The 52,136-nt window shown below is 64.1% G+C and carries 51 protein-coding genes, 1 tRNA gene and 3 pseudogenes; 26 read left to right on the top strand and 29 right to left on the bottom strand.

What is annotated here, in order from left to right; translation table 11 throughout:
* The 6 genes and pseudogenes from GJ631_RS11385 to GJ631_RS11360 form a co-directional block, all read right to left on the bottom strand.
* On the bottom strand, positions 1 to 663 hold a 663-nt coding region (locus GJ631_RS11385; protein WP_197424998.1), incomplete at its 3' end, for an acyl-CoA dehydrogenase family protein.
* A gap of 57 nt (positions 664 to 720) precedes the next feature.
* Entirely contained in the window at positions 721 to 1,155 is a 435-nt protein-coding gene (locus tag GJ631_RS11380) for a cyclic nucleotide-binding/CBS domain-containing protein (RefSeq protein ID WP_156709273.1), read from the bottom strand.
* 71 nt (positions 1,156 to 1,226) lie between these two features.
* The gene (locus GJ631_RS11375; RefSeq protein WP_156709272.1) at positions 1,227 to 1,409 is read right to left on the bottom strand and encodes a hypothetical protein; all 183 of its coding nucleotides are present in this window, start codon (positions 1,407 to 1,409) and stop codon (positions 1,227 to 1,229) included.
* 68 nt (positions 1,410 to 1,477) lie between these two features.
* Positions 1,478 to 2,342, bottom strand: a pseudogene (locus GJ631_RS11370) (SDR family oxidoreductase).
* A gap of 78 nt (positions 2,343 to 2,420) precedes the next feature.
* On the bottom strand, positions 2,421 to 3,602 hold the full coding sequence (glmU, locus tag GJ631_RS11365) for a bifunctional sugar-1-phosphate nucleotidylyltransferase/acetyltransferase (protein WP_156709271.1): 1,182 nt from the start codon (positions 3,600 to 3,602) through the stop codon (positions 2,421 to 2,423).
* A gap of 70 nt (positions 3,603 to 3,672) precedes the next feature.
* Positions 3,673 to 5,019 (bottom strand): RimK family alpha-L-glutamate ligase, encoded by a 1,347-nt coding sequence (locus GJ631_RS11360; protein WP_156709270.1) that lies wholly within the window; start codon positions 5,017 to 5,019, stop codon positions 3,673 to 3,675.
* Between the two features lie 89 nt (positions 5,020 to 5,108).
* Here GJ631_RS11360 and GJ631_RS11355 point away from each other — a divergent pair, with 89 nt between their 5' ends.
* The 5 genes from GJ631_RS11355 (at position 5,109) to GJ631_RS11335 (ending at position 9,707) form a co-directional block, all read left to right on the top strand.
* Entirely contained in the window at positions 5,109 to 6,119 is a 1,011-nt protein-coding gene (locus tag GJ631_RS11355; RefSeq protein WP_156709269.1) for a succinylglutamate desuccinylase/aspartoacylase family protein, read from the top strand.
* Positions 6,120 to 6,208: 89 nt separating this feature from the next.
* The gene (gene sdhC / locus GJ631_RS11350) at positions 6,209 to 6,601 is read left to right on the top strand and encodes a succinate dehydrogenase, cytochrome b556 subunit (RefSeq protein WP_156709268.1); all 393 of its coding nucleotides are present in this window, start codon (positions 6,209 to 6,211) and stop codon (positions 6,599 to 6,601) included.
* 1 nt (position 6,602) lies between these two features.
* A complete protein-coding gene (locus tag GJ631_RS11345) occupies positions 6,603 to 6,968 on the top strand; it encodes a succinate dehydrogenase hydrophobic membrane anchor subunit (protein ID WP_156709267.1) in 366 nt (121 codons plus the stop codon).
* 107 nt (positions 6,969 to 7,075) lie between these two features.
* Entirely contained in the window at positions 7,076 to 7,834 is a 759-nt protein-coding gene (locus GJ631_RS11340) for a succinate dehydrogenase/fumarate reductase iron-sulfur subunit (protein WP_156709266.1), read from the top strand.
* A gap of 37 nt (positions 7,835 to 7,871) precedes the next feature.
* A complete protein-coding gene (locus GJ631_RS11335; RefSeq protein ID WP_156709265.1) occupies positions 7,872 to 9,707 on the top strand; it encodes an FAD-binding protein in 1,836 nt (611 codons plus the stop codon).
* Between the two features lie 27 nt (positions 9,708 to 9,734).
* On the opposite strand, the gene GJ631_RS11330 is transcribed toward GJ631_RS11335, so the two are convergent.
* A complete protein-coding gene (locus tag GJ631_RS11330; protein WP_156709264.1) occupies positions 9,735 to 9,938 on the bottom strand; it encodes a XapX domain-containing protein in 204 nt (67 codons plus the stop codon).
* A gap of 103 nt (positions 9,939 to 10,041) precedes the next feature.
* On the opposite strand from GJ631_RS11330, the gene GJ631_RS11325 reads away from it, so the two are divergent.
* Both GJ631_RS11325 and GJ631_RS11320 read left to right on the top strand, forming a co-directional pair.
* Positions 10,042 to 11,136: a hypothetical protein gene (locus GJ631_RS11325; protein ID WP_156709263.1), complete on the top strand. Its 1,095-nt coding sequence runs from the start codon at positions 10,042 to 10,044 to the stop codon at positions 11,134 to 11,136.
* Entirely contained in the window at positions 11,097 to 11,675 is a 579-nt protein-coding gene (locus tag GJ631_RS11320) for a hypothetical protein (RefSeq protein ID WP_156709262.1), read from the top strand. The genes GJ631_RS11325 and GJ631_RS11320 overlap by 40 nt, the downstream gene beginning before the upstream one ends.
* A gap of 3 nt (positions 11,676 to 11,678) precedes the next feature.
* Here the strand turns inward: GJ631_RS11320 and GJ631_RS11315 are convergent, their stop codons facing one another.
* From GJ631_RS11315 to GJ631_RS11300, 4 genes are all read right to left on the bottom strand, one after another.
* Positions 11,679 to 12,281 (bottom strand): DNA-3-methyladenine glycosylase, encoded by a 603-nt coding sequence (locus GJ631_RS11315; RefSeq protein ID WP_370518644.1) that lies wholly within the window; start codon positions 12,279 to 12,281, stop codon positions 11,679 to 11,681.
* Between the two features lie 30 nt (positions 12,282 to 12,311).
* The gene (gene cysE, locus GJ631_RS11310; protein ID WP_156709261.1) at positions 12,312 to 12,866 is read right to left on the bottom strand and encodes a serine O-acetyltransferase; all 555 of its coding nucleotides are present in this window, start codon (positions 12,864 to 12,866) and stop codon (positions 12,312 to 12,314) included.
* A gap of 218 nt (positions 12,867 to 13,084) precedes the next feature.
* Positions 13,085 to 15,040: a long-chain fatty acid--CoA ligase gene (locus tag GJ631_RS11305; protein ID WP_156709260.1), complete on the bottom strand. Its 1,956-nt coding sequence runs from the start codon at positions 15,038 to 15,040 to the stop codon at positions 13,085 to 13,087.
* Between the two features lie 173 nt (positions 15,041 to 15,213).
* Positions 15,214 to 15,585 carry an Hsp20/alpha crystallin family protein gene (locus tag GJ631_RS11300; protein WP_156709259.1) on the bottom strand — a complete coding sequence of 124 codons (372 nt, stop codon included), beginning with the start codon at positions 15,583 to 15,585 and terminating at the stop codon, positions 15,214 to 15,216.
* Between the two features lie 154 nt (positions 15,586 to 15,739).
* Here GJ631_RS11300 and GJ631_RS11295 point away from each other — a divergent pair, with 154 nt between their 5' ends.
* The gene (locus GJ631_RS11295) at positions 15,740 to 16,339 is read left to right on the top strand and encodes a protein sorting system archaetidylserine decarboxylase (protein WP_370518643.1); all 600 of its coding nucleotides are present in this window, start codon (positions 15,740 to 15,742) and stop codon (positions 16,337 to 16,339) included.
* Positions 16,340 to 16,379: 40 nt separating this feature from the next.
* Positions 16,380 to 17,045 (top strand): hypothetical protein, encoded by a 666-nt coding sequence (locus tag GJ631_RS11290; protein WP_156709258.1) that lies wholly within the window; start codon positions 16,380 to 16,382, stop codon positions 17,043 to 17,045.
* Between the two features lie 14 nt (positions 17,046 to 17,059).
* Here the strand turns inward: GJ631_RS11290 and GJ631_RS11285 are convergent.
* The 3 genes from GJ631_RS11285 to GJ631_RS11275 form a co-directional block, all read right to left on the bottom strand.
* Positions 17,060 to 17,168 (bottom strand) — tRNA-Glu (locus GJ631_RS11285).
* Positions 17,169 to 17,269: 101 nt separating this feature from the next.
* Positions 17,270 to 17,680 carry an archease gene (locus GJ631_RS11280; RefSeq protein WP_156709257.1) on the bottom strand — a complete coding sequence of 137 codons (411 nt, stop codon included), beginning with the start codon at positions 17,678 to 17,680 and terminating at the stop codon, positions 17,270 to 17,272.
* Positions 17,677 to 18,588 carry a DUF502 domain-containing protein gene (locus tag GJ631_RS11275; protein WP_197424996.1) on the bottom strand — a complete coding sequence of 304 codons (912 nt, stop codon included), beginning with the start codon at positions 18,586 to 18,588 and terminating at the stop codon, positions 17,677 to 17,679. Before GJ631_RS11275 ends, GJ631_RS11280 begins: the two co-directional genes overlap by 4 nt.
* A gap of 118 nt (positions 18,589 to 18,706) precedes the next feature.
* On the opposite strand from GJ631_RS11275, the pseudogene GJ631_RS11270 reads away from it, so the two are divergent.
* The 3 genes and pseudogenes from GJ631_RS11270 (at position 18,707) to GJ631_RS11260 (ending at position 21,411) form a co-directional block, all read left to right on the top strand.
* Positions 18,707 to 19,196 (top strand): annotated as a pseudogene (locus GJ631_RS11270) (GNAT family N-acetyltransferase).
* A gap of 40 nt (positions 19,197 to 19,236) precedes the next feature.
* Positions 19,237 to 20,422, top strand: a pseudogene (gene priS / locus GJ631_RS11265) (DNA primase small subunit PriS).
* Complete coding sequence (locus tag GJ631_RS11260; protein ID WP_156709255.1) at positions 20,419 to 21,411, top strand: hypothetical protein; 993 nt, start codon at positions 20,419 to 20,421, stop codon at positions 21,409 to 21,411. The pseudogene priS and the gene GJ631_RS11260 overlap by 4 nt, the downstream one beginning before the upstream one ends.
* Here GJ631_RS11260 and GJ631_RS11255 read toward each other — a convergent pair.
* The gene (locus tag GJ631_RS11255; protein ID WP_156709254.1) at positions 21,403 to 22,164 is read right to left on the bottom strand and encodes an alpha/beta fold hydrolase; all 762 of its coding nucleotides are present in this window, start codon (positions 22,162 to 22,164) and stop codon (positions 21,403 to 21,405) included. The two genes, GJ631_RS11260 and GJ631_RS11255, sit on opposite strands and share 9 nt — an antisense overlap.
* Positions 22,165 to 22,342: 178 nt before the next feature.
* On the opposite strand from GJ631_RS11255, the gene GJ631_RS11250 reads away from it, so the two are divergent.
* Entirely contained in the window at positions 22,343 to 22,579 is a 237-nt protein-coding gene (locus GJ631_RS11250; protein ID WP_156709253.1) for a hypothetical protein, read from the top strand.
* A gap of 3 nt (positions 22,580 to 22,582) precedes the next feature.
* Positions 22,583 to 24,850 (top strand): CDC48 family AAA ATPase, encoded by a 2,268-nt coding sequence (locus GJ631_RS11245; RefSeq protein ID WP_156709252.1) that lies wholly within the window; start codon positions 22,583 to 22,585, stop codon positions 24,848 to 24,850.
* A 341-nt stretch (positions 24,851 to 25,191) separates the two neighbouring features.
* On the opposite strand, the gene GJ631_RS11235 is transcribed toward GJ631_RS11245, so the two are convergent.
* Positions 25,192 to 26,046 (bottom strand): translation initiation factor eIF-2B, encoded by an 855-nt coding sequence (locus GJ631_RS11235; RefSeq protein WP_156709251.1) that lies wholly within the window; start codon positions 26,044 to 26,046, stop codon positions 25,192 to 25,194.
* An 80-nt stretch (positions 26,047 to 26,126) separates the two neighbouring features.
* Between GJ631_RS11235 and GJ631_RS11230 the strand changes: the two genes are divergently transcribed.
* Positions 26,127 to 26,420, top strand: a complete 294-nt coding sequence (locus GJ631_RS11230) for a hypothetical protein (RefSeq protein ID WP_156709250.1) — start codon at positions 26,127 to 26,129, stop codon at positions 26,418 to 26,420.
* A 10-nt stretch (positions 26,421 to 26,430) separates the two neighbouring features.
* Here the strand turns inward: GJ631_RS11230 and GJ631_RS11225 are convergent, their stop codons facing one another.
* Together GJ631_RS11225 and GJ631_RS11220 are read right to left on the bottom strand one after the other, a co-directional pair.
* Entirely contained in the window at positions 26,431 to 26,640 is a 210-nt protein-coding gene (locus GJ631_RS11225; RefSeq protein ID WP_156709249.1) for a hypothetical protein, read from the bottom strand.
* A gap of 71 nt (positions 26,641 to 26,711) precedes the next feature.
* Positions 26,712 to 27,881 (bottom strand): acyl-CoA dehydrogenase family protein, encoded by a 1,170-nt coding sequence (locus GJ631_RS11220; protein ID WP_156709248.1) that lies wholly within the window; start codon positions 27,879 to 27,881, stop codon positions 26,712 to 26,714.
* Positions 27,882 to 28,064: 183 nt separating this feature from the next.
* On the opposite strand from GJ631_RS11220, the gene GJ631_RS11215 reads away from it, so the two are divergent.
* Positions 28,065 to 29,762, top strand: coding sequence for an acyl-CoA carboxylase subunit beta (locus GJ631_RS11215; RefSeq protein WP_156709247.1), 1,698 nt, complete (start codon positions 28,065 to 28,067; stop codon positions 29,760 to 29,762).
* A gap of 184 nt (positions 29,763 to 29,946) precedes the next feature.
* On the opposite strand, the gene GJ631_RS19015 is transcribed toward GJ631_RS11215, so the two are convergent.
* A complete protein-coding gene (locus GJ631_RS19015) occupies positions 29,947 to 30,243 on the bottom strand; it encodes a helix-turn-helix domain-containing protein (protein ID WP_231753960.1) in 297 nt (98 codons plus the stop codon).
* A 28-nt stretch (positions 30,244 to 30,271) separates the two neighbouring features.
* On the opposite strand from GJ631_RS19015, the gene GJ631_RS19010 reads away from it, so the two are divergent.
* Complete coding sequence (locus tag GJ631_RS19010) at positions 30,272 to 30,652, top strand: hypothetical protein (RefSeq protein WP_231753959.1); 381 nt, start codon at positions 30,272 to 30,274, stop codon at positions 30,650 to 30,652.
* Positions 30,653 to 30,713: 61 nt separating this feature from the next.
* Here GJ631_RS19010 and GJ631_RS11205 read toward each other — a convergent pair whose 3' ends face one another.
* From GJ631_RS11205 to GJ631_RS11175, 6 genes are all read right to left on the bottom strand, one after another.
* On the bottom strand, positions 30,714 to 32,141 hold the full coding sequence (locus GJ631_RS11205) for a DASH family cryptochrome (protein ID WP_156709246.1): 1,428 nt from the start codon (positions 32,139 to 32,141) through the stop codon (positions 30,714 to 30,716).
* 51 nt (positions 32,142 to 32,192) lie between these two features.
* A complete protein-coding gene (locus tag GJ631_RS11200) occupies positions 32,193 to 32,573 on the bottom strand; it encodes a secondary thiamine-phosphate synthase enzyme YjbQ (RefSeq protein WP_156709245.1) in 381 nt (126 codons plus the stop codon).
* A 591-nt stretch (positions 32,574 to 33,164) separates the two neighbouring features.
* Entirely contained in the window at positions 33,165 to 35,150 is a 1,986-nt protein-coding gene (locus GJ631_RS11190) for a SpoVR family protein (protein ID WP_156709244.1), read from the bottom strand.
* A complete protein-coding gene (locus tag GJ631_RS11185; RefSeq protein ID WP_156709243.1) occupies positions 35,147 to 36,475 on the bottom strand; it encodes a YeaH/YhbH family protein in 1,329 nt (442 codons plus the stop codon). Before GJ631_RS11185 ends, GJ631_RS11190 begins: the two co-directional genes overlap by 4 nt.
* Complete coding sequence (locus tag GJ631_RS11180; RefSeq protein WP_156709242.1) at positions 36,466 to 38,742, bottom strand: PrkA family serine protein kinase; 2,277 nt, start codon at positions 38,740 to 38,742, stop codon at positions 36,466 to 36,468. The genes GJ631_RS11185 and GJ631_RS11180 overlap by 10 nt, the downstream gene beginning before the upstream one ends.
* Positions 38,739 to 40,814, bottom strand: coding sequence for a PrkA family serine protein kinase (locus tag GJ631_RS11175; protein WP_156709241.1), 2,076 nt, complete (start codon positions 40,812 to 40,814; stop codon positions 38,739 to 38,741). Before GJ631_RS11175 ends, GJ631_RS11180 begins: the two co-directional genes overlap by 4 nt.
* A gap of 357 nt (positions 40,815 to 41,171) precedes the next feature.
* On the opposite strand from GJ631_RS11175, the gene GJ631_RS11170 reads away from it, so the two are divergent.
* The gene (locus tag GJ631_RS11170) at positions 41,172 to 41,564 is read left to right on the top strand and encodes a DUF5820 family protein (protein WP_156709240.1); all 393 of its coding nucleotides are present in this window, start codon (positions 41,172 to 41,174) and stop codon (positions 41,562 to 41,564) included.
* 41 nt (positions 41,565 to 41,605) lie between these two features.
* Positions 41,606 to 42,052 (top strand): UPF0179 family protein, encoded by a 447-nt coding sequence (locus tag GJ631_RS11165; protein WP_156709239.1) that lies wholly within the window; start codon positions 41,606 to 41,608, stop codon positions 42,050 to 42,052.
* Between the two features lie 11 nt (positions 42,053 to 42,063).
* On the opposite strand, the gene GJ631_RS11160 is transcribed toward GJ631_RS11165, so the two are convergent.
* The 3 genes from GJ631_RS11160 to GJ631_RS19255 are packed head-to-tail and all read right to left on the bottom strand — an operon-like array spanning position 42,064 to position 43,712.
* Positions 42,064 to 42,915 (bottom strand): succinylglutamate desuccinylase/aspartoacylase family protein, encoded by an 852-nt coding sequence (locus GJ631_RS11160; RefSeq protein WP_156709238.1) that lies wholly within the window; start codon positions 42,913 to 42,915, stop codon positions 42,064 to 42,066.
* A gap of 50 nt (positions 42,916 to 42,965) precedes the next feature.
* Entirely contained in the window at positions 42,966 to 43,532 is a 567-nt protein-coding gene (locus GJ631_RS11155) for a peroxidase-related enzyme (RefSeq protein ID WP_156709237.1), read from the bottom strand.
* 51 nt (positions 43,533 to 43,583) lie between these two features.
* Positions 43,584 to 43,712, bottom strand: a complete 129-nt coding sequence (locus GJ631_RS19255) for a hypothetical protein (protein WP_255453944.1) — start codon at positions 43,710 to 43,712, stop codon at positions 43,584 to 43,586.
* A 58-nt stretch (positions 43,713 to 43,770) separates the two neighbouring features.
* Here GJ631_RS19255 and GJ631_RS11150 point away from each other — a divergent pair, with 58 nt between their 5' ends.
* The 3 genes from GJ631_RS11150 to GJ631_RS11140 all read left to right on the top strand — a co-directional run bounded on the left by GJ631_RS11150 (position 43,771) and on the right by GJ631_RS11140 (position 46,383).
* Positions 43,771 to 44,253, top strand: coding sequence for a metal-dependent hydrolase (locus GJ631_RS11150; protein ID WP_156709236.1), 483 nt, complete (start codon positions 43,771 to 43,773; stop codon positions 44,251 to 44,253).
* Between the two features lie 104 nt (positions 44,254 to 44,357).
* Complete coding sequence (locus GJ631_RS11145) at positions 44,358 to 46,031, top strand: class I adenylate-forming enzyme family protein (RefSeq protein WP_156709235.1); 1,674 nt, start codon at positions 44,358 to 44,360, stop codon at positions 46,029 to 46,031.
* 67 nt (positions 46,032 to 46,098) lie between these two features.
* A complete protein-coding gene (locus GJ631_RS11140; protein WP_156709234.1) occupies positions 46,099 to 46,383 on the top strand; it encodes a DUF357 domain-containing protein in 285 nt (94 codons plus the stop codon).
* A gap of 12 nt (positions 46,384 to 46,395) precedes the next feature.
* Here GJ631_RS11140 and GJ631_RS11135 read toward each other — a convergent pair whose 3' ends face one another.
* On the bottom strand, positions 46,396 to 47,640 hold the full coding sequence (locus GJ631_RS11135; protein WP_156709233.1) for an RNA-guided endonuclease TnpB family protein: 1,245 nt from the start codon (positions 47,638 to 47,640) through the stop codon (positions 46,396 to 46,398).
* A gap of 185 nt (positions 47,641 to 47,825) precedes the next feature.
* On the opposite strand from GJ631_RS11135, the gene GJ631_RS11130 reads away from it, so the two are divergent.
* The 4 genes from GJ631_RS11130 to GJ631_RS11115 all read left to right on the top strand — a co-directional run.
* Positions 47,826 to 48,101 (top strand): winged helix-turn-helix domain-containing protein, encoded by a 276-nt coding sequence (locus tag GJ631_RS11130; RefSeq protein WP_156709232.1) that lies wholly within the window; start codon positions 47,826 to 47,828, stop codon positions 48,099 to 48,101.
* 56 nt (positions 48,102 to 48,157) lie between these two features.
* Positions 48,158 to 48,463 carry a hypothetical protein gene (locus tag GJ631_RS11125; RefSeq protein ID WP_370518642.1) on the top strand — a complete coding sequence of 102 codons (306 nt, stop codon included), beginning with the start codon at positions 48,158 to 48,160 and terminating at the stop codon, positions 48,461 to 48,463.
* A gap of 194 nt (positions 48,464 to 48,657) precedes the next feature.
* Positions 48,658 to 51,027, top strand: a complete 2,370-nt coding sequence (locus GJ631_RS11120; protein WP_156709231.1) for a PGF-CTERM sorting domain-containing protein — start codon at positions 48,658 to 48,660, stop codon at positions 51,025 to 51,027.
* 290 nt (positions 51,028 to 51,317) lie between these two features.
* Positions 51,318 to 52,136, top strand: an 819-nt coding sequence (locus GJ631_RS11115) for a transcription initiation factor IIB family protein (protein WP_156709230.1), incomplete at its 3' end; no start/stop codon positions are given.

Raw genomic sequence — 52,136 nt, 5'->3', positions numbered from 1 at the left:
GGGGACGCGAACGTCGTCGAGGATGAGCTCGGCGGTGTCGGAGGCGCGAATACCCATCTTGCCCGTAATCTTGTCGGACTCGAATCCGTCGCGGTCGGACTCGACGACGATTTGCGAAAAGCCGTTGTAGCGGCCGTCGGCCTCGGGGTCGGTCTTACACAACACGACGAAGAAGTCGCCGATGGACCCGTTGGTAATCCACATCTTGTTGCCGTTGATGACCCACTCGTCGCCGTCCTTCTCCGCACGCGTCGACACTGACGACACGTCCGAACCCGTGTCCGGCTCCGAAATCGCCGACCCACAGATGGCGTCGCCCGAAGCGAGGTCCGGGAGCCATCGCTCCTTCTGGTCTTCAGTGCCGAAGGCGATGATGGCCTCGCTCCCGAAGGCGGTGCCGAGGATGCTGCCGCCGATGCCGGGGTCGGCGGCGTACAGCTCCTCGACGATGAGCGCCACGTCGAGCATCTCGTAGCCGGCGCCCCCGTACTCGATGGGAATCTGTGCGCCACACAGCCCCATCTCGGCGCCCTTCTCGATGAGGTCGAACGGCGCCTTCTCCTCGCGGTCGTACTCTTTTGCGACCGGTCGGATTTCGTTATCGGCGAAGCGGCGGACCTCTTCGCGAATCTGTCGCTGCTCCTCGGAGAGTTCGAAGTCCATACCGTACTGTGTGACCGATGTATGATAAAACTCCGCACTGGGTTTACAGTGTTAGCGTCACTCCCACTCGCCGTCGACGAGGTCGGTTTCGGCCTGTTTGGCCATCTTCACCTGGTAGTTCGGCAGGTACAGCGCGAGGTCGGTCGTGGTGATGATGCCGATGGCCTTGCCCTCTTCGACGACGGGGAGTTTCTTGACGCCGTTGTGGCCCATCCGTTCGGCCGCGATTTTCAGCGTTTCCGTGGGTCGTGCGGTGACGACGGGGTCGGACATGAGTTCCGAGACAGTCGTCGATGGGTCCCGTTCCTCCCCGACGGCGGCGACGATGTCCATCTCGGTGACGATGCCTTCGAGTCGGCCCTCGCCGACGATGAGCGAACCGATACCTTTCTCGTCGAGAATGCGGGCCGCCTCGGCGATGGTCGCATCCGGCGACACCGTCTCGACGGGTGAGGTCATCAACTCCTCGACGTTCGTGTCTTGCTCGGCCATGTTTTGTACTCCGAGCGGATGGGCATAAGCCTACGGCCTACCGAAAACCAGAGCACCCAGCAGTCCCCGATTCAGGTGGACCACGCTTCCCGACAGTCGTCGTCACAGAAATGAGCGGTGTGGACGCGGTCGTCCTCGACCCACGTGATGACGCGGTGGGTCGGTTCGCTCACTATCGGCTCGTCGCACACCTCACATCTCGGCGCATCGTCCTCGGTGACATCCTCACCGAGGTCCGAAGTCGGGTCTACCATCTTGTCGTACGGTTAGTAGGCACCCATATGAACGATTATGTTCACGCAGGCGGTGCCAGAGCTTCCCGTCACTCCGGGCGTTCGTAGCTCGGGTCGAACATCTGGGCCGACATCGGGGCCGGGTCACCCTCGGTGAGGTTGTACTTCGAGAAGTCCTCGACGCCGACCTCCCGGAGCAGGTCCTCGTCGTAGACGGCGTTGCCCGTATACGAGGCGGGGTCGCGGCTGAGTATCTCCAGAACGGTGTCGGAGACGATTTCGGGCGTCCGCCAGTCGTCTTCGGTACCCATTCCGAAGTATCGGGTCGCCCGCGTGTCGATGGCGGTGACGGGCCAAAAGGAATTACAGCCGACATCGTGGCCGCTGAGCTCCGTCGAAAGCGACAGCGTGAGGAACGACATTCCCATCTTCGACCACGCATACGGTGCCTCCCCCCGGCGCGCGGTCGACCGTGACCGGCGGCGCGTTCGTCAACAGCCACGCGTTGTCGACCTCCTTGAGGTGGTCGAGGAAGGCCCGGGAGGTGAGATACGTCCCGCGGACGTTCACGTCGGTCAGCAGGTCGAAGCGGTTCGCCGGCAAGTCCTCGACGTTCGCGATTTGGATGGCGCTGGCGTTGTTGATGACGATGTTGACCTCGCCGAACTCCTCGATGGCCTCCTCGGCGGCGGCCTCGACGGACTCCTCCTCGCGGACGTTCAACTGGATGGGGTGGGCCTCGACGCCCTTCTCGCGGCACTCGCGGGCGGTCTGTTCGATGGTGCCCTCGAGGTCCTTCTCCTCGCCGTAGTCGTCGTTCTCGCTGGTCTTGCCGGTCGAGACGATGTTACAGCCCTGTTCGGCCAGAGCGAGGGCGATGGCTTTGCCGATTCCGCGGGTCGTTCCGGTGATGAAAGCGGTTTGTCCCGAGAGGTCGGGCTTTTCGAGCGTCATACCCCGCACGTTCGCGGCAGTGAACTTAAAACCCGATTAGTCCGGCAACGATTCGGGCGCCGAGGCAGTCTCGGCGCCTCACCGGTCCCGAGTGACCGACTCCCCGGGTTCGGTTCGGGTGTTCGCCGACAGCACGACGCCGGGTGCGAGGCTGGTGTTGATAGCCGTCTTCACGTTCGGGCCGGCGACGACGCCGTACTTCCGGCGGCCGGTCGAGACGCGATTACTCTTCACGGTCTGTTTTACGTCCGACCCGTCGTGTCTGAGGTTGGCGACCTGCGTTCCGGCACCGAAGTTCACGCCCGGCGCGAGCAGGCTGTCGCCGACGTAGGAGAGATGCGGCACGTTCGAGTCGGCCATCACGACGGAGTTCTTCAGTTCGACGCCGTGGCCGACGTGACAGCCCTCGCCGACAAGCGTCGCCCCACGAATGTAGGCGTTCGGCCCAACGTCTGCTTCCGACCGGACGAGTGCCGGCCCCTCGATGACGACCCCGGGCTCTATCGTCGCCCCCTCCTCGACGACCACGTCGCCACGGAGTTCGGCGTCGCCGCGTATGTCGCCCTCGACGCGGCGGTCGAGTTCGCCGAGTTTCCATTCGTTGGCTTCGAGCAACTCCCAGGGCCGACCCACGTCGAGCCACCGCGACAGCGTCACCGCCGTCACGTCCGCGGTGTCGATGACCCGTGCCACAACGTCGGTTATCTCGTACTCGCCGCGGTCGCTCTGCGGTACGTCGAGATGTGAGAGTGCCGCCTCCGGGAACGCGTAGGCGCCGGCGTTGGCGAGATTCGTCGGCGGGTCTTCGGGTTTTTCGACGATGTCGGTCACTCGGTCGCCGTCGACCGAGAGAACGCCGTAGTTCCGTGGGTCCTCGACTTCGATGGCGGCGACGGCGGGGGCGGCGTCGAACAGTGCCTCGACACTCTCGGGGTCATAGAGGTTGTCGCCGTTCAGCACCGCGAAGGCGCCGTCGAGGTGTTCCCGTGCCGCCCGGACCGCGTCGGCGGTGCCACGCTGTTGCTCCTGTACGGCGAAGGAAACCTCGACGCCGCGGTATTCGTCGCCGAAGTACTCCCGGACAGCGTCGGCTTCGTAGCCGACGACGAAAATCAGGTCCTCGGCGCCCGCTTCGACCGCCGCATCGGCGGTGTGGGCACACAACGGCCGGTCGGCCACCGGCAACATCGGTTTTGGAACCGTCTCTGTCAGCGGTCGCATTCGGGTCCCCTCGCCGGCAGCGAGGATGACTGTCTGCATAGCCAAGTCGTCGTCGCGCGAGTGGAAAAACCGGTCGGTTGGGTGGCGGGTTGCTGTCGGTCGAGGCGCTTTACTCCTCTAAGATGTCGTCGGAGGCCGGCTCCGGTTCGTCGTCGTCCGCGCGGCGCATGACGTCGACGTGGTAGTGCTGGAGGATGTCCCGGCCGAGCAACAGCGGGTAGTCCATGTGGCTTCGGTCCTCGACGCTGGCAGTGACGGTGTGTTGGGTGCCGCCGATGCCGACCACGAGGTCGACGACGGGGCGGGACCGACCGCTCTTGACGCTGCCCGATTTGATTTTGACGATGTCTTTGATTGGGCCGGTGCCGATTTCGGCGGCGAGGTGTGCGTCGATACTCGTCCGGGTCGCACCGGTGTCGGACTTCGCGAGCACCGACTTCGTGCCGCTGGTTCCCATCACGACGACGTCCTCGACGTAGCCGATGACGACCGTTTTCGTCGGGCCGGCGGCCTGCTTCCGCGGCATACACGCCGGCCGGGAGTCGTCGAGGTTCGCCGACAGTTCGTACACCCGCTCCTCGTCGACTTCGCCGCCGGCACGCTCGATGGCGAGGCGGGCGATGTGGGGTGCGGGCGAGCGCCCCGTCGCCTCGAACAGGCCCTTGAACCCGGCTGTCGGGTTGACTTCGAGGACGTAGTAGCCGTCCTCGCCCTCGACGATGTCGACGCCGGCGTAGTCGAGTCCGACCACGTCGGTCGCCCGTTCGGCAATCGTGACGACTTCCTCGGGGAGGTCTTCGGTCGCGTCTTCGACCGACCCACCGAGGGCGACGTTCGTCCGCCACTCGCCTTCCGGTGCGTAGCGGTTCATCGCGCCGACGACGCGGCCGCCGACCGTGTACACTCGCAGGTCGTGATGTTGCTGTTCGTCGTGTTCGATGAGTTCCTGCAGGAACGCCTGTCGGGACCCGACCATCGAGTTGACGGGGTCGTCGGTGTCGAGTTTCCACGTCCCGCCGCCGTGGGTCCCGATTGCGGTTTTGTAAACGACTTCCTCGCCGAACTTCTCACGGCGACTGTTGAGCGTCTCTCCCGACAGCGCCAACAGCGCGTCGGGAACCTGAATGTCCGCTTCGGCCAACGCCGTCCCCGTCGCGAACTTGTGAATCGCCGTCATCGTCGACGTTGGGGTGTTCAACATCGGCCGCATCCGATCGAGCATCGTCGCCAGTCCGAGCGCCTCCGCCGGCTGTTCTTCCTTCGAGAGCAACAGTCGATTGACCACGATGTCGACCTCGGGTTCCAGTGTCACTTCGCCGTCCTCGATTTCGACGACGGTGTTCTCTTCGCGGAGCCACTCGGTGTCGTATCCGAGTTGCTCGACCGCGTTGAGTATCGCTTTCGACTCCTTCGAACTGTGAAGGCTGAGGACGCCGACAGTGAGGTCAGAAGACATACTCCTACTCCAGTCGGTTTCGGCAAAACGCTAACGGTCGACGGTCCACGAGTGCGGAGCCTTTTATATCACTATCGCCTGTGTCGGGTATGTCGGAACCGTTCACGTACGACGGTGGGTCGGTCGCCCCTGGGGAGATAGCAAACGTCCGCTACACCGTCAGCGAAACGTACCTCGGCGACCCGGTCCGCGTTCCCGTCACCATCGTCAACGGTGAGCAAGACGGGCCGACTCTGTTTCTCTCGGCGGCCGCCCACGGCGACGAACTCAACGGCATCGAAATCGTCCGCGAGGTCGCCCACGAGTGGGACCACTCCGGCCTCCACGGCACGCTCGTCTGTCTGCCCGTCCTCAACGTCCCGGCGTTTATCGCCCAACAGCGGTATCTCCCCATCTACGACCGCGACCTCAACCGGTCGTTCCCGGGCGACGACGCCTCGACGAGCGCGAAACGCATCGCCGCACGCATCTTCCGAAACTTCATCGAGCCCTGCGATTTGGGGCTGGACTTCCACACCTCGACGCGTGGCCGAACCAACATGCTTCACGCCCGTGCGGACATGGAACACGACGCGGTCGCACGCCTCGCCAACGCCTTCGCATCGAACGTCATCATCTCGACGCAAGGCCCGGAGGGAACGCTCCGCCGGGAAGCCGCCGATGCGGGGACGCCAACCGTCACCGTCGAGTTGGGCGAGGCCCACCGATTCCAACGCCCCCTCATCGACGAAGCCCTCGAGGGCGTCCTGTCGGTGATGGCCGAGTACGGAATGCGTGACACCGAGACGGTGAAGTGGCCCGGCTGGCGGACCGTCATCGACGGCTCCGACGAGAAGACGTGGCTCCGGGCCGACGCCGGTGGACTCGTCGAGATGCACCACGACCGTGGCTCGCTCGTCGAGGAAGGCGACCGGGTTTGTACCATCACGAACCCGTTCAAGACCGACTCGACGGTCATCGAGGCACCGTTTACCGGCCTGCTCGTCGGCGTTCTGGAGAACCCGCTGGTGTACCCCGGCAATCCCCTGTGTCACCTGGTCAAACTCGACGAGGTGACCCTTCGGGCGATTCGCGGACGAAAACTCGCCGACCGGGCCTGAGTGGTGTCGGCGAGTTGCCCAGTTCAGTACGGTGGTAGACGTTCGCAGAAGGTAACTACTATACCACCGCGGACCCGACCCTACCGTGCATGAGTCAATCGTACGACCGAGGTCTGATAGAGGACTTCGGGCGGTGGCAGGAGTTCTCCGCCGGCATGTGGGCTTGGATTTTCCACAAGTTCACCGGCTGGGTGCTCATCGGCTACCTGTTTACGCACATAGCCGTGTTGAGCACCTCGACGGTGGATGGGGCCACCTACACGATGACGCTCCAGAGTCTGGAGAGTCTTCTGGTGGTCCGAATCCTCGAGGTCGGCCTGCTCGCAGTCGCCGTGTTCCACATCCTCAACGGCGTCCGCCTGTTGTTCGTCGACCTCGGTGTCGGCCTGGAATCGCAGGACAAGGCGTTCTACGCCGCACTGATAGTTTCCGCGGCCATCACGGTCGCGAGCATTCCGACGTTCCTCGTGGGGGCATTCTGAGATGGCAGACTACTACTCCTCGTTCGAACCGAAGGGGACGCGGTGGCTGCTCCAGCGGCTCACCGCAGCGTTCCTCGTCGTCGTCTTGGCGTATCACTTCATGCTGCTGCACTTCGTCAACCACGCAGCGGAAGTGACCATCGCCGGGACGACCGCCCGGATGAGTCAGGTCGGCTACTTCATCACGATGGTGTCGTTCCTCGTCGCCGGGACGTTCCACGGTGTCAACGGCGTGTACAACGCCCTCGTCAATCAGGGCCTCGAGGGAACCCCGAAGACGGCCGTCAAGTGGCTGCTCGCCGTCGCCGGTGTCATGCTCGTGGTGCAGGGCATCCGCGTCGCAATCGCCATGACGAACCTCATCTGATATGAGCACGCAAGTAACCGAACAAGAAACCGAGACCGAACCGCAAGAAAAAAGAGGAGTCCACTCACCAGGAGCGGCGACTCACCGAGAAACACGACCGCGCCGACATGCGCGAGCGTGCCGAGGCGAACCTGAAGGACGCCGAGGAGACGGTGAAGCTGAAGGTGTTCCGGTACGACCCCGAAGTCGAGGGCAAGAAGGACCCGCGATTCGACACGTTCCGCGTGCCGTTCAAGAAGGGGATGACGGTACTGGACGCGCTCATCTTCGCCCGAGACCACTTCGACTCGAGTCTCACCTTCCGACACTCCTGTCGGCAGGCCATCTGTGGCTCCGACGCGCTGTTCGTCAACGGACGACAGCGTCTCGGCTGTAAGACCCAGATGTCCGAACTGGAGTGGCCGGTTCGCATCGAACCGCTCCCGCACGCCGAGGTCGTCAAGGACCTCGTCGTCGACATGGAGCACTTCTACGACCAGATGGAGTCCGTCGAGCCGTACTTCCAGACCGACGAACTCCCGTCCGGCGAAGAGCAGAAACAGACCCGGGAGAACCGCGAGAAGGTGAAGATGTCCACGCGCTGTATCTGGTGTAGCGCGTGTATGTCCTCCTGTAACATCGCCGCCGGGGACAACGAGTATCTCGGCCCCGCGGCCATCAACAAGGCCTATCGCTTTGCGATGGACGAACGCGAAGGCGAGGCGATGAAGGAACACCGACTCAACATCATCGAGCAGGAACACGGCGTCTGGCGATGTCAGACGCAGTTCTCCTGTACCGAGGTGTGCCCGAAGGACATCCCGCTGACCGAACACATCCAGGAACTGAAACGGGAAGCCGTCAAGAGCAACCTGAAGTTCTGGTAACCGCAGGCTGAAGTCCACCGAATCCTAACTACAGACAATGACACTACACGAACACGACGTTATCGTGGTCGGGGCCGGCGGCGCCGGACTCCGTGCGGCCATCGCGGCCCACGAGGAGGGCGCCGACGTGGCCATGGTCACGAAACTCCATCCGGTTCGCTCCCACACGGGCGCCGCGGAGGGTGGCATCAACGCCGCCTTGCGCGACGGCGACGACTGGGAACTGCACGCCTACGACACGATGAAGGGGTCGGACTACCTCGGCGACGCCCCAGCCATCGAGACGCTGGCACAGGACGCCCCCGAGGAGGTCATCCAACTCGAACACTGGGGGATGCCGTTCTCCCGTGAGGACGACGGCCGCGTCTCCCAGCGACCCTTCGGCGGCCTCTCGTTCCCGCGGACGACCTACGCCGGCGCCGAGACCGGCCACCACCTCCTGCACACGATGTACGAGCAGGTCGTCAAACGAGGCATCCAAGTGTACGACGAGTTCTACGTCTCCGAACTCGCCGTCACCGACCACGACGACCCCGAGGACCGCGAGTGTCACGGCGTCGTTGCCTACGACATCAAATCCGGCGAAGTCACCGGCTTCCGAGCCACCGACGGCGTCGTTCTCGCCACCGGTGGCGACGGACAGGTGTTCGACCACACGACCAACGCCGTCGCCAACACGGGCGACGGCCCGGCGATGGCCTACCGAGCCGGCGTCCCCGTCGAGGACATGGAGTTCGTCCAGTTCCACCCGACGACGCTGCCTTCGACTGGCGTCCTCATCTCCGAGGGCGTCCGTGGCGAAGGTGGTATCCTCTACAACGACGAGGGCGAGCGGTTCATGTTCGAGTACGGCTACGCGAGCAACGCCGGCGAACTCGCCTCCCGCGACGTCGTCGCCCGCGCCGAGTTGACCGAAGTCAACAACGGCCGCGGCATCAACGACGAGTACGTCCACCTCGACATGCGACACCTCGGCGACGAGCGCATCTACGACCGCCTCGAGAACATCATCCACCTCGCGGAGGACTTCGAGGGGGTCAACCCCGTCGAGGAGCCGATGCCGGTCAAGCCCGGCCAGCACTACCACATGGGCGGCATCGAGACCAACGAGAACGGCCAGACGTGCATCGACGGCCTCTACGCCGCCGGCGAGTGTGCGTGTGCGTCGGTCCACGGCTCGAACCGCCTCGGCGGCAACGCCCTGCCCGAACTCATCGTTCTGGGCGCCCGTGCCGGCCACCACGCCGCCGGCAAGGACATGGAGGCCGCACAGGTGCCGACCGGTCCCTCCGCGAAGAGCGAGGACGAAACGTCGCTGGAGACGCCGGTCTCGCCGGGCGAAATCGGCGTCGACGACGACGTCGCCGCCGACGGCGGCGCCATCGCCGACCCGAAGGCCGTCGTCGAGAACGCCGTCGAGCGCGAACGCCAGCGCATCGAGGAACTGCTGGAACGCGACGGCACCAACCACGCCGAAATCCGCGAGGACCTCCAGAAGGCGATGACCGAGAACGTCAACGTCTTCCGCAACGAGGAGGGCCTCAAAAAGGCGCTGGAGGTCATCCGTGAGTGCCGCGAGCGGTACCAGGACGTCGCCGTCGCCGACCCTTCGCGGACGTTCAACACCGACCTCATCCACACCATCGAGACGCGAAACCTCATCGACATCGCCGAGACCATCACCCTCGGCGCGCTCGCCCGCGAGGAGTTCCGCGGCGCCCACTGGCGGCAGGAACACCAGGAGCGAAAGGACGACGAGTGGCTCAAACACACGATGATTTCCTGGAACGGCGGCTCGCCGGACCTCTACTACAAGCCGGTCATTCTCGAAGGCGAGAACAAGGAGTACGAGCCGAAAGTCCGAAGTTACTGACGCCGCCGGATTCGATTCTTCCTTTCGCTACAACCCCAGCGTCCCCAGCAGGTCGTATCCCCAGCCGACGTACTCGACGAGTTTGAAGCCCAGATAGATGCCGACGATGCCGAGCACGCCGGCGACGTTCGGTGGCGCGGGAATCGGCACGCCGACGAACGCGAACGCTGCACCGGCGAGAAATCCAGTGAGCAGTGCCAACACCGCGATGACGAGACTCGCGTCGACCATACCGTCGAGGGGTCCGGGAGCGGCAAAGCCGTTTGGTTCACAGCGCCGCGACCCAAGCGTCGAGCAAAGGTATTAATCTAGGCGGGGGTCGATGCCCCGCTGGATGGGGGGACGATTCCGCTGGAGCGGCACAATCGCGAGACGCGTCAGTGCGGGCAGCGCTCTCACGCTGGCAGGGGTTCGGAGCGTGCTCCCGGAGACGGGTGTCGCCGCCGTCGAGGAACTGGCCCCTGTCGTCTTCTCTGCGGTGGTGAACACGGGGTCGTTCGGGCCGGCGCTGGCGTTTCTGCTGAACGCCGCGTTCTTTTTTGCAGTGTTCACGACGCTCGTTCCGGAGTTGTACCCGGACTCGATGGGGTCGGCACGGGAGACCGTCGTGTTCCGGTTGTCGGTCGGTGCGATAGGTGCGATTACCGCGATACCGCTGTACTACGCGCTCTCGGATGTGACACCACCGCTGGAGTGGCCGCCGGCGCTCGGCGTCGTCGCCGCTGCCGTGCTGTCGGGAGTCGTCTTTTGGGACTGGGGGCGTCGAGACGTGGGTATCGACTCGGCGTCGGACCTCTTCGCTCGAATCCTCGTCGCCGAATCGGCGGAATCCCCCGATGACGACGCGCTTCCGCCGTGGCTCGAGGGTGTCAACGAACGCGTCGAACTCATCGCCGGCGTCTTGATAGTCGGTGCACCTGCGTATCTGGCGGGCATGCTCGGCGGGGTTCTGGGAACGTTCTTCCCCGCGCTCGAACTCCTCTTGGTGGTCGGTCTCGTCTCGGCGCGGTTCGACTCGATACTGCCGACACCGCTGCGCCGTCGCCTCTACAAAGGCCGGTCGGTCGAGACGCGTGCCTACGATAGCCTCTCGTCGAGCATCAGACACGGTCGCGGCATCGCGGGATACGCGTCCTGTCTGTTCGGGTTCATACTTGGTGCACTCCCGCTTGCCGTCGGTTTTGGTGGATACTGGCAGTTCGCGAACAACGCCGCCCACGAGTGGGAGGTCGCCGTCGCGGTCGTGGCGAACGCGCTGTCGGGGGGGTGTCCCCCCCCGTCGTACTTCCACGGTTCCTCGTCGACGCGGTCGCAGCGACCGTTTTCCTCGTCTCCGTCCCCTTGCTTACGGCCTATTACTCGTGGTACTGGTATCGACAGTTACGGCGGATGCCGACGGCGCTCCGATACGCCGATTCGGTGTCGCTGACCGACCGAAACCTCCCACCGGTCGGCCGACCACCATACGCGTTGGTTCCGGCGACAGTCCTGTTCGTCCTCACGATGGTGTACGACCGCTGGTACGCCTTCGGCATCGACCAGTGGGTCGGTGAGACGTTGCTCGCGGTCGCCGGCCCAGTCTTGCTCGCGACGCTGGGAGTCGGCGTTCGACGGTCGCTCGAACCCCCACGGCAGTACCCGACTCGGGATGGCGTCGTGACGATGACCGCCCTCTCGGTAAGTTGTGCGGGCGTCTACGTCGTCGGGTCGACGATTGGCGTGGCCAGTAGCGGACTCGTCGTCTTCATCCCCGCCATCTCCATCTTCGGATACTACTTCAAGAACGCCGTCGAGTTCGGCGTTTCCCTGTCCCGCGTCTCGAATGCACTCTTGCTGTTCGTTCCACTGGTTCCGCTCTCGCTGTTCTGGCTCCCGACAGTACCGTTCGACTGGCGCGTGGCAGCGTTCTTCGTTGCCCTCGTCCCGCTGTTCGGGTACGCCAGCCTCGCCAAACGGTACGAGACGTAGCCGTTACTCCCCGATGACTTCCGCCACGGATTCCGCGATGTCCTCCTCGATGCGCCACAGATACAGGGTGGCGTAGCTCCGATACGGCGCCCAACGCTCGGCTTCGGCGACCATCTCCTCGCGGGTCATCTCGCCGAAGAGGGTCTCCATCCCCTTCCGAACGCCGAGGTCACCGACCGGGAATACGTCGGGCCGGCCGAGCGAGAACAGCAGCTGCATGTTCGCGGTCCACTCGCCGACGCCCGTGATGGACGTGAGTTTCGAAACGACCTCGTCGTCGCCGAGGTCCTCGAAGTAGGCTTTACTGTACTCCTCGCGAAACGCCTCGGCGACGTTGCGGACGTACCGAGTCTTCTGCCGGGAGAGACCGGCGTCCCGAAGCGTTTCCGGGTCGGCGGCGAGGACGCCCTCCGGCGTCACTTCGACCGACTCGAACAGCCGCTTTCGGGTCGCCGCGGCCGACGCCATCGACACCTGCTGGCGGAGGATAGAGACGACCAGTCGCTCGAACATGTCGTCGGCGGTGTCGAGTTCGAGGACGCCGTGTTCATCGATGAGCGGTCCGACGTAGGCGTCTTCACGGAGGGACTCGTGTGGCGACTGCACGGAGGGCTCTCGGTGCGGCGAGAATAAAACTCACTCGGGCGAACAGTCCTCGGTGACCCGGTCGGAACCGGTTCCGGAGACCGGTTTCGCGGGCGACCCCGCAACGGTCGTCCCTGCGGGCACGTCGTCGACGACGACGCTACCGGCGCCGACGGAGGCGTTCTCACCGACGGTGATGGCGCCGAGCAGCGTGGCGTTGGCGCCGACGGTGACGCCGTCTTCCAGCGTCGGGTGGCGCTTCTCGCGCCGCATCGAGTCGCCGCCCAATGTGACGCCGTGATACATCAACACGTCGTCGCCGATGTCGGCGGTTTCACCGACGACGACGCTCGCCCCGTGGTCGATGAACAGTCGGCGCCCGATGTCGGCGGCCGGGTGGATTTCGACGCCCGTGAGAAGCCGAACCAACTGCGAGAGCGCGCGTGCGGCGAAGGTGTTGCCGCGGTCCCACAGCCAGTGGGCGATTCTGTACCCCCAGACGGCGTGGAGGCCGGGATACAACAGCGCGACGGTGACGGCGCTGGTGGCGGCGGGGTCCTTTGCGAGTGCGGTGCGAACGTCCTCTCTGAGTCGGTTGAGTACCATATCTGAGTCGTGTAGTGTTGGGAAGCGGGCGCGGCGAGAGCAGAGCGGCCGTCACTGGGAGCGAGGGCCGGAAAAGAGGCTCAACAGCAACAACGACACGCCAGCGTTTCGACCGGGAGTCCTGCGGCGCAACCCGGTTCGGCGTGGCTGTGTGCCATCTTGCCTACATATGCCGTGACGACGATATAAAAACTGTCGGTCGGACCGATGCCGTCTCTTTACGCGTCGTAGTCTTCGCCGTAGATGTCCCGGACCTGCTCGTCGAACTCATCGAGGACGTTCCGACGCTTGATTTTCATCGAGGGCGTCAGCAGGTCGTTGTCGGCGGTCCACTCGACGGAGACCAGCCGGAACTCCTTGATTTTCTCCGATTTCGAGAGCTCTTTGTTGACGGCTTCGACTTCTTTTTCGATGAACTCGTGGACGCGGTCGTCTTCGCAGATGGCTTTCTGGTCGTCGGGGAGGTCGATACCCTCGTTTTCGGCCCAGCGGCGGACGGCCTCGAAGTTCGGCACGAACAGCGCCGCGATGAACTTCTGGTTGTCACCGATGACCATCGCCTGGTCGATGCGGTCGGAGGTGGCGAACTCGTCTTCGATGGGCTGGGGTGCGATGTTCTTGCCCGTGTCCAACACGATGAGTTGCTTGAGTCGGTCGTGATAGACGAGGTAGCCGTCGTCGCCCTGTTCGATGATGTCGCCGGTTCGGAACCAGCCGTCCTCGGTGAACGCCTCCTCGGTCGACCCCGGGCGGTTCCAGTAGCCCTGCGTGACGTTCGGGCCCTTCACGTGGAGTTCGCCGATGTCGCCGTCGACTTCCGCACGTCGGTCGTCGCCGACGACGGATTCGTCGAGTCGCACGTCGACGTTGGAAAGCGGCGGACCGAGCGTGCCGGCTCGGGAGTCCTCCGGCGGGTTCACGGAGACGACCGGCGAAGTCTCGGTCAGGCCGTACCCCTCGTAGATGGGCAGGCCCATCCCCTCGAACAGCTGTGAGAGTCGCTTCGAGAGGCTGCCGCCGCCGCTGATGAACGCCTCGATGTTGCCGCCCATCTGCTCGCGGACGTTGGAGTAAACGAGTTTGTCGAAGAGAGCGTGTTTCATCCGCAGGACGACACCGGGGTTCTCTGTCGTCGCCCACTCGCGGGCGACGGAGACGGCCCGGCCGAAGACGGCATCTGGAGCCTCCTCGCGGATGTTGTCGTAGATGCGCTCGTAGACCCGTGGGACCGAGGAGGCGCCCGTCGGTCCGACCATCTTGATGTCGTCGGCGACGGTGTCGGTCGATTCGGCGTAGGCGACGGTCGCTCCGGAGCCGAACTGCAGGAAGTGCCCGGAGACGCGCTCGAAGACGTGGGCCAGCGGCAGGAACGAAAGCATCCGGTCGTTCTCGTCGAAAACGGGGATGTCGGGGTCCTTGTCGGGACGCGGTCCGACTCGCTTCCGGATGCCGTTGACGTTCGCCCGGAAGTTGCCGTGGGTCAACTGGACACCTTTCGGCTTGCCGGTCGTCCCCGAGGTGTAGATGAGGCTCGCGAGGTCGTCGAGGTCACGCTCGCCCAGCCACTCCTCGTAGGCGTCGCCGTCGAAGTGCTCGGCGCCGAGTTCGTACACCTCCGCCAGAGAGAGGATGTCCTCGCGGTCGTCGTAGCCGTCGAACTCGTCGATGACGGCGATAAAGGAGAGGTCGAGGTCGTCTTCGACTTCGAGGACGCGTTCGAGCAACTCGCCGTTCTCGACGACGACGCCCTCGGCGCCGGGGTCGTCGAGGAGGTACTGCACCTGTGCGGGCGCGGATTCGGTGTACACCGTGGTGACGACGCCGCCGGCGGCCAGTAGTGCGAAGTCCGATTGGGCCCACTCCATGCGGGTGTTGGCGAAGATTCCGACGCGGGTACCGCCCTCGACGCCGAGTTCGCGGAACCCGGCGGTGAGGTTGTGAACGATGTTCTGCATCTCGGCGTACGTGAGCGCCGCGTACTGGCCGGTCGGGGCGGCCGGGACGATGTCCGGCGCCAGCGAACGGTCGTAGACGCCGCCCTTGTACCACTGGGCATCGCGGCTAGCGTGACGCGCCGCGGCCTCTTCGAACATCCGAGGGAGGGTAGTGTCACCTATCACCTCGTCTTCGTACTCCGCCTCCGCCTGCATCCAAACGGGAGTGTTGCTAGACATCTTAGGTGATTGTTGAGTAACGAGCCATCCATATTAATGGGGGCGCTTCGCTTCGAGTGTCTACTGTCGAACAGATTCATTCAGCCATCAGGCGGGAATTTCACGGAAAGCGGGGATGAAACGGAAGAGAACGGAAATGAAGTTTCGGATTATCGTATCGGAAGCCGGAGAAGTCAGTCGATATCGATGCGGTGGCCGCTCTCCGACTCGACATCGGATTCGGTGGGCAGGTGGACTTCGAGGACGCCGTTGTGGTAGTGGGCTTCGATGTCCTCGACGATGAGTTCACCGGGGATGCGGACAGTCTCGTGGACGCGGCGGCTGCTCGTTTCGTAGTCGTCGCTCATCTCGTGGACGGCGCGGATGGTGAGCCGCCCGTCGTCGTATCGGAGGTCGATTTCCTCCTTCTCGAACCCCGGCAGGTCCGCGTGGAGGACGTACCCCTCGGAGTCGGTGTCCAGGCGCACGGTGATGTCGCGGCCGAAGTCGTACCAACTGCCTTCGCCCATCATCGAGCGTCGCATTCCTTCCAGCAGGCGGTCCATTTCGTCGAACGGAGTTAATCGCATGTTGAATTTCACCTCTATTCGACCTGCATTATGGCGCGCTGAGGGGATAAATACGTAGTAATACGTGATAGCACGGGTTCGATATCGGGTAACAAAACGGCCAAGACCCCTCGCGCGTACCGTTTTATTTGTGTTCCCCTCGCTTCCCGACATCGCCCCCGGCGGGTGGCGCTACGCTGCCGTCCCGCTGGCGCTCTCGGTTCCCCTGTCGATACTCGCCTTTCCCGTCGGTGTCGTCTGTCTGCTCGCCGGTCTCGGCGCACTGTGGTTCCACCGGGACCCCGAGCGGTCGCCGCCGCCGTCGGGAATCGTCGCGCCAGCCGACGGCCGCGTCTCCGTCGTCCGCGAGGAGGGCGACCGCGTTCGCGTCGCCGTGTTCATGAACGTCACGGACGTCCACGTCAACCGCGCCCCCGCGCCCGGAACCGTCGAATCGGTCACCCACACCCCGGGCAAGCACTTGCCGGCGTTTTCGAAGGAGTCCGACCGCAACGAGCGCGTCGACATCGTCTGTGCGGAGTACGAACTGTCGCTCATCGCGGGTGCCGTCGCCCGGCGCATCCACCCCTACGTCGACGGCGGCGAGCGCCTCGAACGCGGCGAGAAGGTCGGCCACATCTCCTTCGGGTCGCGAGCAGACGTGTTGCTGTCCTCTGCGTACGACCTCGAAGACGTCCGCGTCTCGAAGGGCCAACGGGTCCGCGCCGGCGAGACCGTCATCGCTGCATAGCGGCGCGAGTTTTTAGCCACCGGAGTCCGTAGAGGTGCCCGTGTCACAGCGGGAAGCGACGGTACAGGGAGAAGTCCACGCCGCCGAGAGCGACAAGCGCGCCCTCTTGGAGCGCGGCCTCGAGGAGTACGACGCGGTGTTGGTCGAAGGGCGTTCACCGACGCTCGTCGTTCGGGAGCTGACCGTCGGCTACGCCGTCTTCCTCATGGGGTACGTGACGCTGATGTGGGTACAGGCGGTCGTCGCCCGAGCGCGGGCCCGGATTGCCGGGGAAACGTCGCTGCGGGCGGCCGTCGAGGCGGCAGGCGTCGACTACCACGACCGCATCGACGCCGACACCGCGGCCGTCTACGAGATGGTTCCCCGCTGGGGGAAATATCTCCTCGGAGGCTGGCTCGTCGCCGCGCTCGCTCTCGCGATTGTTGCCGGCGTCAACCGCCTCGTCCTCGTCGTCTTCGCGCTCTCGGTTCCGTACCTCTACGCCACGTTCTCGGTGGTTCTCGTCGCAGTCGCTAGCGGCGGTCGCGCCTCGCATATGGCCGACCGAATCACCGCCGTCGCGGACCAGCAGGCCTACGAGCGGGTGGCCGTCCTCTGCGGGGACTCACATCGGGAAGCGATTCGTGAGGAACTGGAAGAACGCGAGTGGTCGGTGACGACCTACGGGAGTCGACACCCACTGGTACGGCTGTTCGAACGGACGTAACGACGGCAGCAGGATGCTCGCTAGGGGATTTGAACCCCTGTCATCGGCTGTCCTCCCTCGGGAGGGGGAACCCTCCCCGAGGCCGAAAGGCCGATATGATTGGCCGGGCTACACCAAGCGAGCGCGTACCCGACTCTGGGTGACGCCGTTGTATAAATCCTGCTCTTTGCGGTGGGTTCTGTGAAAGGTCACCACGGTGCGTTCTGGCGGTTCCTCCCGTAGCGTCATACGTCGAAGACGACGTAGGCCCGCCAGCCCTCGTCGGTTTCCTCGAGTTCCATCTCGGAGTAGGTGACGGCTTTGATTTCCCGGGCCTCGACTGCGTCGAAGGGAACGCCTCGGGCGGAGCCCTCTAGGACCCACTCGCCGTTCCAGTGGACGCGGGCCTCGTGGCCGGCCGGGAGCACCGAGCGAACGTCGCGCTGGTAGATGAGTTCGTCGAGATACTCGAAGAGGAGGGCGTCCTTCGACTCGGCGTGGGCGACCACGGGGAACCGTTCGCCGACGCCCTCCGGAATGGATTCACAGTGAGCGGCGGACAGTCCCTCTGCAACGTACACGAACACCTCGTCGATGTCTTCGCCGGTGGCTTCGACGGCTACGTCGGCGGTGTGTTCACGGAGTTCGTAGCTCATCGGTCGTCGCCGGGGTCGGCGTCACCGTCGGCGTCGATATCGGTCGAGGGAACCGGGTCGTCGATGTCCTCCGCATCGATGTCGGCGGCACGGGATTCGGTGTCGGTCATCTCTTCGGTCTCCGGTAGTTCCTCGCCGCTTTTACTGTCGTCGACCAGCGGCGACTCACCGTCGGTGTCGGCGGCGTTGAGCTGGCGCAACTGCTGTTCGCTGAGACCGCTCGGTCCGCCGTCGCCCTCGCCGAAGGCGACGCCACTGGTGACGATAGAGCGGATGCCCTGTTCGACAGTGAGGTCGACGTCGACGACGCGGTCGGTGGAGACGTGGATGACGAACCCGCCCATGACGGGGTTCGGCGCCATCGGCATGAACAGCGTAATCATCTCCTCGTTGCCGGTGTCCTCGGCGACGACTTCCGGCGTTTCGGCCGTCTTGAACGCGACGACATAGGAGTCCTTCCCCGGGTACTCCACCAGTTTCACGTCCTGGAAACTGTCGGTGTCGGAATCGAGGAGGAGTTCGCTCATCTCGTTGAAACTGGTGTAGACGGAGCCGAGACCGGGAATCGAAGCCATGAACTCGTTGAACTGGTCGCTGAGCCGGTCGTTTTCGGTGCCGTACTCCGCGACGGAGCCGACGCCCACGACGAGCAACAGAAAGAGGACGACCGTCGACGCCGCGACGACGATTTCGCTCTGAAACGGCGTCACCTGGACGACGGCGGTGGCGACCGGGTTCAGTTGTTGAAAGACGAACCCCAACACGAACGAGAGAACGAACAGCGTGACGAGAAGCGGCAGGAGGATGGCCAGTCCCTTGATGAACGACTTCCGGAGGACGTCTTTGGGGTTGGACCGCTCGGAGATGAGCTCTTCGGCGGCCTCGATGTCGCCCGGCGCGGAAGGCATTGGAGAAGGAAATCGTTGACACATTGAAAGCCTTATGGCATAGAACGCCGCTGCTTGAACCCGGAGCGGCCGAGCGGTGGCGGTGGAGTTATATTCGACCCGTTCCTACGTTGTGTCAGTGAGTGTCACCGTCGATATTCGGGTGTTCGGGACGGGTGACGACGCGTTCGTCGAGGAGGCGTGGGAACTGAAAGAGAGCATCCGCCGCGCCGAGGGCGTCCTCAAACAGCGACGGGGCTTTTTCACCGACGCCTACAAGCGCTCGCGTGTGTACGCGCTCGTCGAACCCGCCTACGACGGTGACGACCTCCTCGGATTCGCTGCCACCCGACGCGACGGCTACATCCTCTTTCTCGCCGTCGACCCGGAACACCGACGCAGGGGGGTTCGGCCGCCGCCTCGTCGCCGCTGTCGCCGAGGACCACAACTCCGTGACGTGTCACGCTCGGGCGTCCAACGACGCCGCGTTGGACTTCTACGAACGGCTCGGCTTCGAGATTCAACGGCGGGTCGACAACTACTACGAGGACCACGGCGACGCCTACTACCTGCGACTCGGGGAGGGCGGCCTCGCCTCGAAGATATCCAAGTTCGTCCGCGGCGGTTGAGAGGGCAACGCTTTTTCGCACCTCTCTCGAAGCCGACGCCATGGACGGTCGCACCCGTGAGTACCTGAAGGGTCGCTTCGGCGACCACTACCGTCGGAGCGACATCTCCCCGCCCCCGGCGGCCAACGAACGGGAGTGGGGGTACATCACGTGGAGTTCGGGCGGGACCACGATGGTTCGGCATCACTCGCATCTGGACCTGGTCGGCGGCGGCGATTTGGGGGACTTCCTCGCGGGCGAGCGCCCGCGTCACGTCTACTTCTCGGCCGGCCGGTACGACGACCCCGGTGCATCCAGCATGGGGAAGAAGGGCTGGCGCGGGTCGGACCTCGTCTTCGACCTCGACGCCGACCACCTCCCGGGCGTCGACCCCGAAGCCGACAGCTACGCCGAGATGCTCGCGGAGTGTAAGGAAGCGCTGCTCAGACTGCTGGATTTACTGGAACAGGACTTCGCCTTCGATGACCTGACAGTCGTCTTCTCCGGGGGCCGCGGCTATCACGTCCACGTCCGCGACCCCGGCGTCTTGGAGTTGAGCCGCAGCGCCCGCCGGGAAATCGTCGATTACGTCCTCGGGGAGGGCGTCGACATCGAGGCGCTCATCGAGACGGAGAAGGTCTCCGGTAGTTCCGGCAGGAAGACGCCGGCGGACAAACGGACGCTTCAGAACGACGGCGGGTGGGGCCGGCGGCTCCAGACCGAACTGAACGCGTTCGTCGAGGAACTCGACGGACTGAGCGACGACGAGGCGATGGAGCGGCTTACGGCCTTCGACCGCATCGGCGAGGGGAAAGCGACCACGATGCTCGGAGCGATTCGGAAACAGCGCGACGCCATCGAGGCGGGGAACATCGACGTTCACAACGCGCTCAAGACGATTGCCGAGACGCTGTTGACCCGCGTACTCGAACAGCAGACCGCACCAATCGACGAACCGGTGACGACGGACATCAACCGACTCATCCGCCTGCCGGGCAGCCTCCACGGCGGGAGCGGCCTCGAAGTCCAACACATCCCGCGGGACGAACTCGATTCCTTCGATCCGCTCGTCGACGCCGTCCCGGAGACGTTCGTCGGGAACGACATCTCGGTGTACGTCCGCGAGGAGACGACGATTCGACTCGGGGGGGGAAAGCTTTAGGCTCTCGGAGGGAGTGCATTCGATGCCAGAGTACGTCGGCGTGTTCGCGATGGCTCGCGGCCACGCCACCAAAGCCGCAGAATGAATCTCGACGAACTCCAATCGGTACAGGCCCGCGAGCGCCAATCCAGCGACCTCCAGCACCTGCGCTCGTCGTTCTATCGGGAGGTCGGCGAGTACATCCACGAACTCACCGAGGAGCGCGCGCGGAAGGTCGAGCAAGCCGAGGACCCCTTCTCGTCGTCGGAGGTCCGACGGCTCTCCGACGACATCGAAACTGCCGAGGGAACTGTCGAGGCCATCTACGAACGCCGTGTCGGCAAGGTAGTCAAGAAAGCATCCATCGCCGCCGCCGGCATGCCGGTCGACGACGACGGCCTTACCGACGAGGAGGAGGCACTGTTCGACGACCTCGTCGCCCGCATCGAGGACAACCGCGAATCCGTCCTGTCGGTGTTGGACGGCGACGCCCCCTCAGTGTCGTGTTCGATAGACGACGACGCCTCCGAGACGGCGCCGACAGACCCCGCTCGGGGCGGTTCGGTGGCCGACTCAGGCTCTCTCGACACCGGTGAAGAGCCGTCACCGACCCCCTCGACGGCGTCCGACACCGACGGCGTCAGCGCGGCGGAGTTGATGGGGAGCGGTCCGAGCGACGCCCCGGAGGAAGCCGCCGAGACGGCGCCCTCGACCGACGCCGAAAACGAACCGGCGGCCGACCCCGAGTCCCTCTCGGAGGACCCGCTCGTCTCGGATTCGTCACAAACGACCGAGGTCCACCCCGACCCCGAACCGCCGGCAACCTCCTCGGAGTCCCGTCCATCCGAGTCCGAGGGCGACCGACGACCGAAGGACGCCGCAGGGGCGGATGACTCACAGTCTTCGAGTAATGACTCGGGTCGCACCGACATCCCAGGCATCCCGCGAACGACGGTCCGAATCACGGCGGATGTCGGCGAGATGGTCGGCACCGACAACCGTGATTACGACCTCGGTTCCGAAGACGTTGTCACCCTCCCGGAGGGGACCGCCGAGGCGCTCGTCGACAACGGTGCCGCAAAGCCGTTAGAGTAGGAACGAGCGAACCGACTCGTTGAACGCCTCGGGTTTTTCCAGCATCGGCATGTGTGCGGCGTCGGCTATCTCGACGTACTCGCAGTCCGAAAGTTCGGCTTCGAGGTACTCGTGGAACGACGGCGGCGTCAGCGGGTCGTGTTCGCCACACAGCGCCAGTGCGGGTACGTCGATTTCGTCGAGGCGGTCGCGAACGTCGAAGGTGTCACAGCTCTCGAAGTCCCGGACGGTGACCGCCTGTCCCGATTCGAGAAGGCCGGCTTTCGAGACCTTGACGAGTTCGTCGTCGGGGTCGTGAAACAGGGTGTCGGGGACGTGCAGCGAGGCGACGGCGGCCTCGAAGTTCCGGGCGAGCGATTCGAGAAAGCCGGGGTCGACGCCGAGTTTCGCGCCGGTGTCGGCGAGGACGAGCCCCTCGAGGTCGAGGTCACCTTCGAGGGCGACCCACAGCGCGACGGCGCCGCCCATCGAGTTGCCACAGAGGACCGACGCGTCGGTCGCCTCACAGACGGCCACCACGTCGTCGGCATAGGCTTCTATCGTCTCCATGCCCGGTGCAGTCGTCACGTCGTCGCTGTCGCCGTGACCCGAGAGGTCGACGGCGACGGCCGGTGGCCCCTCGCGGTCGCCGTACTGTTCGACCCAGACGCCGTGGTCGCCGCCGGCGCCGTGAACGTAACAGACCGTCGGCCCGTCGCCGAAGCCGGTCTCGCGGTAGGCTGTCGTCCGGCCGTCGTGAGTGACGGTTTCCATACGTTGGTTCTCACGGCGTCACCCGATAAACGCGACGACCGCTCGTCGCCGCTTTCTCGGGACAGGACCATCCCCAGATAGATGTGAACCGCAATTCTACTGTTACTGCAATACACCACCCCGTCCCCTCATTTTTAGAGAAAGGTTTAAATACTATGGTAACTAACTCTGAGTTAGTATGACTGAATACACGCAGTCGATTCGCGGCGACGCGGACGGCATCGTTCGTCAGTACGAGTACGACGACGGCGCGGTCCTCGTCGCGGACTTTGGCCCCGTCGAAGGGGGTGTTGACGTCGTCGACGGGACGGCTATCGTGGTCGTCGACGACGAACAGTACGAGTACGAAGTGCCCGAGGGGGCATCCCGTGCTATTATGAACAACGGAATCGTTACTATCGAGGTGGAGCGATAACCGATGAAACTGACGGTCAAACCCCTCAAACAGAAAGACGCCGGTCGCGGACTGGCGGCGATAGACCGCGCGGCGATGGCCGAACTCGGCCTCGAGAACGGTGACTACATCCTCATCGAGGGTGACGGCCGCGCCGTCGCCCGGGTGTGGCCCGGCTACCCCGAGGACGAAGGCCAGGGCGTCATCCGCATCGACGGCCGCCTCCGACAGGAGGCCAACGTCGGCATCGACGACCGCGTGACGGTCGAGGCCGCCGACGTCAACCCCGCAAAGCAGGTGACGGTCGCGCTACCGCAGAACCTCCGCATCCGCGGGAACATCGGCCCGCACATCCGCGACAAACTCAGCGGACAGGCCGTCACCAAGGGGCAAAACGTCCCGTTCTCGCTCGGTCTCGGGCCGCTGTCCTCACAGAGCGGACAGCGCATTCCGCTGAAAATCGCCGACACTGACCCCGACGGGACGGTCGTCGTCACCGATTCGACGGACATCCAGGTGAGCGAAAAGCCCGCTGAACAAATCGCCGACACCGGCGACAGCACGGCCGCAGGGGGCGACGGGACTCCCTCGGTGCGATACGAGGACATCGGTGGGCTCGACGACGAACTCGAGCAGGTTCGGGAGATGATAGAGCTCCCGATGCGACACCCGGAGCTGTTCCAACAGCTCGGCATCGAACCGCCCAAAGGGGTGTTGCTACACGGCCCGCCGGGGACCGGGAAGACGCTGATGGCGAAGGCCGTCGCCAACGAGATAGACGCCCACTTCACGAACATCTCCGGCCCCGAAATCATGTCGAAGTACTACGGGGAAAGCGAGGAGCAACTCCGTGAGGTGTTCGAGGAGGCCTCCGAGAACGCCCCGGCCATCGTCTTTATCGACGAACTCGACTCCATCGCGCCGAAGCGCGGCGAGACCAGCGGCGACGTCGAGCGCCGTGTCGTCGCCCAACTGCTCAGCCTGATGGACGGCCTCGACGAGCGTGGCGACGTCATCGTCATCGGTGCGACCAACCGCGTCGACGCACTCGACCCCGCATTGCGCCGGGGCGGTCGCTTCGACCGCGAAATCGAAATCGGCGTCCCGGACAAGGAGGGCCGCAAGGAAATCCTGCAGGTCCACACCCGCGGGATGCCCCTGGTCGACGGCATCGACCTCGACCGTTACGCCGAGAACACCCACGGGTTCGTCGGCGCCGACATCGAGAGCCTGACGAAGGAGGCCGCGATGAACGCCCTGCGACGTATCCGGCCCGAACTCGACCTCGAAGCCGACGAAATCGACGCCGAGATACTCGAGGCGATGCAGGTTACGGAGGGCGACTTCAAGGGCGCCCTCAAGGACGTGACGCCGAGTGCGATGCGGGAGGTGTTCGTCGAAGTCCCCGACACCACGTGGGACTCCGTCGGCGGACTCGAAGACACCAAAGAGCGCCTCCGTGAGACCATCCAGTGGCCGCTGGAGTACCCCGAGGTGTTCGAGCAGATGGACATGCAGGCCGCCAAGGGCGTCCTGCTGTACGGCCCGCCCGGCACCGGGAAGACCCTGATGGCGAAGGCCATCGCCAACGAGGCCCAGTCGAACTTCATCTCCATCAAAGGTCCCGAGCTGCTCAACAAGTACGTCGGCGAGTCCGAGAAGGGCGTCCGGGAGGTGTTCGAGAAGGCGCGGTCGAACGCGCCGACCGTCGTCTTCTTCGACGAAATCGACTCCATCGCCGGCGAACGCGGCGCCCGCATGGGCGACTCCGGTGTCGGCGAACGGGTCGTCTCCCAGCTGCTGACCGAGTTGGACGGCCTCGAACAGCTCGAGGACGTGGTCGTCATCGCGACGACGAACCGGCCGGACCTCATCGACTCGGCACTGTTGCGCCCCGGTCGACTGGACCGACACGTCCACGTGCCGGTCCCCGATACGGACGCACGGAAGGCCATCTTCGAGGTCCACACGCGCAACAAGCCGCTGGCCGACGACGTCGACCTCGACGAACTGGCCGCCGAAACCGACGGCTACGTCGGCGCCGATATCGAGGCGCTCTGCCGGGAGGCCGCCATGGCCGCAACCCGGGAGTTCGTCAACAGCGTCTCCCCCGAGGAGGCTGCGACCAGCGTCGAGAACGTCCGCGTGACTCGCGAGCACTTCGAGCAGGCACTCGAAGAAGTCGGTGCCAGCGTCGACGAGGACGTCCGGGAGCGCTACGAGGAACTCGAAGAGAAGTTCACCCACGGCAGCGAACCTGACGAGCCCGAAATTAGCCGGACGTTCCAGTAACTACCGTTCTATTCCATTTTGTTTCTTTGAATACCAATTGGTGGTGTATGGTGGCATCTGAGGCACAAAGGGTTTATCTCCTGACGGCCTAGACCGGGGCGATGACCACCACAGGACGATGCGCCGACACACCGGCGGACAGGAAGACGCTCCTGTTCTGTCCGGCGTGCGGCCACGAGGCGCCAATCGACGGCGAGTGGTCGGTCCGACACCGTCACGGTACCGACGGTGACCGCACGGTCACCGAATGTCCGGAGTGTGGCGACGTGGTTTTGAGCCAGCCGCAGTTCGAACCCTCGGCGGCACACTCCACGTGGCGCTCCTTCGCTGTAGTCCGGCCGTTACTCGGGTTTGTGAATTCCGTCGTCCGTCACGACGTTCTCTAGGAGGTGCGTCGGCGTCGCGTCGTACGCCGGATTTTCGATATCGAACCCCTCCGCCGGTTCTCGCATCACTTCGCTCGGAGAGCGGAAGTCGTTCTCGAAGGCGAACCCCTCGTCGATGAGCTTTGCGCTCGCGCCGAACACCGAGACGGGGACGGCCAACTCCGCCGCAGTCGCGGCGATGGGGAACGTCCCGACGCGGTTGTACAGCGTGTCGTCGACGATACAGGACATCCCCAACACGACCCGGTCACACTCGTCGAGGTAGTGGCCGGCGGCGCTGTCGACAATGAGCGTCGCGTCGACGCGGTCGATACTCGCCAGCGTCCGAGCGGTCTTCCGGCCGAGGAATCGGGGTCGGGCTTCGGTGACGTACACCTCGATGTGGTGGCCCTCCTGGGCCGCGAGTTCGATGGCCTCCAGCACCGTCGAGGAGTAGTCGTGCGTCAACACCGTCGACCCGTCGGGGAGCAGTTCGACGGCGTGTCGGGCAGCCTCGTGTTTCGCCGTCTCCACGTCGTCGACGACGGCCTCGATGGCCGACTCGGTGAGGTCCTTCGCCTCCTCGACGGTGTCGGGGTCGCCGTCCTCGACGCGGGCGACGATTTCGCGTTGGGTGCTGTGCAGCGACGCGTGGGAGGGTTGGGCGCGCCGGAGGGCGCTGCTGTTGCGGTCCAGCGAACGGACGTACTCCTCGACGGTCGCGTATTCGCGGTCGAGGAGTTCCCGCAACGCCTCGGCGGCCTTGATGGCGACGGTCGACGAGGAGTGGGTCTGCATCTCCCGAATCTCGTCTGCGGTCTCGTCTATCATGCCGGTACCGTCGTGCGGCGAGCCCATAGGCCTTCGGGACCGTCCGACGGCCCTATGGCGGTTCGGCCCCTACAGGCGGTATGGTCGACGTCTCGTATTACTGCCCGCGGTGTGGGGCTGTCGCCGAACTCGAACGCGACGCCTACCTCGAGGACAAATGCGTCACTGCCGAGCCCCTGGAGGGATGGACCTACGAGGATGCCTACGAGGATTTCGAGGACGGAGAAGGAGTCGTCATCGTCTGTGGCGCCGAGGAAACCGACGGGGAGGGCTGTGGCGAACCCTACTACCTCAGTTTCGTGAAGTTCGAAAACGGCGAAGAAATCGACCCCCGCGTTCCCGCCGACGAGGTGCGGTTCGACTTCCTGCGATAGTTTCGAGCAGTCAGTCGTCGTCGCGGCGGTGTTTGACCTCGTCGATAGCCGAGCGAGCGGAGACGCTCGTCTCGCCCAGCGTGGCACCCACGAGTCCGCCGATAGCGCCGCCGGTACTCGCCGCGTTCCGGCTGATTAACCCACCGATACCCGCGCCGATTGCACCGCCGATGGCTGCGTATCGAGCGCGGCTCAGTATTCGTTTAATCCGTTTTCGCATACCCCGGAACTTCAGTCGGCGGTTTCATAAAGATGCGGTCCGGCCGGCACAGCGGGAAGCGACTGCGGCGGTCAGTAACTGCGTGGCATCCCGAGTTGGTGTTCGCCGATGAAGTTCAACACCATTTCGTTGGAGACCGGTGCGGTCTGGGTGAGCCGGAGGTTCTGCCAGATGTCGTACACCTCGTACTCGCGGGTGAAACCGTTGCCACCGTGGGCTTGGATGGCGCGGTCGGCGGCCTCGGTGCCGGCCCGGGAGGTGAGCAGTTTGGCGACGTTGGCCTCGAGTCCGCAGTCCTCGTCGTCGTCCCACTTCTTGGCGCCCTTATAGAGGATTTCGCGGGCGGCCATCAGTTTCGCGTAGGACTCGGCGATGGGGTGTTGGATGCCCTGGTGGGCGCCGATGGGTTGGCCGAAGACTTCGCGGTCCTGTGTGTACTCGACGGCGAGGTCGACCGCCCGCAGACCGCCGCCGAGCGCCGACGCTGCACCGCCGAGTCGTTCCGTGTTGAGGGTGTCCCACAGCAGATAGAGGCCGCCGTCCTCCGTGCCGAGGATGTCGTCTTCGCTCACGCGGAGGTCGTCGAACTGCACCTGATACTGCCGCTCGAACCACGGGACTGTCGTGTCGAGTTCCGAAAGCGAGATGCCGTCGCGCTCGGCGGGGTTGTCGACGAGAAACAGCGTTACGCCGTGAGTCGGATTCGATTTGTCGAACTCGGAGGTGCGGGCGACGAGCAGCATCGTGTCGGCGTTCTCCACGCCGCTGATGAACGTCTTCTGTCCGTCGACGCGGAACTCGCCGTCGCCGTCCCGCTCGGCGTACGTCGAGATATTGAGGGTGTTCGTCCCCGCCTCGGGTTCCGTCAGCGCCATACAGAACTTCATCTCGCCGTCGGCGATTTTCGGCAGGTACTCCTGTTTCTGCTCCTCGTTTCCGTGGCGCTGGATGCCGATACCGCCGAAGACGGGCGTGAGTACGAAGATGATGCCACCCTGGCCGCCGCCCCGAGATAACTCCTCGATGATGATGGACATCTCCAACATCCCGAGTCCCTCGCCGCCGTACTCTTCGGGGATGGTGACGCCGAGCCAGCCGTCGTCTGCCAGCGCCTGCCAGTACTCCTCGGGGAACTCCTTGTCGTCGATGTGCTGTTGCCAGTACTCCCGGCCGAAGTCGTCCGCGATGCCGCGAACCGACTCTCGAATCAGGTCGTGGAGTTCGGATTCTCCGAGTGCCATGCGCTTCGTACCCAGTTACCATACTTAGGATTTCTGCCGCCTTTGAGAGGCCCGTCCATCGGCCGGCGGGAACTTACCGCTTGGCTGACTCGTGTACCCACAATGTTTTTACCTCGCGTTGGTATATCACGGCATACGCACACGCTGGAAACTCTAAACATTCGGTGAGTTTCCGAGGACACCATGGAAATCAAAATCGACAACGACACCGACGAGGAAATCGCACAGGCAATCGCGACGGCCGTCTCCGAACACCTGGGCCGTGGCGTCGAGTTGGTCGGCAACGACGGAACCCTCGCCGAGGCCGGCGAGAACTGGAGCGAGGAGGGCGCCGTCGTCACCGAACGCGAGGAGGCCATCCGGGAGGACATCGAGTCGATTATGTCCGGCGGCCCCGAGCGCGGTTTCGACAAAATCGAGGACCTCGGCAAGGTGTTCGTCCGGGACCGCCTCGACATGATTTTCGACGATATCGAATACGAGGACGGTTCCTTCGCCCGCCACGGCGACGACGACGAACTCCCCGCAGACGGCCTCATCACGGGTGTCGGCACCATCGACGGCCGAAAGGTCGCCTTCACCGCCAACGACTACACCGTCAAAGCCGGCTCGCTCGGCCAGATGGGCGTCGAGAAGGTCATCCGAATCCAGGAGCGGGCGCTGGACCTCGGTATCCCGATGTTGCGGCTCGTCGACTCGACGGGCGCACGCCTCAACGCCGAAGAGCGGGAACCCGGCGACACCCACATGGACCGCTACCGGGGCGGGAAGATGTTCTACAACCAGTGTCGGATGTCCGGCGAAATCCCACAAATCGGCGTTCTCTACGGCCCGGACGTGGCCGGTTCCGCCTACACGCCCGTCTTCTGTGATTACCTCATCATGGTCGAGGACATCGCCGGCATGGCCATCGCCTCGCCCCGCATCGTCGAGGCGATGACCGGCGAGAAGACCGACATGCAGCAGTTGGGCGGCCCGCAGGTCCACGCCCAACACTCCGGCAGCGCCGACCTCGTCGTCCCCGACGAGGAAACCGCAGCCGAAAAGGCCCGCGATGTCCTCCGATTCCTCCCGCAGAACTACTCCGAATCGCCGCCCGAAGAGACGCCGAAACCGCCGAAGAAGAACCCCTACAGCCTCGACGACATCATCCCCGAAGAGCCGAACAAGGCCTACGACGTGATGGAGGTCATCGACCGCGTCGTCGACCGGGATTCGTTCATCGAGATGAAGCCGGATTTCGCCCCCGAACTCGTCACCGGCCTCGGACGCATCGACGGCCAAGTCGTCGGCATCGTCGCCAACCAACCCGACCACATCTCCGGGGCCATCTTCCCGGATTCCGCCGACAAGGGCGCCGGCTTCGTCTGGACGTGTGACGCATACAACATCCCGCTCGTGTACCTCTGTGACACGCCCGGGTTCATGATTGGCTCCCAAGTCGAAAAGGAGGGCGTCCTCCGGCGCGGCCGGAAGTTCATCTACGCCACCTCCAACGCCCAGGTGCCGAAGTTCTGTGTCATCACCCGGAAGGCCTACGGCGCCGGCATCTACGCGATGGCCGGCCCCTCGTTCGGTCCCGACGCGACGCTGGCGCTGCCCTCCGCCGAAATCTCGGTGATGGGGCCCGATGCCGCCGTCCACGCGCTGTTCGGCGGACAAATCGAGGACATGGACGGCGAGACGAAGGACGCCTTCATCGAATCCGCTAAACAGGAGTTCGACAAGTACATCGACATCAAAAAGCAGGCCGGCAAGATGCAGGTCGACGAGCTGATTCCCGCCGGCGACCTCCGGGAGCAACTCGAAGTTCGTCTCGACACCTACAAGACCAAACAGCGCGACGACCGACCCCGGCATCACGGGACGGTTTTCTTCTAACCCGAACTTTTTGCACGGGTCGGCTTCGCCGACCCGGCAAAAACTTCGATGAAAAAGACACGTCGGCCCTCCCTTTGGTCGGGCCTCGGTCCCGCGCCTCGCTGTCGCTCGGCGCGGAGAACCGCTCGCGCCTTCGGCGCTCGCGGATGCTAACCGATTACTCCCGTCTGTTTGTTGTGGCCCGCTACCCCACCAGCGTCCGAAGCACCCGCGACTCGGCCTTCCGGAGATGTTCGTCGACCGTCGAGGGCGCACACTCCAGTCGCTCGGCGATGTCCTCGTGGGTCGCCTTGCGCGGAATCTCGTAGTACCCCAACTCGACGGCCTTCCGGAACACCTCCAGTTGTCGCTCGGTGAGTTCCGAGAGCGTGTCCTGTCGGTCCGGCGTGTAGGAGCCGACCTGCTCGATGTTGACCGAGATGTCCTCGGGGAGCTCCTCGATTGCCCCTTTCACCATGTCGTGGGCGCCGATGACGGTCAACCGGAGGGCTCCGCGCCGAGTGAAATCGATGGGGGGTGTCTATCATCAGCGCGTACTTCTCGGCGAGCATCATCAACGCCCCGGCAGGGTTCCCGGGCTCGATGTGGAGATACAGGTGAAACTCCTCGTCGTCGGCGTCGAGGAGGTCGTAGGAAATCACGTCGGGATGGTCACCGATGTCGGGAACCAGTATCTCGGAGTTGCCCTCGAGTCGGTAGAGCAACACGCCCGTCCCGTCGCCGAGGGCGTCGATGTGCATGAGCGAGATTCGGGAGATTGCCCCCGTCTCCGCGATAGCCCGGTCTACGGGATGAATCGCGCCGTCCTCCGGGGTCAACGTGAAATCGAAGTATCGCATAGTCGGCTGGCGGGGGCCTGTCAGCCTATTAAACCGGTTTTGCGGGTTTAGACCTTTCGGCTGGTCCACGTTTCGAGTGTATCGAAACCCCCCGAAATCGACGGCTCGCTTCTCATTCCAACTCCCGGTACCGGGCCTCTATATCGAGCATCGATTGGGGATAATCGATGCCTAACTCGACGCCGAAGTCGGCCTGTTCTTCCGGGCAGAGCCGCCACGGACGATGTGCGTACTCCGACGGGAGCGACGCCAGCTCCGGAAGCCACGTCCCGATGTAGGTGGCGTCGGGGTCGTAGTACTCCCCCTGTGAGAGGACGTCGAAGTGATTGTTCCGTGAGTCGTTGCCGACGCCGGCTTGATACGCCCAGTTTCCCCAGTTGGAGGCCACGTCGTAGTCGACCAGTCGTGACTCGAAGTACGCCGCACCCCACCGCCAGTCGATGCCGAGGGCGTTGACGAGAAACGACGCGACGTTCTGTCGGCCACGGTTCGACATGTAGCCGGTCCGGTTCAACTCCCGCATGTTCGCGTCGACGAAGGGGACACCCGTCCGGCCGTCGGCCCACTGTCGAAAGGCTGAGCGGTCGTGGTTCCAGTCGGTGTCGACGCCGCGAATCCCGCCCGGAGTGAAGAACCGGGCGCCGTACTTCCGGAACTGGAACTGAAAGAAGTCCCGCCACAGCAACTCGAAGACGAGCCAGTAGGTGTCCTCGTTTTCGACGCGTTCGTCCTCGTAGCGTTGGACTTCGCGGTGAATCCACCGCGGCGAGAGACACCCAGCTGCCAACCACGGCGAGAGCTTCGAGGAGTAGTTCGCCCCCAGCAGGCCGTTTCGGGTCTCCTTGTACTCCCGGAGGTGGTCACCGTCCCAGAGGTACGATTCGACGCGCCGTTTCCCGGCCGTCTCGCCGCCCTCGAACCGCAACACTGCTCGGCCGTCGTCGGTCGGGTGTTCGATTCCGAGGTCGTCCAGTCCCGGTAGGGCACCCGGGTCGACGCTCTCGGGGACGGCAACCGAGTCGGGCGCCGCCCGCGGGGGGTCCGGTTCGATGGCTCCCTCGACGGACTGTCGCCACGGCGTGAACGTGTCGTCGATGTCCTCGGGCGGCGTCGGCAACGCATCGGGATGGTACAGCGTGTGCGTCCACCGTCGTTCGAGGTCGATGTCTCGCTCTGCGAGGGCTTTCCCGACGGCTTCCTCGACTGCTCGCTCTTCGGTCGCGGGCTTCGTCTGTGCGTAGACGGCCGCCGCCCCCACCGCCTCGGCGAACTCGGGGACGACCGTCTCCGCCGACCCCTTTCGGACAACTAACTCGCCGCCGCGGTCACGAAGCGAGGCCCGCAAATCGGCGACCGCTTCCTGTCGAAAGCGACCGCGATGGGGTGCCATCTTCGGTGGCCCGTATCGCGTCCGGCCGCGCCATTGGGGGTCGAACGTGTAGACGGGCACCACCTGGTCGGCGGTCGAGACGGCGTCGGAAAGCGTCGGGTTGTCGGTCACGCGGAGGTCGTCGCGGAACCAAACGACGGCGGTGTCCATACCCACCATTGGACGTCTCGGCGCAAAAGTCGGCGGAAGCCGGAAACCCGCTCACACTCGGACGTCGACCGTTCGCGAGCGCGGGCCGTCACACTCGACGAGCAACACCGACTGCCACGTCCCGAGGTCCAGCGTGCCGTCGCTGACCGGGAGGGTCTCGGAGGCGCCGACCAGAAGCGCCCGGAGGTGTGAATCGGCGTTGCCGTCCAGTTGGTCGTGGTCCCAGCCGTCGTCGTCGACGGCGTCGGCGAGGAACGCCTCGAAATCACCCAGCAGTCTCGATTCGGCCTCGTTGACGGCAATGCCGGCGGTCGTATGTCGGACGAACACGGTCACCGTACCGTTGGCGTCCTCGGGGACGGCGGCCTCGACGCGGTCCGTAATGTCGAGGACATGAAGGCGACGGTCGGTGTCGACGGTGAACGTCGTCATCCTCGGAGTCGCTGGAAGATGACGCGGTCCTGCTGACTGTACACGTGATACGCCGAGGCCGCCATCAACCCGACGAAGAAGACGCCGGAAACCACGGTCATCCCGACTTCCGAGATGGCCGGGACGCCGACGAGAACCGCAATCGTGGTGAGCAGGCCGAGCAATCCGAGTCCGAAGTAGAACTCCCCCCCACGACAGGCCGTACTGCGGAACGACCTCCATGTACACCTCGATTTCGCGGACGCGGTCCCGCAGAGCCACGCGCTTGCTGTCGTTGTCGTAGTCGACGATACCGAGGTCGTCGAGTTTCGGGAGGTGCGTCTGATGCAGCGAGACGTAGACGGACTGGCGTTTGTCCCGCGGCGGCGGGTCCTCACCCGTCTCGCGAGCCGCGACCTCCTCGGAGAGTTCGCGGACGTTCATCTCCCCCTCGCCCTCCCGGAGCGACCGGATGGCGAGCCGACGACGACCGTTCCGCAGAACGTCGTGGATTTCCCCCTCTTCCAGCGCCCCGTTCGCCGAGGCGGACCCAGCGCTCTCTGACACAGTTCGAGTAACGAACGCGGTAATAAGAAGCTACCTCCTCTCCGCCTAGAGCCACTCGTCGGGTTTGGTGTTGTAGTCCACTTCGGTCGCCCTGATGTCGGCCACCTCCTCGTCGTCTAACTCTTCCTCCTCGAAGGATTCGCCGTCGAAGCGGATGAGTTTCCCCCGCTCTGTCGGTTCGGGTTCGCGGTCCCGGCGCCGGGCGACCTCGATGTCGTGTTCGTCGATTTCCTTCACGATGGTCTTCAGCGCGACGGGCCGCCCCCACAACTCGAAGACGCGCTCGAGCGTCTGTTTGGCCTCGGTCAACTCCAGTCCGACGCCGTTGTAGTGGTGGGCGAGGAGCAGTTCGTTGCGGTTCCGGTAGTTCCCGTCGTGGACCGCAATGGTCGGTTTCCCGAAGTTCGTGAACTGCAGCATGAGCTTCTTTTTCACGTCCTCGGCGTCAGTCGAGGTCACACGGAAGTCCCGCGTCGTGTGGGTGTACTCGTAGGTGAAGTAGTCGTTGTCGTCGACGAACTCGTCGGTGAGGAACTCGTCGAGGAAGGTCACGTCGTTGTGACTCTCCCGGACCTCCCGCATCCGGTCCCAGCCGGCGGCGCGGTCGACTGCTTCGACGGCTTCCTCGACCGTGGCGTACCGTTCGGTGTCGAAGAGGTACCGCGAGGTGCGTTCCAGTTCCTCCTGGGAAGTCCGCTTGAGGAACCCGCGACTCTGCGGGCGGACGAGCGAGTAGTGACGTTCGGCCAATCCCTCGTAGGTGAGCAGTTTCCACGGGTACGTCTCGGCGTCGATATCGCCCGCTCTCGCTGCTTCGAGCGCGTCGGCGTCGATGCGTGGGTCCTCGGCGTCGAGGGAATCGAGGTGTGCGACCGGGTCGGCGACAAGTGGGTCCGGTTCCAGTGATTCGAGAACCGAATCGAGGTCGACGGTGTCGGAGAAGTTCCGCCAGGTCACGCCCTCGACGCGCAGCAGGTGTTCGACGACCTCACGTCGGTTTCGACGGTTCTCGATGTACTGCCACAGCTCCAAGCCGAGTTTGTAGGGGTTCAGCCCCGGCGAGCCCAACACCTGCGCCATGTGGTCGGCATAGGAGACGAACTCGTCGGGGTCGGCGAAGCGTTCCCCGGCCATCATTTTCGACTCCCAGTAGGAGGCCCATCCCTCGTTCATGACCTTCGTCATCTTCTGGGGGGCGAAGTAGTACGCCTCCTTCCGAAGGAGTTCGAGGATTTCCCGTTGCCACTCCTCGTAGTCGGTGGCCTTCTCGGCGTCGTCGTCGTAGGCCTTCCCGTGGGCCCGGAGGAACGCGAGGATGTCCTTTTCGGGTTCGGCGGGGAACGTCGGGCCGTCGCCGTCGTCGGCCATCGCGTCGAGCCACTCCTCGGAGAACACCTGTTTACGGACTTCTTCGGAGAGGTCGAGTTCGTCGAGGTTCTCCGCGAGGTCCTCGGGCATCTCGCCGTCTTCGGTCCACCCCTCGGCCGTCGTGAACGCCCGGTGTTGGTCGATGTTGTCCTCCAGACAGAGGACGTGGTCTATCCACTCCTCGACCGCCTCCCGGGAGATGTCGGGGTCTTCCATGTACTCGGCGACGGCTTCGCCGTGCCGTTCGAGCATCGCCGCGGCGTCCGGCGACGTGCCGAACAGCCGGAACCACTCGTTGTTCTTGAAGAAGTCCGCGTGGGCCTCGACGTGGGTGATGACGGCCTTCTGGTCGGCCATCTCGTTGGATTCCTGCAGGAAGGCGTTCGAGGGGTCGTCGTTGTTGACGATTTCGAAGGCCTTCCCGCCGAGGAACTGCCGCTGTTTCCGCTGGCGGTCGTAGCCCATCCCCCACCGCCAGTGGGGGTACCGCGACTGGAAGCCGCCGTAGGCGATGAGTTCGTTCATCTCGTCGTAGTCGACGACCCAGTAGTTCACGTCGAAGGGGTCGAGTCCGAGTTTCCGCGCGAGGCGGTTGGCCTCGCGGGCCGGCTCTTCGAGGTCCTCGGCTATACGCTGCTTTTCGAGTCGGTCGTCGGTACTCATTCGTTTGCCTCCGTGCTGAGGATGGTGTAGATGGCGTCGACCACGTCGTCGGGGCTCTGGACGTAGGCGACGGCGACGTTGTCAGAGCCCTCGAAGTGACTTTCGACCTCTTGGGCGTGGGTCGCGTTGATGGCGTTGCCCGAGGGCTGGGTTTCGACGTAGGCGTGGAGGTTCGCCGGAATCTCCTCCATCAGTGGAATCACGTTCTGTTCGGTGTCGTTCGAGGAGTTCTCCGAGTCGCCGGCGGCGAAGACGTAGCGGTTCCACTCGCTCCAGGGGTACCGCTCTTCGAGGACCGCCGCGGCCAACTCGTAGGCGCTGGAGATGCGGGTACCGCCGCCCGACCGGATGCCGAAGAACTCCTCGCGTTCGACCTCCCAGGCGTCGGCGTCGTGGGCGATGTAGACGAACTCGGCGTTGTCGTACTTGCCAGTCAGATACCAGTCCAGCGGCGTGAACGTCCGCTCGACGAGTTCACGCTTCGACTGGCGCATCGACCCCGACACGTCGCGGATGTTCACGACGACGACGTTCTTCTCGCGCTCCTCGATGATTTCGGGGTAGCGGTAGCGTTCGTCCTCGCGACGGAACGGGATTTCGTCGACGCCCTCTCGGCGGATGCGGGCGGCCGTCGACTCCTTGTCGACGTGTTCTTCCATCTCCTCGATGGACGACCAGCGGTCCCGCTCGTCGGCCGGAATCGACTCGTAGGCGTCGGCTATCCACGGCCGCGAGACGGGGATGTGGTTCGCTCTGGCCCACTCGAAGACCTTCGCCGGCCCCCACCCGTCGACGCGCAGGGCTTCCTCGACGTACTCGCCGTCGAAGTCCATCGCGAGTTTTCGCTTCAACCCCTCCTTGAACAGTCGCTCGAAGTCCAGTGTCGAGGCGGGACCCGTCCGAGTCATGTCCGTGAAGTCGCCCTCCTTCTCCTCGATGACCTTCTTGCCCTTCGGTTCGAGGTCCAAGCCGAGTTCCTCGTCGAGTTCCTGGGCGAACTCTTCTGGGTCCATCTCGTAGTACTCGTGTTCGCCGCCCTCCTCGCCGGGTTCGTCGCCGTCGCCATCGTCGTCGCCGTCTCCGGGTTGTGGTTCGGGTTGGCCGACTGGGTCGCCCACGTCGGGCGTTCCGCCCTGTCCCTTGCCGACGCCGCCCTGGTCGCGGGGGTCGTAGACGAACTCCGGCAGGTCGACGATTTTGATGGGTATCTTCACCTCGTCGGGCCGCGATTGACCCAAATCGCCGTACTGGATGAACTCCGAGAGGTCCTGTCGCTTGGCCTCGCCGACCTCACGGAAGCGGTCGAGGTCGTCTCTCAGTCCCATCGGTAACTCACCTGTCCCATGACGTGTCGGCTGGTCAACTCCGCGGAGGCCGCCGAGTAGCCGAACATCTCCTGGAGGTTCCGAATCGTCTCTTCTTTGATTGCCTCGGTATCGGTCCCCGACGGCGGGTCGTCCCACTGGTTGGGGTCGAGGTCCTCGTGGGCGCGGCGAACGTCGTCCCAGTCGTGGCTCCCCAACACCGTCTCGATGACCGGAATCTCTCGGGGGTCTACGTCGGAGACGCGGAACTCGTCGTCGCGGTTCCGCCACGCGTGGCGGTTCAACGCCGTGATTATCTTCTCGGCGCGGAACCGTTCGACGCCCTCGGTCGGTTCGGCACCGTCGTAATCCGCCTCCTCGAAACGACCGAGGTGCTCGATTTCGAACACTTTCATCTTCAGCGGGTCCGGCTCCTCGAGTTCCCCGCGGTCGTTCTCTATCTGTTCGCCCTCGACCCACGCGTAGACGTGTTCGATGTACTCCTCGACGGTCGCCTCGTCGACACGCTTCTCGCGCATGATGGCGTCGATGATGTCCTGTTCCTGCCGGCCGAAGACGTGGTTCTTGACCGGGACGAGGCGGTTCTCGTACTCCGTGCGCTCGCTGCTCGAGAAGACGGGGGCGTCCTCGAAGCGCCCCGCCATCGCGTTCAACACGTCACGCGGCATGATGACGTCCTCGACCGGCAACTCGGCGTGGAAGCGCTCGGTGTCCTCGTACAGCAAATCCGCGACGATGTCGCGGGTGTAGGTCACCGGGATGCCGCCGTCGCCGTCGTCGGGGGTGCCGAAATCGAAGTCCTCCTTGTATCGCCGCTCGTCGCCGTCCTGGAGGTAGCCACGGTCGTAGACGAGTGCCTTGTCGACCAAATCCAGGCCGGGTGGCAGCGATTCGGCGTCCAGCCGCGAGACGACCGCATACAGCGCCGCGGCCTCGATTGCGTGCGGTGCGAGTTCGCGCTCCCGCACCTCGCCGGCGCTGTTCCGCACCGAAATCGTGACGGGCTGGCGAATCCGCTCTTCCAGCCCCTCGTAGCTGTCGGCTTCCCAGATGTCGGTCTCGTTGGTCAACTCCCGCTGGAGGAGTTCGGCCTCCAGCGAGAGGTTCGTCAGGTAGCCGAACTCGTGTTTGTCGAGACGGCGCTTCAGCGCCTTCAGCGGGTCCTGTCCCTCGCGTTCGGCGTGTTGGTTCAACTGCGCCTCGAGGTCCGGATTCGAGATGATAATCATCTGGGTGTCGATGTCCATCCCGATTCCCTTGTCGAGTTTTACCGTTCCCTCGTCGGGGACGTTCAGCAGTTTCTGCAACAGGTCGGCGTGCTGGGCGGCGTCCTCGACGATGGTCAGCAGGCCGTTGCCCTGTGAGAGGACGCCGTCGTAACTGAACGCCTGCGGGTTCTTCCGGCCGCGTGAGTCGAGTCGCTGGAGCATGCCGGCCATCCACGACCCGACGAGACGTTCCTTCGGGGTGCCGTCGTCCTCGCTGTGGAGGACGCCGATGCCCTGTCCCACGTCGACGACGAAGTTCTTCACCCGGAGGTGATTCTCGTCGGTCACCGCCGAGAACAGGTCCTCAGTGTCCTGTCGGCGGTACTGCTCTTCGAGGTGGTCGTAGGCCTCCCGACTGAAGGGGTCCAAGCGGGCGTCGAGGTGGACGGGGATGTGGTCATCGAGGGCGTCGTTGAGGTCGGCGAGCAGTTCCTCCCGCACGGACTCGGGAAACACCGACAGCGGGTGGGCCTGCACGGGCGAGGGGTACCAGTCGTCCTCGTCGGGCGCGGGCGTGTCGCCGTAGGTCATCCCCGGGGAACTGTCGGCCCCGGAGACGTTCCACTCGACGGTGTAGCGCCGGCCGGCTTCGGTCTTGGAGTACTCCCGAAGTCCGTTGACGAGACAGCGTTTGAGTTCGGACTTGCCGGTCGCCGTCGGGCCGTCGAGCCACAGTATCTTCTCGTCTTTGCCGCGACGGGCCGCGATGGAGCGAAGGTCGTCGACGAAGGCGTTCAGCACCTCGGTGTTGCCGAGGATGGCGTGTTCGCCGTCGTTGTGTGGGTCGTCGAAGAAGCGATACCGCTCCTTGCGCTCGCCCTCCTCGACGACGGTCCGGGTACCGGCGGCCTCGATGGCTTCGAGCAGGTACTTCGAGGCGTGGGCCGCCGTCCGTGGATTCTCGAAAACCGTCTCGACGTACTCCGAAAGCGACATCGGCGGTTCGTACGTCTCCCGGAGGGCGTCGTCGGCGCGGTCGATGTACTCCTGTCCGGTCATTCCTCCCCTTCCATCTCGGCTTTGGCCACCTCCGCGCCGGCGAACTCGAGGACTTCCTTTGCGCCCTCGGTGCTGTACCCCTGTTCTTCGAGGGCGTCGACCCAGGCGTTGCGCTCCTCGTCGTCTAAGTCGCCGCTGGAGACCAGCGCCGAGAAGTTGATGTTGTGTTTCTTGTCCTCCCAGAGCTTGCGCTCCAGCGCACGGCGGAGGCGGTCGTTGTCCTGCGGGTTGAACGTGTCGCCCTCACGGGCCCGTCGGGAGACCCAGTTGGAGACTTCCTGTCGGAAGTCGTCCTTGCGGTCCTCGGGGACGTTGAGTTTTTCCTCGACGTCTCGCAGGAACTTCTCGTCGGGTTCCTGCTCGCGGCCCGTGATTTCGTCCTCGACGGTGTCGTCGTCGATGTAGGCCATCACGTGGTCCATGTACTTCTCGCCCTGCCGCTGGATTTCGTCGAGGTCGTAGGCCAGGGCGTGTCGGACGTCCTCGATGGCGCGTTCCTTGTACTCCTCGCGCACCAGTTCGAGATAGCGGTAGTACCGCTCGAAGTTCTCCTGGGGGATGGAGCCGTGGTTTTCGAGGTTCTCCTCGAGGTGGTTGAACGTCGTCAGCGGCGAGAGGAACATCCGATTTCGGTGCATCGAATCCATCAGCGCCTCGGCGATTTCGTCACCGATGAACCGCGGCGAGACACCGTCCATCCCCTCGCCGATGTCGGCGGTGTCGCTCGCCTCGTCGCGGAGTTTCTTCACGTCGATGTCGTCGCCCTCGTCGATTTCGCCGTTGTAGGCTTTGGCCTTCTGGACGACCGAGACGTTGCCGCCGTCGGGTTCCTCGATGCGGGTGAGGACGCCAAACAGCCCCGCCATCTCCAGGGTGTGTGGCTCGACGTGCATGTCGGGCACGTCGGCGTTCTTCAGCATCTTGCGGTAGATTTTCGCCTCCTCCTCGTACTGGAGGACGTAGGGGAAGTCGATGCGCTTCGTCCGGTCGTTGAACGCCTCCATCTTCTCGTCGCCCTTCTTGTCGCGGTACTCGGGCATGTTCGTCCGACCGACGATGACCTGGTCGATGTCGATTCGGGGGTTGTTCTTCGGCTTGATGGTCTGTTCCTGCGTGGCGTGCAGGAAGTCGTAGAGGAACTCCCGCTGGAGTTTGAGCAACTCCTCCCCGGAGAAGATGCCGCGGTTGGCGTTACAGAACGCCCCCGAGTAGTCGAAGGCACGGGGGTCGCTCTCGCCGTAGACGGCGATTTTCGAGTAGTTCACGTCGCCGGTCAACTCGGTTTCGTCCTGGTTCTTCTTGTCCTTCGGTTCGAACGTCTCGATGCCCTGCCGTTTGTTCTCGTCGGCGATGAGGCGGACGATTTCGATGTGGTTCTCCAGTACCGACTGGAGGTCGTCGTCGTAGTACTCCAGCAGTTTGTCCAGGTAGAACTCGCTCGCCGGGTCCAGCGCCTGCTCGTTTCGGATGGTGTACGGTGCATCGAGGCGCTCGTTTACGTCCTCGATGACGCCCTCGCGCTGCTCAAGCGGGAGCAACACGACCGGGTCCTGGTTCATCGGCGAGCGGACCACGTCGTCGGCGGGGTCTTGGTCCCTGAGTACGTCACAGAGGCCGGTCCAGCGGAAGGTGTACATCCGCCCCTCGTCACGGGTGGTGTAGTCCTCGTAGTACCGTCGGACCTGTCGGTCGAAGTCCGACTTCCCCGAGCCGACGGGGCCGAGCAGCAGTTTGATGCGTTTCTCCGGGCCGAGCCCGCGGGCGCCCGATTTCACCTTGTTGACGAACTCGTGGATAGCCTCGTGGATGACGCGGCCGTAAAACGTGTTCTCGCCGTTTCCGAGTGGGTCCTCGGAGGCGAGCTCGTACTCGACGACGCCGGCGTCCTCGTCGTACGACGTGCCGTAGTAGTCGAACATGTCCGCGACGCGTTGGTGGGCGTTGCGGGCGATTTTCGGGCTGTCGTACAGTTCTTCGAGATACCAGTCGAACGACCGCGTCTCGCGGAGGTCCGACGGAATCGAGCTTCTGTACTCCTTGCTGAGTTCCTCGAGTGTTTCCATATCGCTCATTCTATCACGGGGACGCTCACGCATCCCACCCGGCGGGGCCGGGCTGGCCGTCTGGCCGTCGTCTCGATGGCTCGGTACGTCACCACATACCACGACCCGATTCCGGCCGGCGGCCTCGGAGCACAACGACACGGTCGGGGACGGCACGTGGCGACGACGCCACCGATACTATCTTATATATGAGTGCTGCTGCTACATAAATCTTGTCTGGAGTTGACACGCACCACGGCCGAGTCGATGACGCAAAACCAGCAACAGACGCCGGATTAATCGTCTTCGGTTTTCCGTCCGTCAGACGAGTGACCGACGTGGTTTATAAACCGAGGGGCTGATAGGGGCCGAGTTCGAAGCCAGCCTATGTTCGAGGAGGCGGCACTCGGCGACGGTTGGCAGGTGTGGAACGCCGAAGACACTCGGGCCATCCTCGCCTACCGCCCCGACGTGTTCAACGGCAGCGAGTTCCCCGCCGCGTGTCTGCCGACGGTCTACGTCACGCGCGGTCGACGGAACCGCCGGCCGGAGGGCAACCGCAACCTCCCGCCGAACGCGCCGTGGATGGTGACGCTGTATCTGGAACCCGAGGTGAACCGCGACCCCGACGCCTACGACACCCGCTCGGCGGCGCTGGACGGCGCCGTGGACCTGACCCATCGGTTCGCCGACGGCGACATCGACTACCGGGGACTGTATCAGGTGCCGCGGGAGCGGTACTTCGAGAAACTCGACGAGTTGACCGGACGCGAACTCTAGCTGCCGACGGCCTTAACACGTCACCGGGGAAAGAACGACACATGTCGAAGGTCACGCTCATCGGCGAACGGCTCGCGGAGGTGGGCACCGAGTTCGTCTACGGCGGCGAGTCCGAGGCCTGTGAGGGCTGTCCCTACCGCGAGCAGTGTCTCAACCTCACCGAGGGGCGCCGCTACCGCGTGACCGGCGTCCGGGATTCGGGGACGCTTGAGTGTGCCGTCCACGACACTGGCGTCACCGCCGTCGAAGTCGAACCCGCCCCCGTCCTCGCAAACGTCCCAACGAACGCCGCCTACGCCGGCAGCAAAGCCAAACTCGCCGGCCCCTGTCCGTACACCGAGTGTCCGAGCCACGAGTTCTGTGAACCCGCCGGCGCCGAGTTCGACGAGGAGTACCAGATTACCGAAGTCGTCGGCGACCCCCCGCACGACTACTGCATGCTCGACCGGGAGTTGACGCTCGTCGAGTTCGCCGCCGACGAGGAGTAGGCCCGGTCGGGCTACCGATTCCGGCCGTCGGCGCGGGCCGAAGCGCTCTCTCGGGCCGGGACCGCGGGTTCGTCGCCGTCGAGTCGGCCAATAAGGTCGCCGGCGTAGCCGAACTCGTTCTCGTAGCCGTAGGCCGACAGGAGAATGGGGTAAAACGGCGTCTCGGAGAACAGTTCCTCGCCGTCGACGGCGGCGATTGCCTCGTCCTCCGCGACGCGCTCGAAGTTCTCGACGAACACCTCGTAGCGTTCGCCGACGGGTTTCGGAATCTGCCGTTCCAGTCTGAACACCGGGAGGGGATGGTGTCGACCGCTACCGGTCTCGCCGGAGAGGACGCCCGTCGCGACGAGGAACTCCCGAGCGAGTTGTTTGGCGTTCTCGGTGGCGGCCGCCGACCGCTGGATGCCACACTCTAACTCGACGACGTTCGGGTAGGCGATGAGCCGGCCGGTGCTGTAGCCGGCGGTCTCGACGACGGCCTCGACGGAGAGGTACGGACACACCGACCGGGCGTAGCCGTCCATCTCGTCGACGAGTGCGAAGGGGGCGGCGTACGATTGCGTCGAGTGCAGCGAGAGGATGTCACAGCCGCGAATCTCACGTAGCAGTTCGTGTGCCAGTCGCCCTTCGTGGGTGTCGGCGTCGGGGTCGCCGGGGAAGGCGCGGTTGAGGTCCTCTTCGAGGTAGCGGACGCCCTCTTCGAGCGCCTCTTCGTTTGCGACGATGAGTTTCACCGGTCGCTGGATGTCGAAGTCGGCGTCGAGAAGGTCATCGACGGCGTTCGGGCCGCACGGCTCGTCGCCGTGTATTCCACCGACGATAGCAACTTCGGGGTCGCCGTCTCCCAGCGTCTCGACGCGCATCTACCTCGGCGTAACGGGGCCGGGAGTATGAACCCCGCGCTTCGGTGCCGTCAGCGACCCATCCCGTAGAATTCGTCGTTGGGGCGCATGTCGGCGAACGTCGCCATCCGGTTCGAGAGGTTGAACACCGAGACGACGCTGCCGATGTCCCAAATCTCCTCTTGGGAGAACCCGACGTCCCGGAGCGCTTCGATGTCGTCGTCGTCGACGCGTCCTGGTTCTTCGGTCAGTTTCACCGCGAAGTCGAGCATCTCGCGGTGCTGTTCCGAGAGGTCGGCGGTGCGGTGGTTCGTCGCCAGTTGGTCGGCGAGTTTCGGCGCGCTGGCAAAGATACGAAGCAGGGCCCCGTGGCCGACGACGCAGTACAGACAGTCGTTGATGCCCGAGACGGTGACGATGAGCATCTCTATCTCTTCGCGTTCCAGCGGCGTGTCCTCGGTCAGCGCGTCGTGGTAGGCGAAAAACGCCCGGAAGTGACTGGGCTTGTAGGCGAATCCCTCGAAGACGTTCGGCGTGAAGCCGGCTTGTTCGGTCTCTTCTTCGATTCGATCGCGGATGTCCTCGGGCAACTCATCGTGGTCGGGGACCGGAAACCGGCCCATCGTATCGTCGCTCATAGTTCTCACTCGACCTCCGATGGTAAAACTGGTTCCCCGATGTCGATTAGTTTACTCGTCGGTGCGGTAGTCGTCTTCGTCGCGCAGTCGTCCCAACAGCACGACGACGCCGTAGAAGACGACGCCGAGGAAAAACAGGCCGGCGGGAATCAGAAACGGACCGAGGACATCGACTGCCATACTGGCCCGTGGGGCGGCCGATATACAGGTTCTTCCCTCCCGGCGTCGAACGGGGGGTATGTACAAAACGGGGCACTACGGCGCTGCACTGCTCGTGTACGCGCCCGTCGGGTTCCTGTTGCTGTCGGTCGACCCCGGTGTCGCCATCGCCGGCTGTATCGGCTCCGTCGGACTCTCGCGCCTCCCCGACTACGACCTCCGCGTGCCGTTTCTGGAACATCGCGGCATCACCCACACCCTGCTGTTCCTGAGTGCCGTCACGGCGACCCTCGGCGGTTCGGGATTCCTCGTGGGACAGCGGGTCGGCGTCGACCCCGTGTTGGCGGCCGGACTCGGGGCAGTCGTCGCCGTCGTCGGCGTGGGCTCTCACCTGCTCGCGGACTCGCTCACGCCCGCCGGCGTTCCGCTCCTGTGGCCGCTGTCGGGCACCGACTACTCGCTCAGCGTCGCGCGGGCGTCGAACCCGATAGCCAACTACGGACTGCTCGTGTTGGGCGTCGCCGCGACGGCGGCCGTCGGCTACGTCGCGGGAACGCTGTAGCCGGTTCCCGTCGACACTCCGTATCCCCCGATGGAGAGGGTTTTTCCACCGATTTTAGCCGGGAGAATCTTTAATAGGTGCCGTTCGGAGTTGCGGACGCTACCATGGAACACTATAACGGTGCACCCTTGCGGAACATGGGCGACCTTCCCTCGATGGCTGCCGACCGGTACGGCGAGAAGACGGCGATTACGTTCATGGGCCAGGAGACCTCTTTCAACGAACTGGAGGCCTCGGCCAACAGCGTCGCGAACGTCCTCGTCGACAACGGCGTCGAACCGGGCGACCGCGTCGGTCTCTACATCCCCAACACCGACCAGTTCCCCGAGTCGTACTTCGGCTCCATCAAAGCGGGGGCGATTCCGGTTCCGCTGAACCTCCGGATGGACCCCAACACCCTCGAGTTCGTCCTCCAGGACGGCGACGTAGACCACATGATAGGGTCCCCACTGCTCGCCGGTGGGATGGACACCGAGGAAGGGCGCATCATCGGGCCGACCGAACTCGCCGACAACGCCGGGGTGTCGAACGTCTACGTCTCCGGCGTGAGCGACGACGGCGTCGTCAACTACTCTCAGGCCGTCGCCGAGGCCTCGGCGGAGTTCGACACCGTCGACCGCGACTTCGACGACGTGGCGTGTCAGCCCTACACCTCCGGAACGACCGGCAAACCGAAAGGGGTGCTTCTGACCCACGAGAACCTCCTTTCGACCATCGAATCCTACGCGAAGGGTGGCCTCCCAATCGACCCCGACGACAGCATCGTCCTCGTGTTGCCGCTGTTCCACATCTACGCGCTCAATGCCATTCAGGGCACCTACCTCTACAACGGCGCCGAGATGCACATGATTCCGCGGCCGGACCCGAACATGATTCTGCAGACCATCTCGGACAACGACGTCACCAACTTCGCCGGGGTCCCCGCGCTGTACAACATGATGTGGCAGGTGTACCGACAGGACCCCGACGCCTACGACATGGAGTCGCTGACCGACGTCATCTGTGCGGCCGCCCCGCTGGCCGACGACACGCGCCGCACCATCGAGGAGGCGTGGGGCGTCCCGATGACCGAAGGGTGGGGCATGACCGAAACCGGGCCGGCCGGCTGTGTCGAACCTTCCCGCGGCGTCCGGAAATCCGCCGGCTGTATCGGTCCGGCGCTCCGGAACATCGAAATCAAGTTGGTCGACCCCGACACCCGCGAGACGCGCATCTCGACGGACGACCTCCAACCGAACCCCAGCGACGACATCGACTTCTCGGACGAAGAGCAGGTCACCGGCGAAATCGCGATTCGGTCGCCGACCGTCTTCGAGGGGTACTACAACCGCCCCGAGAAGACGCAGGCGGTCTTCGACGACGAGGGCTTCTTCTACACCGAGGACATCGCCCGCGTCGACCAGGACGGCTACTTCTGGATGGTCGACCGCGCCGACGACATGATAATCGCCGGCGGGGAGAACATCTACCCGGCGGAAGTCGAGGACGCCCTCTACGAACACCCCGACGTGGCGGAGGCTGCCGTCGTCGGCGCACCCCACGAAATCAAAGGTGAGGCGCCGGTCGCCTTCGTGGTCCTCGAGGAGGGCGCCGACCGCAGCGAGGAGGAACTCCGCGAGTTCAGCCTCGACCACGTGGCGACGTACGCCCACCCGCGACGGATATTCTTCGTCGACGAACTGCCGCGGTCGGCCACCCAGAAGGTCCAGCGGTTCAAACTCGAAGAGGAGGCCGAAGAGCGTCTCGGCGGCCCGCTCGGCTCCAGCGAGGAACTGTAACCGCCGGGTAACGACGCTCGACCGCCGAGGCTGCCCGTTTTTGTTCTTTCGCTGTGAGGGCCTCCGTATGGCTGCAGACCTCGAAGAGAAGACGAACCGTTACGAGGAACTGCTGGCGGAGGCGCTGGACGCCGCCGACATCGCTGCCCAGGAGGGGACGCCCCTGTACGAGGCCGGCGAGGAGTTCGAGGAGATGGCCCGGTCGTATCTGGAGGACGGGCGGCACTTCCGGGAGGAAGAGGATTTGGTCAACGCGTTGGCGTCGTTCTCCTACGGACACGGCTGGATGGACGCCGGCGCCCGAATCGGCGTCTTCGACGTACCAACCGACGGACACTTATTCACCGTGTAAGCTAACCCACCCCTAAAGGGGTGGGCTTTCAGCGTGGACTCCCGCTCTGGCCGAATCTTCGGCAGGAGATGTATACGCTCCGTTCGCGTTCAACATCCCGCTGTTCAGGGCAATGCCTACGGATGCCCCTCCGTCGCCCCCAGTCTGGTTGCAACGGAGATACCGCAACCCAATGTTCTTTGCGGCATTGTAGTCAGCGTGGTTCTCGTAGCCGCATTTCAAGCATTCAAACGATTCACTCTCACGGTTCTCCGGGTGCGTGAACCCACAGTGAGAACACCGTCGAGAGGTGTCCTCCGGGTCAACCTGCTCGACGTCGATACCGTACTCTGCGGCCTTGTATTCGACGTACTCGTAAAGGCGGTTGAACGCCCACTTGTGGCCCCACGACGCACCGGTTCGTTCACGAATGTCGGTCAAGTCCTCAAACGCAATCACGGAACACCGGTACTCGCGGGATTCAGCCACCAACTCGTTCGCTATCCGGTGAAGTGTCTGCTTGAACCGACCGTCTTCTTTCCGCCCGACCGCCTCCATATTCTCGTGTGCCCACCGCGTACCGCATTGCTGCAAGTCGCCACGGCGTTTCTCGTACTCCTTGCGCCAGTGATCGAACTCGTCGCCAGTCCAAAACTGGCCGGTCGAGGTGACGGCGAGATTGGTCACGCCGAGGTCAACCCCGAGAACCGTTCCGTTCTCAGTGGATGCCTGTTCCAGCGTGTCTGGCTCAACATCCCGTTTGCAGTGGGTGTGAAGTTGCCACTCGCCGTGCTTCCGGTGTAACTCCGCCCCAGTCGTCTCGTACTCGTCGGAGAACAGGTAGTCGGCGTGGGGCGTCTCACTGTCTTCATCTGGGAGCACGTAGTCAGCTTCGATCCGCCCATCAACGGTCGCCAGCGACACGTAGTCGTCGTGGAAGGTGGCGGTGCGGTGGTCGTAGACGAGGTGCGGGCTGGTGAAGTAGGGCATCGACGCCTTCTTGCCCCCCTTCCACTTCTTGACGACGCTCTTGCAGGCGTCGGCGGCTTTGTTTCGGGCGGCTTGGACGTGGTTGCTGTGCAACGCCGTCGCGTCGCGCACATCGTTGTAGGTGTCGTCGTGGAGCGTCGTCTTGCTTGTCGTGACGTATTCACCTTCGAAGGCGTGGCGCGTGACGCAGTTGGCGGCCCACAGAAACTCGTCGATGGTATCTTCGAGGAGTGCGGCGTCGGCACTGTCCACGTCGAGTTTGACGGGGACAGTCCGCCGCTTCTCCATACATCAAATGGAGACTATATGATTCAAATATATTGGGGAGTCGGCCTTGTCATTGATGGTGGGTTGTCGCACTGAGCGTACGCGCTTCCTCCCACCCTGAAGGGGTGGGTTTCCGCGCTGTTACCGCTATGACATCGAAGTGATACCCCCCTATTTTACGTCGTTTGGATGTGTGGATGTCGCTAATGGAGGCGGCCCTCTGGTACGTACTCTCGGGCACGCGTGGCGGTGCCAACCGCGCCCGCATTCTGCGTGCACTCGACGAGCGGCCGCGAAACGCCAACCAGTTGGCTGAGGACCTCGAGTTGGATTACAAGACAGTCAGACACCACCTCGATGTCCTCGAGGAGAACAACGTCGTCACCGACAGCGGCGACGACTACGGGAAAGTGTACCTCCCGACGGAGGCGGCCCGCGTCCACTGGGACACCGTCGAGGAGATAATCGGGAAAGTGATCTGAGTATGGGCGGAATTTGGGTAAGAGTATATGTACGTCGATAAGTTAGGTGGTTCATAGTGCTCGTCAGTATCGTCCAGGTGTTTGCCGTCCTGAACATCTTCCTGTTGGGTGCCCTGCTGTACGTGTGGGGCGGCAACTGGTTGGAACTCCGGTCGAAGCACACCCTCGGACTCGTCCTCTTCGGCGTGTTCCTCCTCGGCGAAAACGCCCTCGCCGCCTACCTGTTCATCTTCCACGCCGGCCTCTCGGCGTGGATTCACGACCCAAACATGGTACCGTACCCCGCTCAACTCGCGCTCGCGACCCTGCGTGTCTTCGAGTTCGGCGGTATCGCGTTTCTGACATGGGTTACGTGGGACTGACCCACCGCTTACCTGCCCCGTCCACCTGATTTTCCCGCGCCGTTCGGCCAGTACGTTTTTGGTAACCAGCTCGCGGCGAGAGTTCTCACGTCCGCATCAAAATAGGCATACGACCCCGTAATTCGGACGGCTGTGGGTCGAATTTGGGTGGCAGTTCGGCAAACGCCTTTTTATATATCCCAGAACGGTGTGATATGCATCGACGCATAGGTGCAGTCGTCATGACACTGCTCATGGTCGCGAGCGTCGCGACCGCCGGAGTGGGCGTCGTGTCGGCAAACCACGTAGCTTCAGCATCGATTTCAGACCAGACGAGCGGCGGCCACACGGTCGTCGTCGACGACGTGTACCTGCCCGAAGGCGGGTTCGTCGCGATTCACGACTCCAGCCTCAACGACGGTGGCGAGGCAGTACTCACGAGCGTTCGTGTCACGTCCGGCTATCTCGAAGCCGGGAACCACAGCAACGTCACCGTGACGCTGGACGAGCCGCTCACCGAGGACGATACGCTCATCGCGATGCCGCATCTCGACACCGACGGCGACCGAACCTACGAGTTCGTCTCCAGCGGTGGCGAGGAAGACGGTCCCTCGACGAACGAGGACGGCGACATCGTCGTCGACAGCGCGAACGTGACCGCCAGCGCGACGGTCAGTATGTCCGACCAGTCGACCGGCGGCTCGTCGGTCTCCGTCGACCGCGTCGAACTCTCCGAGAGCGGCTTCGTGGCGATTCACGACAGTTCGCTTCTGGACGGCAACACCTTCGACAGCGTCCGCGGCGTCAGCGGCGTCCTCTCTGCGGGCGTCCACGAGGACGTCCGGGTCGAACTCGACGACGAGCTCGACAACGAGGACACCATCATCCCGATGCCGCACAAGGACACCAACGACAACGGCGAGTACGACTTCGTCACCAGCGAGGGCGACGAGGACGGGCCGTTCGAGGACCCCAACTCCGACCTCGGTATCGCGGTCGACACGGCGGCAGTGACGCCGACCGACGAGGCCAGCGTCTCGATGAGCGACACGAACACGGGCGGGAACTTCGTCGTTGTCGACGAGGCGTTCCTGCCGAACGGCGGGTTCGTGACGGTTCACGACTCGACGGTGCTCGACGGCGATGTCTTCGACAGCATCCGCGGCACCAGCGAGTACCTCGAACCCGGCACGCACAAGGACATCCACGTGACGCTGGACGAGCCGCTCGAAGAGGACGACACGCTCGTTCCGATGGCTCACCAGGACACCAACGACAACGAGGCCTACGACTTCCCGGACAGCGAGGGCCAACAGGACGGTCCGTACACGACCGACTCCGGTGACGCGGTCGTCGACACCGCCAACGCGACGGTTTCGGCGCTGGTCTCCGGTTCCCAGCAGGAATCCAACGGCAACACCGTGACGGTCCACCACGTCGACCTCTCGGAGGGCGGCTTCGTGACGATTCACGACAGTTCGCTGCTCGGCGGGGCGACGTTCGACAGCGTCCGTGGCACGAGCGAGTACCTCGAAGCCGGCTTCCACTCCGACGTGGAGGTTACCTTGGACGAACCGATGAAGACCTCCCAGACGGCCATCCCGATGGCCCACCGGGACACCAACGATAACGAGGAGTACGACTTCGTGAGCAGTGAAGGCGCCGAAGACGGCCCCTACACTGCCAACGGCGGCGCAGTTATCGACACCTACCGAGCGAGCGTACAGGCACAGGTGACGTTCACCGGTCAGGAGGACGTCTCCGACACGGTCACTGTGGACAGCGTCACGCTGCACAACGGCGGCTTCGTCACGCTGCACGACTCGACGGTGCTCGACGGCGCTGTCTTCGACAGCGTCCGTGGCACCAGCGAGTACCTCGGCCCCGGCACCCACGAGAACGTCAGCGTCTCCATCGACGAGGTGCCCGGCGGCGAGGACACCTTCGTCGCGATGCCGCACCTCGATACGAACGGCAACGAAGCCTACGACTTCGTCACCAGTGAAGGCGCAGACGACACGCCGTACACGGTCGCCGGGAGCGCCAACGTGGCACCCGCGACGGTGAGTGCGGTCCCGGAGGCGAGCGTCTCCATCTCCGACCAGACGACCGACGGCGAGTCCGTCACGGTCGACAGCGCCTCCCTCTCGCAGGGCGGGTTCGTGACGATTCACGACGGGACGCTCCTGGACGGTGCGACGTTCGACAGCGTCCGCGGGACCAGCGAGTACCTCGAAGCCGGTGACCACTCCGACATCGAGGTCAGCCTGGATACGCCGTACGAGGAGGACGGCACAGCCGTCGCGATGCCGCACTTCGATACGAACGGCAATCAGGAGTACGACTTCGTCGACACCGAAGGCGGCGAGGACAGTCCCTACACCACGGAGGGTGGCGACATCGTCCTCGACGACGCCTCGCTGACGGTCGAAGACGACGACATGGGCGAGACGACTGAGGCGGACGGCATGGACGACATGACCGAAACCGACGGTGGTTCCAGCGGTGACGGCGCCGGCTTCGGTGCGGTGGTCGCGCTGGTGGCCATCCTCGGTGCGGTGCTGGCCGCCCGCCGACTGAACTGACGACGAACGCGACACCGAGTCCGACTCGGGAACGGCGGGCCGGCCGCCGTGACGTATTTTATGTGGCGCCCGGCACCCGTAGCAACATTTATCACTAACAATCATTGGGCAAGGGATGTCACACGACATACGGTAACACACAATACTGTCTCTACTGCCCGATATCGGTGCATTCGAGCCACACACCTGCGAAATGTTTAAGTACCTTTCGCACTAACATACTGTTAGCAACAGTCCGATACCGGATTTCTTCGGGTTTTCCACCTCCGGAGACGGGCGTAACCCATACAATGAGCGATACAAGCATCCGAACCTACACCGACGAGCGAAGTACCGAGACGACGACCGAGCGGGCCGACGAGCACGAACACGAAGACACGACCGTGTGTCCGGAGTGTGGAGCTCGCCTCGAATCGGACACCGAACACGGCGAGACGGTCTGCAGCGAGTGCGGACTGGTCGTCGAGGAGGACGAAATCGACCGCGGGCCGGAGTGGCGCGCCTTCGACTCCGCCGAAAAGGACAGCAAATCCCGCGTCGGCGCGCCGACGACGAAGATGATGCACGACAAGGGACTGTCGACGAACATCGGTTGGCAGGACAAAGACGCCTACGGCAACTCCCTGTCGAGTCGCCAGCGCCAGAAGATGCAGCGGCTCCGCACCTGGAACGAGCGGTTCCGCACCCGTGACTCCAAGGAGCGTAATCTCAAGCAGGCGCTCGGCGAAATCGACCGCATGGCTTCGGCACTCGGCCTCCCCGAGAACGTCCGGGAGACCGCCTCGGTCATCTACCGCCGAGCCTTGCAGGACAACCTCCTGCCCGGCCGCTCCATCGAGGGCGTCGCCACGGCGTCGCTGTACGCCGCCGCCCGACAGGCCGGCGTCCCCCGCAGCCTCGACGAGGTCGAACGCGTCTCCCGTGTCGAAAAGATGGAGCTCACGCGGACCTACCGCTACATCATCCGCGAGCTGAACCTCGAGGTCAAGCCGGCCGACCCCGAGAGCTACATCCCCCGGTTCGTCAGCGACCTCGACCTCTCGGATGAAGTCGAGCGTCGGGCCCGAGACCTCATCGACGCCGCCCGCGAGGACGGCATCCTCTCGGGG

The sequence above is a fragment of the Natronomonas sp. CBA1123 genome (assembly GCF_009741925.1).
In the GTDB taxonomy this organism is placed as follows: Archaea; Halobacteriota; Halobacteria; order Halobacteriales; family Haloarculaceae; genus Natronomonas.
This window is presented reverse-complemented; position numbering and strand designations above follow the sequence as displayed.

Bases quoted from the DNA above. Each gene is read 5' to 3' on its own strand.
- GJ631_RS11355 (WP_156709269.1), top strand. From the start codon at position 5,109: ATGTCGGAACCGTTCACGTACGACGGTGGGTCGGTCGCCCCTGGGGAG.
- GJ631_RS11325 (WP_156709263.1), top strand. From the start codon at position 10,042: ATGGGGGGACGATTCCGCTGGAGCGGCACAATCGCGAGACGCGTCAGT.
- GJ631_RS11180 (WP_156709242.1), bottom strand. From the start codon at position 38,742: ATGACCGGACAGGAGTACATCGACCGCGCCGACGACGCCCTCCGGGAG.
- GJ631_RS11245 (WP_156709252.1), top strand. From the start codon at position 22,583: ATGAAACTGACGGTCAAACCCCTCAAACAGAAAGACGCCGGTCGCGGA.
- cysE (WP_156709261.1), bottom strand. From the start codon at position 12,866: ATGGTACTCAACCGACTCAGAGAGGACGTTCGCACCGCACTCGCAAAG.
- GJ631_RS11230 (WP_156709250.1), top strand. From the start codon at position 26,127: ATGGTCGACGTCTCGTATTACTGCCCGCGGTGTGGGGCTGTCGCCGAA.
- sdhC (WP_156709268.1), top strand. From the start codon at position 6,209: ATGAGTCAATCGTACGACCGAGGTCTGATAGAGGACTTCGGGCGGTGG.
- GJ631_RS11375 (WP_156709272.1), bottom strand. From the start codon at position 1,409: ATGGTAGACCCGACTTCGGACCTCGGTGAGGATGTCACCGAGGACGAT.
- GJ631_RS11185 (WP_156709243.1), bottom strand. From the start codon at position 36,475: ATGGGACTGAGAGACGACCTCGACCGCTTCCGTGAGGTCGGCGAGGCC.
- GJ631_RS11235 (WP_156709251.1), bottom strand. From the start codon at position 26,046: ATGATAGACGAGACCGCAGACGAGATTCGGGAGATGCAGACCCACTCC.
- GJ631_RS11275 (WP_197424996.1), bottom strand. From the start codon at position 18,588: ATGCCTTCCGCGCCGGGCGACATCGAGGCCGCCGAAGAGCTCATCTCC.
- GJ631_RS11300 (WP_156709259.1), bottom strand. From the start codon at position 15,585: ATGGACCGCCTGCTGGAAGGAATGCGACGCTCGATGATGGGCGAAGGC.
- GJ631_RS11190 (WP_156709244.1), bottom strand. From the start codon at position 35,150: ATGAGTACCGACGACCGACTCGAAAAGCAGCGTATAGCCGAGGACCTC.
- GJ631_RS11335 (WP_156709265.1), top strand. From the start codon at position 7,872: ATGACACTACACGAACACGACGTTATCGTGGTCGGGGCCGGCGGCGCC.
- GJ631_RS11215 (WP_156709247.1), top strand. From the start codon at position 28,065: ATGGAAATCAAAATCGACAACGACACCGACGAGGAAATCGCACAGGCA.
- GJ631_RS11260 (WP_156709255.1), top strand. From the start codon at position 20,419: ATGAATCTCGACGAACTCCAATCGGTACAGGCCCGCGAGCGCCAATCC.
- GJ631_RS19255 (WP_255453944.1), bottom strand. From the start codon at position 43,712: ATGGCAGTCGATGTCCTCGGTCCGTTTCTGATTCCCGCCGGCCTGTTT.
- GJ631_RS11140 (WP_156709234.1), top strand. From the start codon at position 46,099: ATGGCTGCAGACCTCGAAGAGAAGACGAACCGTTACGAGGAACTGCTG.
- GJ631_RS11120 (WP_156709231.1), top strand. From the start codon at position 48,658: ATGCATCGACGCATAGGTGCAGTCGTCATGACACTGCTCATGGTCGCG.
- GJ631_RS11360 (WP_156709270.1), bottom strand. From the start codon at position 5,019: ATGTCTTCTGACCTCACTGTCGGCGTCCTCAGCCTTCACAGTTCGAAG.
- GJ631_RS19010 (WP_231753959.1), top strand. From the start codon at position 30,272: ATGGGGGGTGTCTATCATCAGCGCGTACTTCTCGGCGAGCATCATCAA.
- GJ631_RS11145 (WP_156709235.1), top strand. From the start codon at position 44,358: ATGGAACACTATAACGGTGCACCCTTGCGGAACATGGGCGACCTTCCC.
- GJ631_RS11150 (WP_156709236.1), top strand. From the start codon at position 43,771: ATGTACAAAACGGGGCACTACGGCGCTGCACTGCTCGTGTACGCGCCC.
- GJ631_RS11345 (WP_156709267.1), top strand. From the start codon at position 6,603: ATGGCAGACTACTACTCCTCGTTCGAACCGAAGGGGACGCGGTGGCTG.
- GJ631_RS11380 (WP_156709273.1), bottom strand. From the start codon at position 1,155: ATGGCCGAGCAAGACACGAACGTCGAGGAGTTGATGACCTCACCCGTC.
- GJ631_RS11320 (WP_156709262.1), top strand. From the start codon at position 11,097: ATGCCGACGGCGCTCCGATACGCCGATTCGGTGTCGCTGACCGACCGA.
- GJ631_RS11225 (WP_156709249.1), bottom strand. From the start codon at position 26,640: ATGCGAAAACGGATTAAACGAATACTGAGCCGCGCTCGATACGCAGCC.
- GJ631_RS11205 (WP_156709246.1), bottom strand. From the start codon at position 32,141: ATGGACACCGCCGTCGTTTGGTTCCGCGACGACCTCCGCGTGACCGAC.
- GJ631_RS11130 (WP_156709232.1), top strand. From the start codon at position 47,826: ATGGAGGCGGCCCTCTGGTACGTACTCTCGGGCACGCGTGGCGGTGCC.
- GJ631_RS11155 (WP_156709237.1), bottom strand. From the start codon at position 43,532: ATGAGCGACGATACGATGGGCCGGTTTCCGGTCCCCGACCACGATGAG.
- GJ631_RS11250 (WP_156709253.1), top strand. From the start codon at position 22,343: ATGACTGAATACACGCAGTCGATTCGCGGCGACGCGGACGGCATCGTT.
- GJ631_RS11135 (WP_156709233.1), bottom strand. From the start codon at position 47,640: ATGGAGAAGCGGCGGACTGTCCCCGTCAAACTCGACGTGGACAGTGCC.
- GJ631_RS11255 (WP_156709254.1), bottom strand. From the start codon at position 22,164: ATGGAAACCGTCACTCACGACGGCCGGACGACAGCCTACCGCGAGACC.
- GJ631_RS11200 (WP_156709245.1), bottom strand. From the start codon at position 32,573: ATGACGACGTTCACCGTCGACACCGACCGTCGCCTTCATGTCCTCGAC.
- GJ631_RS11340 (WP_156709266.1), top strand. From the start codon at position 7,076: ATGCGCGAGCGTGCCGAGGCGAACCTGAAGGACGCCGAGGAGACGGTG.
- GJ631_RS11165 (WP_156709239.1), top strand. From the start codon at position 41,606: ATGTCGAAGGTCACGCTCATCGGCGAACGGCTCGCGGAGGTGGGCACC.
- GJ631_RS11170 (WP_156709240.1), top strand. From the start codon at position 41,172: ATGTTCGAGGAGGCGGCACTCGGCGACGGTTGGCAGGTGTGGAACGCC.
- GJ631_RS11330 (WP_156709264.1), bottom strand. From the start codon at position 9,938: ATGGTCGACGCGAGTCTCGTCATCGCGGTGTTGGCACTGCTCACTGGA.
- glmU (WP_156709271.1), bottom strand. From the start codon at position 3,602: ATGCAGACAGTCATCCTCGCTGCCGGCGAGGGGACCCGAATGCGACCG.
- GJ631_RS11280 (WP_156709257.1), bottom strand. From the start codon at position 17,680: ATGAGCTACGAACTCCGTGAACACACCGCCGACGTAGCCGTCGAAGCC.
- GJ631_RS11220 (WP_156709248.1), bottom strand. From the start codon at position 27,881: ATGGCACTCGGAGAATCCGAACTCCACGACCTGATTCGAGAGTCGGTT.
- GJ631_RS11175 (WP_156709241.1), bottom strand. From the start codon at position 40,814: ATGAGCGATATGGAAACACTCGAGGAACTCAGCAAGGAGTACAGAAGC.
- GJ631_RS11305 (WP_156709260.1), bottom strand. From the start codon at position 15,040: ATGTCTAGCAACACTCCCGTTTGGATGCAGGCGGAGGCGGAGTACGAA.
- GJ631_RS11160 (WP_156709238.1), bottom strand. From the start codon at position 42,915: ATGCGCGTCGAGACGCTGGGAGACGGCGACCCCGAAGTTGCTATCGTC.